This is a genomic window from Amphritea sp., assembly GCF_050300915.1.
GTDB lineage: Bacteria > Pseudomonadota > Gammaproteobacteria > Pseudomonadales > Balneatricaceae > Amphritea.
Window position 1 is genome coordinate 1 of the sequence record NZ_JBNKYN010000011.1, and the last position, 57,671, is coordinate 57,671.

At 50.6% G+C, this 57,671-nt stretch carries 56 protein-coding genes (1 of these 56 running past the window's edge); 29 read left to right on the plus strand and 27 right to left on the minus strand.

The window, feature by feature from the left end; all coding sequences use genetic code 11:
- The 4 genes from ACQY8X_RS04590 to ACQY8X_RS04605 form a co-directional block, all read left to right on the plus strand.
- On the plus strand, positions 1 to 515 hold a 515-nt coding region (locus ACQY8X_RS04590; RefSeq protein WP_428033967.1), incomplete at its 5' end, for a cyclase family protein.
- Positions 515 to 1,756: a kynureninase gene (gene kynU / locus ACQY8X_RS04595; protein WP_428033968.1), complete on the plus strand. Its 1,242-nt coding sequence runs from the start codon at positions 515 to 517 to the stop codon at positions 1,754 to 1,756. The genes ACQY8X_RS04590 and kynU, both read left to right, overlap by 1 nt.
- Positions 1,757 to 1,877: 121 nt before the next feature.
- Entirely contained in the window at positions 1,878 to 3,272 is a 1,395-nt protein-coding gene (locus ACQY8X_RS04600; RefSeq protein WP_428033969.1) for a sodium-dependent transporter, read from the plus strand.
- A gap of 203 nt (positions 3,273 to 3,475) precedes the next feature.
- On the plus strand, positions 3,476 to 4,681 hold the full coding sequence (locus ACQY8X_RS04605) for an OprD family outer membrane porin (RefSeq protein ID WP_428033970.1): 1,206 nt from the start codon (positions 3,476 to 3,478) through the stop codon (positions 4,679 to 4,681).
- 381 nt (positions 4,682 to 5,062) lie between these two features.
- Here ACQY8X_RS04605 and phaR read toward each other — a convergent pair whose 3' ends face one another.
- The 6 genes from phaR to prmB form a co-directional block, all read right to left on the minus strand.
- Positions 5,063 to 5,548, minus strand: coding sequence for a polyhydroxyalkanoate synthesis repressor PhaR (gene phaR, locus ACQY8X_RS04610; RefSeq protein ID WP_428033971.1), 486 nt, complete (start codon positions 5,546 to 5,548; stop codon positions 5,063 to 5,065).
- Between the two features lie 65 nt (positions 5,549 to 5,613).
- The gene (locus ACQY8X_RS04615) at positions 5,614 to 5,877 is read right to left on the minus strand and encodes a DUF6489 family protein (RefSeq protein ID WP_428033972.1); all 264 of its coding nucleotides are present in this window, start codon (positions 5,875 to 5,877) and stop codon (positions 5,614 to 5,616) included.
- A gap of 185 nt (positions 5,878 to 6,062) precedes the next feature.
- The gene (locus tag ACQY8X_RS04620; protein WP_428033973.1) at positions 6,063 to 7,220 is read right to left on the minus strand and encodes an MFS transporter; all 1,158 of its coding nucleotides are present in this window, start codon (positions 7,218 to 7,220) and stop codon (positions 6,063 to 6,065) included.
- Between the two features lie 137 nt (positions 7,221 to 7,357).
- On the minus strand, positions 7,358 to 8,209 hold the full coding sequence (speE, locus tag ACQY8X_RS04625; RefSeq protein WP_428033974.1) for a polyamine aminopropyltransferase: 852 nt from the start codon (positions 8,207 to 8,209) through the stop codon (positions 7,358 to 7,360).
- 132 nt (positions 8,210 to 8,341) lie between these two features.
- A complete protein-coding gene (gene aroC, locus ACQY8X_RS04630) occupies positions 8,342 to 9,430 on the minus strand; it encodes a chorismate synthase (RefSeq protein ID WP_428033975.1) in 1,089 nt (362 codons plus the stop codon).
- 53 nt (positions 9,431 to 9,483) lie between these two features.
- A complete protein-coding gene (prmB, locus tag ACQY8X_RS04635) occupies positions 9,484 to 10,401 on the minus strand; it encodes a 50S ribosomal protein L3 N(5)-glutamine methyltransferase (protein ID WP_428033976.1) in 918 nt (305 codons plus the stop codon).
- Between the two features lie 79 nt (positions 10,402 to 10,480).
- Between prmB and ACQY8X_RS04640 the strand changes: the two genes are divergently transcribed.
- The gene (locus ACQY8X_RS04640; protein ID WP_428033977.1) at positions 10,481 to 11,053 is read left to right on the plus strand and encodes a Smr/MutS family protein; all 573 of its coding nucleotides are present in this window, start codon (positions 10,481 to 10,483) and stop codon (positions 11,051 to 11,053) included.
- A gap of 166 nt (positions 11,054 to 11,219) precedes the next feature.
- Complete coding sequence (folE, locus tag ACQY8X_RS04645) at positions 11,220 to 11,759, plus strand: GTP cyclohydrolase I FolE (RefSeq protein ID WP_428033978.1); 540 nt, start codon at positions 11,220 to 11,222, stop codon at positions 11,757 to 11,759.
- 83 nt (positions 11,760 to 11,842) lie between these two features.
- On the opposite strand, the gene ACQY8X_RS04650 is transcribed toward folE, so the two are convergent.
- From ACQY8X_RS04650 to ACQY8X_RS04665, 4 genes are all read right to left on the minus strand, one after another.
- On the minus strand, positions 11,843 to 12,760 hold the full coding sequence (locus tag ACQY8X_RS04650) for a DMT family transporter (protein WP_428033979.1): 918 nt from the start codon (positions 12,758 to 12,760) through the stop codon (positions 11,843 to 11,845).
- Positions 12,761 to 12,928: 168 nt separating this feature from the next.
- Entirely contained in the window at positions 12,929 to 13,831 is a 903-nt protein-coding gene (locus ACQY8X_RS04655) for a patatin-like phospholipase family protein (RefSeq protein WP_428033980.1), read from the minus strand.
- Between the two features lie 76 nt (positions 13,832 to 13,907).
- Positions 13,908 to 14,756, minus strand: coding sequence for a DUF4892 domain-containing protein (locus ACQY8X_RS04660; protein WP_428033981.1), 849 nt, complete (start codon positions 14,754 to 14,756; stop codon positions 13,908 to 13,910).
- A gap of 28 nt (positions 14,757 to 14,784) precedes the next feature.
- Positions 14,785 to 15,639 carry an alpha/beta fold hydrolase gene (locus tag ACQY8X_RS04665; RefSeq protein ID WP_428033982.1) on the minus strand — a complete coding sequence of 285 codons (855 nt, stop codon included), beginning with the start codon at positions 15,637 to 15,639 and terminating at the stop codon, positions 14,785 to 14,787.
- A 170-nt stretch (positions 15,640 to 15,809) separates the two neighbouring features.
- On the opposite strand from ACQY8X_RS04665, the gene ACQY8X_RS04670 reads away from it, so the two are divergent.
- Entirely contained in the window at positions 15,810 to 17,672 is a 1,863-nt protein-coding gene (locus ACQY8X_RS04670) for a Wzy polymerase domain-containing protein (protein ID WP_428033983.1), read from the plus strand.
- Here the strand turns inward: ACQY8X_RS04670 and sixA are convergent.
- The 6 genes from sixA to dinG all read right to left on the minus strand — a co-directional run bounded on the left by sixA (position 17,614) and on the right by dinG (position 24,560).
- On the minus strand, positions 17,614 to 18,066 hold the full coding sequence (sixA, locus tag ACQY8X_RS04675) for a phosphohistidine phosphatase SixA (protein ID WP_428033984.1): 453 nt from the start codon (positions 18,064 to 18,066) through the stop codon (positions 17,614 to 17,616). The genes ACQY8X_RS04670 and sixA overlap by 59 nt on opposite strands.
- Complete coding sequence (locus ACQY8X_RS04680; RefSeq protein ID WP_428033985.1) at positions 18,066 to 19,094, minus strand: NAD(P)H-dependent glycerol-3-phosphate dehydrogenase; 1,029 nt, start codon at positions 19,092 to 19,094, stop codon at positions 18,066 to 18,068. The genes sixA and ACQY8X_RS04680 overlap by 1 nt, the downstream gene beginning before the upstream one ends.
- 104 nt (positions 19,095 to 19,198) lie before the next feature.
- Complete coding sequence (locus ACQY8X_RS04685; RefSeq protein WP_428033986.1) at positions 19,199 to 19,426, minus strand: hypothetical protein; 228 nt, start codon at positions 19,424 to 19,426, stop codon at positions 19,199 to 19,201.
- Positions 19,427 to 19,524: 98 nt separating this feature from the next.
- The gene (locus tag ACQY8X_RS04690; RefSeq protein WP_428033987.1) at positions 19,525 to 20,964 is read right to left on the minus strand and encodes a protein adenylyltransferase SelO; all 1,440 of its coding nucleotides are present in this window, start codon (positions 20,962 to 20,964) and stop codon (positions 19,525 to 19,527) included.
- A gap of 21 nt (positions 20,965 to 20,985) precedes the next feature.
- A complete protein-coding gene (rhlB, locus tag ACQY8X_RS04695; RefSeq protein WP_428033988.1) occupies positions 20,986 to 22,410 on the minus strand; it encodes an ATP-dependent RNA helicase RhlB in 1,425 nt (474 codons plus the stop codon).
- Between the two features lie 29 nt (positions 22,411 to 22,439).
- Positions 22,440 to 24,560 carry an ATP-dependent DNA helicase DinG gene (gene dinG, locus ACQY8X_RS04700; protein ID WP_428033989.1) on the minus strand — a complete coding sequence of 707 codons (2,121 nt, stop codon included), beginning with the start codon at positions 24,558 to 24,560 and terminating at the stop codon, positions 22,440 to 22,442.
- Between the two features lie 129 nt (positions 24,561 to 24,689).
- On the opposite strand from dinG, the gene lexA reads away from it, so the two are divergent.
- Together lexA and ACQY8X_RS04710 are read left to right on the plus strand one after the other, a co-directional pair.
- Positions 24,690 to 25,292 (plus strand): transcriptional repressor LexA, encoded by a 603-nt coding sequence (gene lexA, locus ACQY8X_RS04705; protein ID WP_428033990.1) that lies wholly within the window; start codon positions 24,690 to 24,692, stop codon positions 25,290 to 25,292.
- Between the two features lie 107 nt (positions 25,293 to 25,399).
- Positions 25,400 to 25,753 (plus strand): cell division inhibitor SulA, encoded by a 354-nt coding sequence (locus tag ACQY8X_RS04710; protein ID WP_428033991.1) that lies wholly within the window; start codon positions 25,400 to 25,402, stop codon positions 25,751 to 25,753.
- A 181-nt stretch (positions 25,754 to 25,934) separates the two neighbouring features.
- Here the strand turns inward: ACQY8X_RS04710 and ACQY8X_RS04715 are convergent, their stop codons facing one another.
- The 3 genes from ACQY8X_RS04715 to topA all read right to left on the minus strand — a co-directional run bounded on the left by ACQY8X_RS04715 (position 25,935) and on the right by topA (position 29,537).
- On the minus strand, positions 25,935 to 26,207 hold the full coding sequence (locus ACQY8X_RS04715; RefSeq protein ID WP_428033992.1) for a hypothetical protein: 273 nt from the start codon (positions 26,205 to 26,207) through the stop codon (positions 25,935 to 25,937).
- 137 nt (positions 26,208 to 26,344) lie between these two features.
- Positions 26,345 to 26,869, minus strand: a complete 525-nt coding sequence (locus ACQY8X_RS04720; protein WP_428033993.1) for a DUF6586 family protein — start codon at positions 26,867 to 26,869, stop codon at positions 26,345 to 26,347.
- Between the two features lie 13 nt (positions 26,870 to 26,882).
- A complete protein-coding gene (gene topA / locus ACQY8X_RS04725) occupies positions 26,883 to 29,537 on the minus strand; it encodes a type I DNA topoisomerase (protein WP_428033994.1) in 2,655 nt (884 codons plus the stop codon).
- A 204-nt stretch (positions 29,538 to 29,741) separates the two neighbouring features.
- Between topA and ACQY8X_RS04730 the strand changes: the two genes are divergently transcribed.
- Positions 29,742 to 30,473 carry a DNA topoisomerase I gene (locus ACQY8X_RS04730; RefSeq protein WP_428033995.1) on the plus strand — a complete coding sequence of 244 codons (732 nt, stop codon included), beginning with the start codon at positions 29,742 to 29,744 and terminating at the stop codon, positions 30,471 to 30,473.
- On the opposite strand, the gene ACQY8X_RS04735 is transcribed toward ACQY8X_RS04730, so the two are convergent.
- Both ACQY8X_RS04735 and ACQY8X_RS04740 read right to left on the minus strand, forming a co-directional pair.
- Positions 30,470 to 30,697, minus strand: a complete 228-nt coding sequence (locus ACQY8X_RS04735; RefSeq protein WP_428033996.1) for a DUF1653 domain-containing protein — start codon at positions 30,695 to 30,697, stop codon at positions 30,470 to 30,472. The genes ACQY8X_RS04730 and ACQY8X_RS04735 overlap by 4 nt on opposite strands.
- A gap of 9 nt (positions 30,698 to 30,706) precedes the next feature.
- Positions 30,707 to 31,213, minus strand: coding sequence for a hypothetical protein (locus ACQY8X_RS04740; protein WP_428033997.1), 507 nt, complete (start codon positions 31,211 to 31,213; stop codon positions 30,707 to 30,709).
- 95 nt (positions 31,214 to 31,308) lie between these two features.
- On the opposite strand from ACQY8X_RS04740, the gene ACQY8X_RS04745 reads away from it, so the two are divergent.
- On the plus strand, positions 31,309 to 31,749 hold the full coding sequence (locus tag ACQY8X_RS04745) for a universal stress protein (RefSeq protein ID WP_428033998.1): 441 nt from the start codon (positions 31,309 to 31,311) through the stop codon (positions 31,747 to 31,749).
- A gap of 57 nt (positions 31,750 to 31,806) precedes the next feature.
- Here the strand turns inward: ACQY8X_RS04745 and ACQY8X_RS04750 are convergent, their stop codons facing one another.
- Positions 31,807 to 33,693, minus strand: coding sequence for an ATP-binding cassette domain-containing protein (locus ACQY8X_RS04750; RefSeq protein WP_428033999.1), 1,887 nt, complete (start codon positions 33,691 to 33,693; stop codon positions 31,807 to 31,809).
- A 211-nt stretch (positions 33,694 to 33,904) separates the two neighbouring features.
- Between ACQY8X_RS04750 and ACQY8X_RS04755 the strand changes: the two genes are divergently transcribed.
- Positions 33,905 to 35,968 (plus strand): transglycosylase SLT domain-containing protein, encoded by a 2,064-nt coding sequence (locus tag ACQY8X_RS04755; protein ID WP_428034000.1) that lies wholly within the window; start codon positions 33,905 to 33,907, stop codon positions 35,966 to 35,968.
- On the plus strand, positions 35,968 to 36,798 hold the full coding sequence (locus tag ACQY8X_RS04760; RefSeq protein ID WP_428034001.1) for a TatD family hydrolase: 831 nt from the start codon (positions 35,968 to 35,970) through the stop codon (positions 36,796 to 36,798). Before ACQY8X_RS04755 ends, ACQY8X_RS04760 begins: the two co-directional genes overlap by 1 nt.
- Here ACQY8X_RS04760 and ACQY8X_RS04765 read toward each other — a convergent pair.
- Complete coding sequence (locus ACQY8X_RS04765) at positions 36,795 to 37,037, minus strand: glutaredoxin family protein (RefSeq protein WP_428034002.1); 243 nt, start codon at positions 37,035 to 37,037, stop codon at positions 36,795 to 36,797. The genes ACQY8X_RS04760 and ACQY8X_RS04765 overlap by 4 nt on opposite strands.
- A gap of 483 nt (positions 37,038 to 37,520) precedes the next feature.
- Here ACQY8X_RS04765 and ACQY8X_RS04770 point away from each other — a divergent pair, with 483 nt between their 5' ends.
- The 5 genes from ACQY8X_RS04770 to ACQY8X_RS04790 all read left to right on the plus strand — a co-directional run bounded on the left by ACQY8X_RS04770 (position 37,521) and on the right by ACQY8X_RS04790 (position 44,596).
- Positions 37,521 to 39,263 carry a PHA/PHB synthase family protein gene (locus ACQY8X_RS04770; RefSeq protein ID WP_428034003.1) on the plus strand — a complete coding sequence of 581 codons (1,743 nt, stop codon included), beginning with the start codon at positions 37,521 to 37,523 and terminating at the stop codon, positions 39,261 to 39,263.
- 129 nt (positions 39,264 to 39,392) lie between these two features.
- The gene (locus ACQY8X_RS04775) at positions 39,393 to 40,775 is read left to right on the plus strand and encodes an MATE family efflux transporter (protein ID WP_428034004.1); all 1,383 of its coding nucleotides are present in this window, start codon (positions 39,393 to 39,395) and stop codon (positions 40,773 to 40,775) included.
- A complete protein-coding gene (locus ACQY8X_RS04780) occupies positions 40,751 to 41,827 on the plus strand; it encodes a DUF3080 family protein (RefSeq protein WP_428034005.1) in 1,077 nt (358 codons plus the stop codon). The genes ACQY8X_RS04775 and ACQY8X_RS04780 overlap by 25 nt, the downstream gene beginning before the upstream one ends.
- Before the next feature lie 230 nt (positions 41,828 to 42,057).
- The gene (locus ACQY8X_RS04785) at positions 42,058 to 42,630 is read left to right on the plus strand and encodes a transglutaminase-like cysteine peptidase (protein ID WP_428034040.1); all 573 of its coding nucleotides are present in this window, start codon (positions 42,058 to 42,060) and stop codon (positions 42,628 to 42,630) included.
- A 31-nt stretch (positions 42,631 to 42,661) separates the two neighbouring features.
- A complete protein-coding gene (locus ACQY8X_RS04790) occupies positions 42,662 to 44,596 on the plus strand; it encodes a bifunctional diguanylate cyclase/phosphodiesterase (protein ID WP_428034006.1) in 1,935 nt (644 codons plus the stop codon).
- Positions 44,597 to 44,665: 69 nt separating this feature from the next.
- On the opposite strand, the gene ACQY8X_RS04795 is transcribed toward ACQY8X_RS04790, so the two are convergent.
- Together ACQY8X_RS04795 and tusA are read right to left on the minus strand one after the other, a co-directional pair.
- A complete protein-coding gene (locus tag ACQY8X_RS04795; protein WP_428034007.1) occupies positions 44,666 to 45,115 on the minus strand; it encodes a ProQ/FINO family protein in 450 nt (149 codons plus the stop codon).
- 80 nt (positions 45,116 to 45,195) lie between these two features.
- The gene (gene tusA / locus ACQY8X_RS04800; RefSeq protein WP_428034008.1) at positions 45,196 to 45,435 is read right to left on the minus strand and encodes a sulfurtransferase TusA; all 240 of its coding nucleotides are present in this window, start codon (positions 45,433 to 45,435) and stop codon (positions 45,196 to 45,198) included.
- 154 nt (positions 45,436 to 45,589) lie between these two features.
- Here tusA and ACQY8X_RS04805 point away from each other — a divergent pair, with 154 nt between their 5' ends.
- Positions 45,590 to 45,871 (plus strand): antibiotic biosynthesis monooxygenase family protein, encoded by a 282-nt coding sequence (locus tag ACQY8X_RS04805; RefSeq protein WP_428034009.1) that lies wholly within the window; start codon positions 45,590 to 45,592, stop codon positions 45,869 to 45,871.
- 83 nt (positions 45,872 to 45,954) lie between these two features.
- Here the strand turns inward: ACQY8X_RS04805 and rlmM are convergent, their stop codons facing one another.
- Positions 45,955 to 47,019, minus strand: coding sequence for a 23S rRNA (cytidine(2498)-2'-O)-methyltransferase RlmM (gene rlmM, locus ACQY8X_RS04810; protein ID WP_428034010.1), 1,065 nt, complete (start codon positions 47,017 to 47,019; stop codon positions 45,955 to 45,957).
- An 11-nt stretch (positions 47,020 to 47,030) separates the two neighbouring features.
- Entirely contained in the window at positions 47,031 to 47,642 is a 612-nt protein-coding gene (locus ACQY8X_RS04815; protein WP_428034011.1) for an alpha/beta family hydrolase, read from the minus strand.
- Between the two features lie 375 nt (positions 47,643 to 48,017).
- Between ACQY8X_RS04815 and ccoN the strand changes: the two genes are divergently transcribed.
- The 10 genes from ccoN to hemN form a co-directional block, all read left to right on the plus strand.
- On the plus strand, positions 48,018 to 49,448 hold the full coding sequence (gene ccoN / locus ACQY8X_RS04820; RefSeq protein ID WP_428034012.1) for a cytochrome-c oxidase, cbb3-type subunit I: 1,431 nt from the start codon (positions 48,018 to 48,020) through the stop codon (positions 49,446 to 49,448).
- A 17-nt stretch (positions 49,449 to 49,465) separates the two neighbouring features.
- Positions 49,466 to 50,086 carry a cytochrome-c oxidase, cbb3-type subunit II gene (ccoO, locus tag ACQY8X_RS04825; protein WP_428034013.1) on the plus strand — a complete coding sequence of 207 codons (621 nt, stop codon included), beginning with the start codon at positions 49,466 to 49,468 and terminating at the stop codon, positions 50,084 to 50,086.
- Between the two features lie 5 nt (positions 50,087 to 50,091).
- Positions 50,092 to 50,295 carry a cbb3-type cytochrome oxidase subunit 3 gene (locus tag ACQY8X_RS04830; protein WP_428034014.1) on the plus strand — a complete coding sequence of 68 codons (204 nt, stop codon included), beginning with the start codon at positions 50,092 to 50,094 and terminating at the stop codon, positions 50,293 to 50,295.
- On the plus strand, positions 50,292 to 51,176 hold the full coding sequence (gene ccoP / locus ACQY8X_RS04835) for a cytochrome-c oxidase, cbb3-type subunit III (protein WP_428034015.1): 885 nt from the start codon (positions 50,292 to 50,294) through the stop codon (positions 51,174 to 51,176). The genes ACQY8X_RS04830 and ccoP overlap by 4 nt, the downstream gene beginning before the upstream one ends.
- A gap of 166 nt (positions 51,177 to 51,342) precedes the next feature.
- Positions 51,343 to 52,758: a cytochrome c oxidase accessory protein CcoG gene (ccoG, locus tag ACQY8X_RS04840; RefSeq protein WP_428034016.1), complete on the plus strand. Its 1,416-nt coding sequence runs from the start codon at positions 51,343 to 51,345 to the stop codon at positions 52,756 to 52,758.
- A gap of 79 nt (positions 52,759 to 52,837) precedes the next feature.
- Entirely contained in the window at positions 52,838 to 53,344 is a 507-nt protein-coding gene (locus ACQY8X_RS04845) for a FixH family protein (RefSeq protein ID WP_428034017.1), read from the plus strand.
- Positions 53,345 to 53,350: 6 nt separating this feature from the next.
- A complete protein-coding gene (locus ACQY8X_RS04850) occupies positions 53,351 to 55,819 on the plus strand; it encodes a heavy metal translocating P-type ATPase (RefSeq protein WP_428034018.1) in 2,469 nt (822 codons plus the stop codon).
- Positions 55,820 to 55,846: 27 nt separating this feature from the next.
- Positions 55,847 to 56,050: a cbb3-type cytochrome oxidase assembly protein CcoS gene (ccoS, locus tag ACQY8X_RS04855; protein WP_428034019.1), complete on the plus strand. Its 204-nt coding sequence runs from the start codon at positions 55,847 to 55,849 to the stop codon at positions 56,048 to 56,050.
- Entirely contained in the window at positions 56,047 to 56,721 is a 675-nt protein-coding gene (locus tag ACQY8X_RS04860; protein ID WP_428034020.1) for a sulfite exporter TauE/SafE family protein, read from the plus strand. Before ccoS ends, ACQY8X_RS04860 begins: the two co-directional genes overlap by 4 nt.
- Positions 56,722 to 56,788: 67 nt before the next feature.
- Positions 56,789 to 57,671, plus strand: partial view of an oxygen-independent coproporphyrinogen III oxidase gene (hemN, locus tag ACQY8X_RS04865; RefSeq protein WP_428034021.1) — the 5' portion only. The gene runs 509 nt beyond the window's last position; the window shows 883 of its 1,392 coding nt (coding positions 1-883); it begins with the start codon at positions 56,789 to 56,791; the stop codon falls past the right edge of the window.

Genomic DNA, 57,671 nt, shown 5'->3' on the forward strand with positions numbered 1-57,671 from the left:
ATATTTCTAAACTTGAACTCTCGACACACACCGGCTCTCATGCCGATGCACCTCTACATTATGACAACAAGGGTTTAGCTATCGATCAGGTCGATGTAAGCCACTATATAGGCCCCTGTATTGTCATCAATGCCACTTCAGCAACAAGCCTTATTGAACCTGAACACATTATTGATCAGCTGCCGGCAACGTTAGAGAGAGTGCTACTCAAAACCTATCAAACCTTTCCAGGAGCCAGTTGGGACAATGACTTCACGGCCATCAGTGTCGATACAGTAGAGCTTCTGGCAAGCCGGGGGGCTTTTCTGATTGGTATCGATAGTCCCTCTTTAGATCCGCAGAATTCAAAGCAATTAGACGCACACCACTGCGTGCGTAAACATCAGATGGCAATTCTGGAAGGACTGGTCCTGGACGATATAGAACCAGGTGAGTACGAGCTGATCGCCCCGCCACTCAAATTAGCGGGAATGGATGCCTCTCCGGTTCGCGCATTACTTCGGAGTATTAATTAATGAGCAAGATTACACGTCAACAATGCATTGAGATGGATCTGAAAGATCCTTTGAGCTCTTATCGAAAGCATTTTTCATTACCTGAAAATACCTGTTACTTAAACGGTAATTCATTAGGTGTCCGTCCTATTGCAGCTAAACAACGGGTGCAGGATGTGGTTGAACGGGAATGGGGTGAAGACCTTATTCGTAGCTGGAATACCAATGACTGGATACATCTGCCACGTCGGCTGGGCGATAAGATATCGACAATCATCGGTGCGCAGGCGGGTGAGGTAATTGTTGCTGATTCAACATCCGTCAACTTATTCAAGTTAGCAGCGGCTGCGATTAAGCTGAATCCGGGGCGTCGTAAAATCATTACTGAGCCGGGTAACTTCCCAACTGATCTATATATCCTGCAGGGGCTGAAAAATTTCCTTGGTGACCAGGTTGAACTGGTGGTTTGCCCAGTAGATGAAATTCCCGATGCTATTGATGAAGATACCGCCCTGGTCGTGTTGACACACGTACATTATAAAACCGGCCGCATGCTGGACATGTCAGATATGACCTCCCGCGCACACAACAAGGGCGCATTGATATTATGGGATTTAAGTCACAGCGCCGGTGCGGTACCCGTAAAATTAAATGACGTTAATGCAGATTTAGCTATCGGTTGTGGTTACAAATATCTTAACGGTGGCCCTGGAGCACCCGCTTTTTTGTATGTAGCTAAGCGCCATCAGTCAACACTGGAACAACCATTAAGTGGCTGGTTTGGTCACTCTAACGCCTTTGCGATGCTGGATGATTATCAACCCGCACCCGGTATTGAAAGAACCCTTTGCGGCACAACCTCCGTCATCGGCGCCTCTGTTCTTGAGGTTGGTGTCGATATTATGGCCAATGCAGATATGGCTCAAATTCGTAAAAAGTCGATTGCGATGGCGGATCTGTTTATCGAGTTGGTTGAAAGCTACTGTGACGGCTTTGGATTTACGCTTGCATCACCTAAAGATGCAGCTATCCGGGGTAGTCAGGTATCACTTATTCACCCTCAGGGCTTTGCAATCATGCAGGCACTGATTGCCCGCAACATAATTGGGGACTATCGAGCACCAGACATCCTGCGTTTTGGTTTTACCCCTCTGTATCTTCGTTATGTCGATATCTGGGACTGCGTTGACGCTCTGGCAAACATTATGTCTGAAGAGAGCTGGAATTCAGAGGAGTTTAAAAAGCTAACCCGCGTTACTTAATAGATATATTCACACAGCGCTCCTCTGGCAGAGGGTGAGTTCAACAGAGGAGCAAGAACCTAAGCGCACATAACACTAATACTCATTAGTTTTCATTAAAATAAAATGCGAGATAAAAACAATGAATACAAATATAGGATCGGTATCTGCCGGACCAGCTAACTCGGCAGCGGTACCGTCAACCAAAGCCTCTTGGTCAACAAGAATGGCGTTTATTCTGGCCGCTTCAGGGTCGGCAGTAGGACTCGGTAATATATGGAAATTCCCATATATTACTGGTGAGAATGGTGGTGGTGCATTCGTATTAGTTTATTTAATCTGTGTGCTTGCTATCGGTGTTCCCCTGCTAATGGCAGAAGTAATGCTCGGCCGTCGAGGCAAAAACTCGCCACCTGTTGCAATGAAAAATGTTGCGAAAGAGATGGGCGCCAGTCAGCGCTGGTCTGTTATCGGCTGGATGGGCGTTATTACCGGCATCCTGTTGTTAAGCTTTTATATTGTTGTCTCTGGCTGGGCCCTGTCATATATCTTCACCACCGGCAGTGGTGCATTTAATGGAGCATCTCCTGATCAGATCGGTGGAATGTTTGGCGGCATGCTCGCTGACCCTGCCAGGTTAATTGCCTGGAGCACTGTTGTATTGGCAATTACGATGTATATTATTTCCCGGGGTGTTAATAATGGCCTGGAATGGGCTGTAAACAAACTAATGCCAGGTCTGTTACTACTGATATTAGTTTTAGTCGGTTATGCGATGACAACGGGCCACTTTTCCGAAGGATTAAACTATTTATTTAACCCTGATTTCAGCAAGATAACATCCAATAGCGTATTAGTTGCTTTAGGACACGCATTCTTCACTCTGAGTCTTGCCGGAGGCGGCATGATGACTTACGGGGCTTATTTGCCGAAAAAGGTATCACTGACAAAAGCATGTCTGTCAATTGCAGCGATTGACACTATTGTTGCTTTATTGGCAGGTATGGCCATTTTTCCAATCGTTTTTGCCTATGGTTTAGACCCTAGTTCCGGTCCTGGGCTGATATTTGTTACTTTACCGATCGCTTTCGGCCAGATGCCTTTAGGAATTTTGGTCGGCGTCCTATTCTTTGTCATGCTTTCAATTGCAGCCCTGACTTCTGCTATTTCATTGTTAGAGCCTGCCGTTTCCTGGCTTACTGGTCGATTTAACATGACTCGTGCCAAAGCTTGTCTGGGTTCTGGGGCTGTACTCTGGATACTGAGCTTAGGAACTGTATTCTCCTTTAATATTTGGGAAGAAAAGAAGTTTTTCGGGAAAACGTTTTTTGAAATGCTAGATTTCCTGACGGCTAGCTGGATTATGCCACTCACCGGGCTACTAATTGCCCTGTTTGCTGGCTGGGTAATGACTGCCAAAGCAAGTAAAGAGGAGTTTGGTACAGGAATTAGCCACCGCCTTTGGTATATAGCTATTCGTTTCGTATCGCCGGTGGCTATTATCGCTATCTTCTTACATGCACTGAAACTTATCTGATTTTTACGCGAGAACGCCAATATTAACTGTTGAAAGATTAAATATTTACCAATCTCTTAATTTGGTTTTTTATTGATCGTTTAAAATCGTATAAATACCTACATATTCTTCAAAGTTCTATGGCGTGTCTGTAGTTATTATTCTGATGATAACTACAATTTTTTAAAATAAATAATCACAATAATCCTTAACGGAACTGTTCTATGTTTAATAAAAAAATAAATATTATTTTTACTATGCTTTGTTGTTTTAGTGTCGGCACTGTTATTGCCGATGATACGGATAATAAAACTAAAATTGACCTGGGTTTGCGTACCTTTTACATGAACCGTGATTTTAATGCGGGTATTCCTGATACTATCGCTGCGGGCCAGGCATTTCGTTTAAATATCACCTCACCTTACTGGGGAGAGATGATTGGATTTGACGCTTCGGCTGTACATGTAGTGGAGCTGGTAGACGATAAAGTCATCAACTCTTCCGACGTACTGACGCCTGATGGTAGCGGTTATACTACGCTGGAGCAGGTGTTTGTTAAGCTCAAGCCTACCGCGAACAGCGATATCCGCCTGGGCCGCATGATTGTAATAACACCGCTGTTGAACGATCTGACCTCCCGGCTATCAGCACCGAGTACGCAAGCTATTTACGGCACCCTGAATCTGGGTAACGGCGAACTATATGCTCTGTACTCGGACAAAGCGTCAAACAATAATAGTGAAAAATTCACCTCTTACTCCGCAAACGGCAAAGACTATGCAGTGGCATCCATCGGTGGCACCTATCAGTTCGATAGCGGTATAGGAACGCATCTGCAATACGCCGTCGCTGATGATTACCTGAAACAAACCTATATTAACCTGAGCTACCCAACTGAGCTTGGCAGTTATAAGCTGCTATTAGATCTGACCCACATGCGTGGTGAAGATGATGGAGAGCTGTATGGCAGTGATTACAACAGTAATTTGACCGGACTAACCGGTCGTCTGTCTAAAGGCAATCTCGCTTATACCCTGGCGTATCAGAAAATTGGCGGAGATAACGACTACAACCAGAAATGGGGTGGGCAGGATAATACTCAGTTTTTTACCTGGGCTGCAGTACAACTGCTGGATTTCAATGCGAAAGACGAGCAATCTCTACAGGCCCGTATCGATTATGACGTACCGGGCATCCCAGGTTTGCATCTGATGGCGCGACATACTGAATCCTGGGATATCGATTACAGTGGCGGCAACAATGGTAAACGCTATGAAACAAACCTGGATGCACAATACACCCTGCAGGATGGTGCTGCTAAAGGGCTGGATTTACACCTTCGCCTCGCCCACGCAGACGGTGATGATGCAGTGGTACCACGTATCAGCGATATCCGCTTTATCGTCAACTACAGTACTAACCTGCTGTAAACAAGCACTACAGAAGATGTTGTTGCTAATCCCCTTCAGCACCTGACATCTGCCTGGGAAGTATCTTATTACACGCCTAGTTTGGTGGAGGTTACTCCTCCACCTTTTTTAACTGACTGCTTTTGGTAGCTTTGGGCTTGCGTTTAAACCGGGTTTAAATGATACAGACCAATTCCCCCCCCTGAAGAGAAATATCCATACTAAGATTGAGTATCTGTTTTGTAAGATTTTAGCTTATGGGATATACAAAGGCTGAAACAGCTGAGAAAGGCCGTCTATACGATGTAATCAGACCTTGCCTGAAACCGCATCCTGCTGCGGATACAAAAAAGCCCGCTCAGGTTATTAAGAACCGGAAGCGGGCTGATTAAATCAAACGGTCTACTTATCTTCTTTCGATGGCCCGGCATCATTGCTGGCGGGATTGTCTGACGACTTCCCGCCGCCCGGCGGAGTAAAGATATTCCACATCGCCATGTTCTGATCGGCGATCTTGTTCATCATATTCAGCGGGTTGGCAGCACCGATCATATTCTGCATCTGTTCACGAATGCGTTCCTGCTGATCGATAAAGGTGGCGATACTCTGCTCCAGATACTGACTCATCATCCCCTGCATACTGTCACCGTAGAATCGGATCAGTTGCTGCAGCACCTGATTGGTCAATAGCGTGCCATGTCCCAGCGCTTCCTGTTCACTGATGATCTGTAGCAGTATATTACGGGTGAGATCTGCTCCGGTTTTAGAATCCTGAACCTGAAAATTTTCCTGACTCAGCACCAGTTGTTTTACATCTTCCAGCGTGATGTAACAGCTGCGGGATGTATCGTACAGACGGCGGTTTGTATATTTTCTGAGAATTCTCAAAATTGTCTCTCTCTACCTGTTTTTCTCATGCTTCCAACACGCTGTAGCAGTGTGGCGGGAGGCTATTATTTGTTTTTATCCGAGCCTTTGCTGCTGTTGCTATAGGCGGTCATCATATTCAGCAACATCTTCTGGATTGCATCCATCGATCCAAGTCCACTCGCCATATAGGGCTGAAACAGCGTCAGCGGATCATAACCATCGACACCAGCATCCATACGTTCCTGAATTTTACCCATCATCTCTTTCTGAAATGATTCAACATCCGGTAACCCCAGCACCTTGCGGAGCTCTTCGGGTGTCATCTCCACGTCTACTTTAAAATTCATCAGCACCGCTCCTCAGCCGGATCAGTTTACCCGTCAGAAATTATCACCTGTCAGAGCAACCATTACAGAACGCTCTCCACGGTACTATTTCTGAATAACCTTCCCTGTGTAAAACTACACAATGGTGGATCAATCACTTAACTCTGTTTAATCTAATACTATACCAACTGCGGTGCAAAACAAATTTACCGATTCGTAACTGCACAATTTTCTGGTTTTATCCAAATAGTTGCGCACAATGCGGCAATTAATACGGCGATAGCAGCGACACAGAATGTTGCGTCTGCACCCAGAGTTTCCCACATCATACCACTGCACAATGCCCCCAGCGCACCGCCAACACCGAAGCCAAAACTACTGAACATCGCCTGCCCCTGCCCATGATTAGAGGGTGAAAAGTAGTGGTGTACCAGAGCAATGCCCACCACGTGCAGCACGCCGAAACTGACTGCATGCAGCATTTGGGCAAACAGCATCAGCCAGAGATTTTCCGGGATCAGCCCGATCAGCAACCAGCGCAGCACGCTGAGCAGAAGGCTGATAATCATCAGCTTACGCAGCCCCAGCCCGCCGATCAGTCTGGGCATCAGAATGAAGATCAACACTTCCGCAACTACGCCAACCGACCACAGCAGACCAATCTCGGTACGACTGTACCCAAGGCTGTCCATCAACACCGAGTAGAAGGTGTAATAGGGACCGTGACTAAACTGTACCAGCAGGCAGATGAGAAAAAAGACCACAACCTGAGGCCGCAGCAATTGCTGCATGAAACCACTTTCATTGCTGTTGCGGGCCGGTGCTTTACCCTCAACAAACAGGGAAGAGATCCAGATCATCACCATCAGCCCCAGCATTATCCCAGGCAGCCAGCGAATACTGACCAGATCGAGTAACCAGCCAATACCCATCACCGCAGCAATAAAGCCAACAGACCCCCAGAGGCGGATACGACTGTACAGCTCTTCCCGGCCCTTCAGGTGGGTCAGGGTCAGTACCTCAAACTGCGGCAGTACCGCATTCCAGAAAAAGCTGAACCCTGCCATCACCATCGCGATTCCCCAGGCCCCCTCTTGCCAGAAGATCAACACAAAGATCAGGCAGGTAAAAAACGCACCATAACGCACAATGCGCAACCGTTCTCCGGTGCGATCCGCCAGCCAGCCCCAGATATTCGGCGCCACAATCCGCGACGCCATCAGAATCGCCATCAACCCACCGATGGTCTCGGCATTAAAGCCAAAGGACTTCAGGTAGAGACTCCAGTAAGGCACCATCGCGCCCAACAGCGAAAAATAGAAAAAATAGAAGCCCGACAGACGGCTATAGGTATTAAGTTGCATCAGTTATTCAGTTTCATTGTGATCTGGATGAGACACCTGCCACCTGTTCAGTCCATAAAAACAAAAATCCATCGATTTGTACAACCGATGGATCTCTGTAAACAGTGCACTAAGGCGTTAAACCACAACCTTTGAAATCAGGCGTCGCCGAGTTCCTCAAGTATATATTGTGGCAGTGCGAAACTACCGCAATGGATCTGCGGGTTATAGTAACGGGTTTTGATACCGCTGGCCTTAAAGCGCTCGGCAATCAGCTCGACACTCTGCTCTCGCTTAGCGGCATCATCGCAGCCCCAGGCAAAGGTCATAGACCCGCCAATATAGGTGGGTACGGCAGCGGTGTAGAAAGTCTGATCGTTGAAGTAAGGGCTGAGACGCTGGCGGGTGGTAACCACTTCCTGCGGCTGCATATAGACCACACCGTTTTGCGCCACGAAGATACCACCCTCATTGAGACAACGCTTACAACCTTCATAAAAACGGCTGCTGAAGAGTACTTCACCGGGGCCGACAGGGTCAGTACAGTCGGAGATAATAACATCGTACTTCTCATCGGTCTGGCAGACGTAATCGATACCATCACCAATAACAATATGAGCCCGTGGGTTGTCGTAGGCACCCTGAGAGTGGTTCGGCAGATACTCAACGCACATATCGATGACCGCCTGATCGATCTCCACCTGAGTCACACTCTCGACCGACTGATGTTTCAGCACTTCACGCAGCATACCGCCATCACCACCGCCGATAATCAGTACCTTTTTCGCACTACCGTGGGCCATCAGCGGCACATGGGTGAGCATCTCGTGATAGATAAACTCATCTTTTTCAGTGGTCTGAATAATGCCATCCAGCGCCATAACAGTTCCGAATTTAGGGTTACGGAAAATAATCAGATGCCAGGAATCGGTCTGCTGTTCAAACAGCACCTCTTCAACATCAAATGCCTGACCGTAGCCATCGTAAAGTGTCTCTTTGTAGACTGTCATCGTAAATCCACCAAACTGAAGACGAACGTTTCGCCGTCGTTAAAAAATAGTTACAGGTAACTAAAAACAAAAACCCCTTGGTTGCAAAAACAGATCTGCAAAAAGGGGTTTCACGAATGCAATGGAGTAATTTTAACCTTTTAACACCGGAGTTTCACACACTACCTCAGCATTTTGTGCCCGATGGCGCAACAGATGATCCATCAGCACAATCGCCATCATCGCTTCAGCGATAGGCGTGGCGCGAATACCCACACAGGGATCATGCCGTCCGTGTGTGACCACTTCAATCGCTTCACCCCGGCTGTTGATGCTCCGGCCCGGCAGGCGCAGACTGGAGGTTGGCTTTAAAGCGATATGCGCAGTGATCTCCTGACCGGTAGAGATACCGCCGAGAATGCCGCCCGAATGGTTAGAGAGAAAGCCTTCCGGCGTCATCTCATCACGGTGTTCGGTGCCCTTCTGTGCGACACAGGCAAAGCCATCACCGATCTCAACCCCTTTAACAGCATTAATACTCATCAGTGCATGGGCCAGTTCTGCATCCAGGCGATCGAAAATGGGCTCGCCCAGGCCGACAGGCACACCGGTCGCCGAAACAGAGATTTTAGCGCCGACAGAGTTGCCCTCTTTACGCAGGGCATCCATATAGGCTTCCATCTCAGCTACTTTATTCACGTCGGGACAGAAAAACGGATTTTGCTCAACCTGATCCCAGTCGAAGCCGTCGATCTTAATCGGGCCAAGCTGAGAGAGATAACCGCGCACCTCAACCCCTTTCGCAGCCAGAAACTTTTTTGCGACAGCGCCCGCAGCAACGCGCATCGCCGTTTCCCGTGCAGATGAACGGCCACCACCACGGTAATCACGAAAACCATATTTATGGGTGTAGACATAATCAGCATGGGCCGGACGGAAGGTTTCCTCAATGTTAGAGTAATCCTTGGAGCGCTGATCGGTGTTTTCGATCAACAGGCCGATCGGTGTGCCGGTGGTCTTACCTTCGAATACACCGGACAGTATCTTCACCTCATCCGCCTCACGCCGCTGCGTAGTGTGCCGTGAAGTACCGGGTTTACGACGGTCAAGATCCCGTTGCAGATCGGCTTCAGTCAGTTCAATTCCCGGAGGGCAGCCATCGATAATACAGCCCAGTGCAGGACCATGGCTCTCGCCGAAAGTAGTGACAGTAAATAGCTTACCGTAGGTGTTTCCTGACATCGTCTGTTCCCGATTTTAAAGCAAAAAAATTTAGTCGATTATACCCTAGTCATTCAGACAGCGCTGCAATACTGTCGCACCTCTGCGGCGGTCAGCAGAAAAACGCCATTGCCGCCCTGCTCCAGTTCCAGCCAGGTAAAGGGGATCTGCGGATACTGTTGTTGCAGATGTACTTCACTGTTACCCACTTCAACCACCAGCAGACCATCCTCGGTGAGAAACTGCTCTGCCTGACGCAGAATCTGTTTGGTGACATCCAGACCATCAGGCCCGGAGCCCAGCGCCAGATCGGGCTCGTGGTGATATTCCTGCGGCATCCCGGAAAGATCTGCACAATCTACATACGGAGGATTACTGACAATCAGATCATAGCGGCGCCCCTGCAGATTGCTGAACAGATCGCTTTCGATAGCCGTCACCCGCTCATCCAGCTCATGGCGGGTGATATTACGCCGGGCAACCTCCAGCGCCTCAGCAGAGATATCTGCCAGATCAACTTCCGCTTCTTCAAAGGCATAAGCGCAAACAATGCCAATACAGCCACTGCCGGTACAGAGATCCAGAATTCGCTCCACCGGCCCTTCCCGCAACCAGGGGCTGAAATGCTGCTCAATCAGTTCCTGTATCGGTGAGCGGGGAATCAACACCCGCTCATCCACATAGAACGGCATCCCGGCATACCAGGCTTCCCCGATAATATAGGGCAGAGGCCGGCGCTGAATGACCCGCTGCTGAAGAAAATCCAGCACTCGCTCTTTCTCATCCTGGGTGATCCGCGCATCCAGCAGTTGTGGGTTACTGTTCCACGGCAGATGCAGTGCCCCCAGCACCAGCTGAACCGCTTCATCCCAGGGATTGTCGGTGCCATGACCAAAATAAAGGTCATGTTCATAGAAACGGCTCATGCTATAACGGACAAAATCACGTATCGTATGCAGCTCTTTCAGGGTCTGTGCTTGATTGATGGTCATGTCTGGATGGATAATTCGTCGGATTAATGCCTGCTTTATTGCAGGCCGTGTATGTTAATGAATAATGTTTGCGAACGCTATGTCTGAAAACGATCTGCCTGATAACGAAAACACCGAAGTTGATTTTGCCTCTGCCATGCAGGGGGTCACCCGCATAAAGAATGACCGGGCAGACTTGCGTGGACGCCCCAAAAAGCTGAGACTGGCTGACGACGAGACTACCCGTTATAAACGGCAGATGGCAGTCACCGATGAGGAGATGATTGTCGATGGCCTCAACTCAGAGGTGATCAATCTGGTTGAAACCGAGGATGAACTGATCTTTGCCGCGCCCGGCGTGCAGCTAAAACTGATGAAGCGCCTCAAACAGGGACATATCCCCTGGGATGCAGGTCTCGACCTGCACGGTTATATCATTGATGATGCCCGTACCGAGCTAAGCAGCTTTATTCGCGAATGCAGTATGCAACAGCTACGCTGTGTGATGGTGATCCACGGTAAATCGAACAGCGTAGAAAGCCAGCACGCATTGATGAAGTCTTATGTGAATGACTGGCTGAGACAGATGCCTCAGGTAATCGCTTTCAGCTCTGCGCAACCGAAAGATGGTGGAACAGGCGCACTGTACGTACTTCTGAAACGGGCTAAATAAAGTCCGGAGAAATACTTAAATCTGTGTCTGCACACTTTACCTCTGTGTACTAATCACGTAAGTTAGCACACTTTTTTAACGGCCCTGTCACACAACTGTGTTCCGAAGATGGTTCTCAGATCGGGTGACGGAGGATAGACAGGCCAAGACAGGATTACACACTGTAATGGAAAAAGAATTTGCCAGCATAATCGAACAGCTGGGTGAGGACCTCACCCGCGAAGGCCTGGTCGATACGCCTAAACGCGCTGCCAAAGCGATGAAGTTTCTCACTCGCGGTTATGAGCAGAACCTGGAAGAGGTCATCAATGGTGCGCTCTTCCCTACCGAGAACAGCGAAATGGTCATCGTCAAAGATATCGAGCTGTACTCTATGTGCGAGCATCATATGTTGCCCTTTATCGGCAAATGCCATGTGGGTTACATTCCCAGAGGCCAGGTGATCGGACTCTCGAAGATCGCACGGATCGTGGATATGTTTGCCCGTCGCTTGCAGATTCAGGAAAATATGACCAAGCAGATTGCTGATGCCATTATGCAGGCGACCGGCGCTGATGGTGTTGGCGTGGTTATCGAAGCACAGCATATGTGTATGATGATGCGCGGCGTGGAAAAACAGAACAGCAGCATGAAAACATCGATGATGCTGGGCTCGTTCCGCAAAAGCCAGTCAACCCGCAGTGAGTTTCTGTCGCTGATCAACTAAGCTTTTTCTGCACTGTTCATTATAAAGGAACCCTCATTGCAGGGTTCCTTTATTGTTATCGCTTACTGCCTTTTACCTTTGGGTTATTTAGCCCCGACTCTGAATGTCCGCCACAGCGGTTTCAGCCAGCGCCAGCGACTCACCAGCATCGCCATAAAAATAAGGCTGCAGCCACCCAGCTGCAAAGCACTCATCTGCTCCCCATAGATTATCGCAGCCAGCAGCGCAGCCCAGACCGGTTCCAGGGTCATAATCAGGGCGACATGGCTTGCGGGTGCCAGGCTCTGAGCATAGGTTTGCAGGGCAAAACGTAAACTGGTGGCGATAAAGGCACTGGCAAATAACCAGCCAAGGGCGGCATCACTCACCGAATCGGGCCAGATCTCAAAACAGGCAGAAACAACAATGCCGCCTACGCCGACCATCAGCAACTGCACTGCCGTCAGAATCAGCGCCGGAACCGCTAACGCCATACGGGAGACCAGAACAAAATGCAGCGAAAACAGTAGTGCAGCAAAAAGAAACCACAACTGACCCGCCGCCAGAGAGATCCCGCCTTCAACAGATAACAGCAACAATCCAAAAATGGCGACGGGCAGAGAAAACCAGGTGCTCAGCGACGCCCGTTCGCGATACACCAGCCATGCCATCAGCGGTACCAGCACGACCCCCAGACTGGTAATAAACGCACCTTCGCCCAGATGCGTGCCCTGTTGCAAGCCCATAATCCAGCACAGTAGTGCGCAGGTCATCAACAGCCCCAAACGCATCACTGGAACGAGGGTGTGCTGCTGCAACAAAGGCCGCAGCTCTTTATAGGCCGGTAACATAAGTAGTAAACCGGCGAACAGAAAACGTATACCGATAAACAGCAGTGGCGGAAACGCCTGCAGCGCTTGTTTAGAAAAAATCCATCCTGCCGCAGCAATCAGGGTTACCAGTAACAGCAGCAGATCAGCCCGTGCTGCAGGAGACAGCGGCATAGAAACCTCAGTATTCAAATGGTGAACACCTGTATAAATGCAGGTGCTTAAATTCAGATTCGCAGGGTATTAACGCTTTATGGCGATGAAAGAAACGCTGACCGTTAACGTTGGATCGTTTAGTTGCAGCGTACTTATCTGCATTAAGATAACAATCATGGGTGAGATGTTACCGACAGCATTGTTTTAACGCATTGAACGCTCCATCTGCCGCAGACTTTCCTGAGCCAGATGACGCCCCAATTCTATCATCTCCCGCGCCCGGTGGAACTCATAGAAACGGCAGGCATCCTTCGGTATGCCAATCAGCAGATCGGGGGGATAACCTGCGACTTTATACTTACCCAGAGACTCCTGCATCACTTCGACTGAGTTAAACAGAACATCGATCCGCCCGGTTGCCTTATGGGGGGACAGGTTTCTCCCTCCCGCTTTTGACGCCTCCGACCGGGATTCATATTTTTGATCCAGTTGCCATTCATCGCTGAAACCCGACTGTTCAAGATATCGGGTGTCCGGTAGTGACACCCGATGCCGCTGAGCGTCGGCATTCAGATCAACGGCGATAATCAGATCTGCATGGGCCGCTACGGTGGGGATAATCGGAATCGGATTCAACACCCCCCCGTCAACCAGCACCCGATCCTCTTCGATAACCGGCGTAAAGAAGCCCGGCACCGCGATGGATGCCCTGATCGCATCAAACATCAAACCTTTCTGAAACCACACCTCTTTCTGATGGGTAAGATCAGTGGCAACCGCCGTATAGGCGATTGGCAACTCCTGAATCAGTGGATTACCGGCGATATCATGCAGCTTAGTCAATAGCCGATCACCCCGTATTGTGCCCTCCCCCCTGAGAGTAAGATCCATCAGCTTAAACACATCCATCCGCCGCAGGCTGGTTACCCAGTCACTATACTGCTCGAGTCGCCCTGCCGCATATATGCCGCCAACCAACGCCCCCATCGAACTGCCAGCAATGCAAACAATCTCATAACCACGCCGGTTTAGCTCTTCAATAATACCGATGTGACTATAGCCTCTGGCCCCGCCACTACCCAATACCAGCGACACTGTGGTTTTCATAGCTCTGATCCTTGGCTAAAACCTGATACTTAAAACGTAAAATAAACGGGTATAAAACCTGTTATTCAAACGCTGATCAGCGTAACTGAATCCAGATACCCGCTGGCAACTCTCTTTCGCTAATCGGCAAAGCAGGCCCAACGCCAACACTCGCGATCCGGGTGGGTTCTATGCCCGCTTCGATCAGCCGGTTCTGAACCTCAATAGCGGCATTGTTGCTTTGGCTCAACAGCTCATCCAGCGCAACCCCGCCAGTCTTGTTATAACTACCAATAACAATCGCCTGTTGCGGATGATTGTTCATAAAATCGATCAACGGCTCCAGCTGCTCACGGTCACTCAACCAGCTATACCCCTGTTGTTGCAGATCAGCGGCCAGGGTTTCTGCCGTCTGTTTCAGCGGTTCAACCAGGTCGATATGAACATAAACCCGACGATTACCCCGTTTCACTGTATACAGGGCCAGCTGCAGATTGCCAGCACTCGCAGAGAGAAAATACTGCGTCCGGTCCAGACCATAGAGTTCGGCGACCTCAAAGTAGTTATTCGCCCATTGGTTACTGCTGCCGCACTGACGACTGCTGCACTGGTAAAGAATTTTCGCCTGCATGCTTTGTAACAGTTGCAGGTAATAGTTAAACACCTGATCCGTGGTATGGATATCCGGAAGCCTGTAAGTGATACGGGTCAGTTCGCCTTTGATGCGCTTATCAAGCTCTGGCGCAATCAGCCCGTCAACCTTTCGCATCGGGCCGGTCGCAAGGGTATATTCAGGCACGGTCTGGGTGCTGTAGCTGACGATCCAGCTTAACGGAAATCGCGGTAGCTGACGGGGGTCGCTGCTGCCACCAACATCACTTTCGGCCTGCGCCCCAACACTTAACAACAGCATCAACACTAGCGGTAAAAAAGCATGAATCCTCATTAACAATCCTTATGTTTGCCAACTTTCGTTAAACCAGACCAAACTCATTAATCAGTGTAGCAATCAGCCCGGCCGCGTGCTCTTCCAGATGCAGATGATGCCCTCCGGCAAGCCGCTCTGTTCTTATATTACGCAGCAGAGCAATGCGCCGATCACTCTGAGGTATACCATCTTTACCAAGAATAAGCAGTGTTGCAGCGCTGATACGCCGGAGAAAACTTTCTACCTGGGCCTCCGACATACGCATAATAGAGGGCAACATAAGGCGCGGGTCGCTACGCCAGATATAGCCATCCCGATGCGGCTCAAGCCCGCGTTCGACCAACCATCGGGCCGCCTGTGAATCAACCGGCCAGCGTCCATTCATCCGGGCACTCACTGCAGATTCAAAATCGCTATAGGCTTTCTGCACCCGCCCCCGCATCCGCTCACGCTTTCTGATCGCCAGTGCCAACTGCTCAGCCGTATCATCCGGATCAGTTACCAGCGGGCCTAGCCCTTCAATCAATACCAGTTTGTTCAGCCGTTCAGGAAAGGCACCGGCAAGCAGCGAAGCGATGCTGGCCCCCATCGAATGACCGATCACAGAGAAACGCTCTACCCCCAGTTGATCGGCGACACCCAGCACATCCTGCACATTATCCCAAATATAGTAGGGCATCGACGCTGGCCGATGGTCGGAATAGCCATGTCCCATCAGATCCAGCGCAATCAGTCGCACCCCCTGTAAGCGGGGTGCAAGGCGATTAAAGGTTGCCGCATTATCCAACCAGCCATGCAGGGCAAGTACCGGAGGTGCAGCAGGGTCTCCCCAGCTCTGCGCCGCAATCCGGTGGCCATTGACTTCAAAGCGTAATGCATCTGCAAACGGAGTATCATTCATCGGACTATAAACCTTACTTCTTGTGGAGTTTGTCCTCGCACGGCATATATCAGGATACAAAAATGGGGTAGTATCTGCACTGTTTTCTCGTTTAAAAACAGACAGTTTTCTAAAATACTTTAAACCAGAAGATTAATAATAGTGCTAACCGACCCATCCCGAGGCCCTTGATGATGAATACCCTATCACGCATTAAACCACAACAGACGGGGCTGTGGCTGCTGGGTATTCTGTTTCTACCGGCAACCCTGTTTTTCCAGCCTAACCTTGGTGGTGAAGGGATGTCGATTTCACACAACATCAGCGTCTGGATCGCTGCAGTTATGGTTATATCCTCTGCCACCCTGTTGATGCTCAGAGAGAAACACTTCAGCTATCCAGCACTATGGCTAGCAATGGCTGCGCTACCCATCGGGATGATAATCCTCGGCTTTATCGTGGATAATTTTCTACCGACAAAGTGGCTGTTTCGACAGCTCTATATTTTCGGCGGTTTTCTGTTTCTGATCGCACTGTTTCAGTTTCGCTTTTCGCCCAGGGATATCGAGCGGGTGCTGTTGATCATACTGGCCTCCGGTATCGTGCACGCGCTTTACGGTATCTCTCAGATTATCTGGCCCGGCATTCTGCCACTGCTGGTAACACCCAGTAAGGGAGTCCCCTACAGTATTTTCCAGCAGATCAATATTCATGCGTCATTTCAGGCCACCGTGCTGATGACTGCGTTGTATCTGCTGAGCCGCCCGCTGGCCTTAAAACCCCGGCCAATGGTTGTTTTTCTCCTGCTGGCAAGCATCTTTCTAAGCTGTTTTATTGTGGCCTTTTCCGGCTCCCGAACCGGCCTGCTGTCTGCGGTTGGCGGCACAGTGGTATTGGTCATCTGTAACTGGCGCAGTTTTCTGAGACGCAAACCACTGATGATAGCAGTCGCCATCAGCATCGCTGCAGCTCTGTTTATGGGTAATCAGGGGATTCAGCGCAGCTCCGACAAACTGGGCGACCTGACTGCACGAAGCGGTAACGGGATAGCGGAATCAGGCTCCAACAGCCGCATCAATATCTATAAGATATCCTTTGAAGTGTTTAAACAGCATCCGTTCAGCGGCCACGGTATCGGCAGTTTCCAGAAGGTCTGGCATGACCAGAAAGTAGATTATCTGCAGCGTTTTCCAAATGCCAATCTCCCTCCTGACCGCCTGAGTCACCCCCATAATGAGTTGATGCTCTGGCTGGTCGAGGGTGGTCTGATTGCAATAGTTGGCATTCTGATATCCGTTATTGCAGTAATTTATGCCGCCCTCAGCTGCGGCTGGCGGCGTGGATTAAGCTATATTGCGCTGTTGCTTCCGATCGCTTTGCATACTCAGGTAGAGCTGCCCTTCTATATCAGCAATATTCCCTGGTTTCTGATGCTGGTGCTTATCTTTGTAGTGCTGCGGCATAACACCAAAACCACGGGATTGGTTCTCAGTCGCTCCGCTGAGCTAACGACGGGCACTGCTGCAGTAGCTCTGTTTCTCGGAGTGACCGCTGTGATGCTGCAGACCGTGCAGGCTAACAACAGCATTATTCGCTTTTTACAGGGGCGGATGACAGAGCCAGTACTGCTGCAACCGGCACTCAGTAATCCATTCTTCAGGGATGACGCCGAACTTTACCTTATGCGCACTCTGTTACTACGTGAACTGAATGCCCGGCAGGGGCGGTTCGCACCACAGTTTATTCAATGGGCGGTGCCCTATATTGAATACACCCCGATACCACAACTCTATCTCGATCTGTCCCGGGCGTATCTGGCGACCGGCGAGAAACAGAAAGCGATTAAAACCATCGAGGATGGGCAGGCCCGTTACCCTAAGATAGCCGTGTTGAACGAGAGTATCGGGTTGATAAAACAGGCCGCTGCAGGAGTATCTCCGCAACCGGCTGACCGTCCTGCGGTTAGCGGAGCCCTGAGCGGAAGGAACGCTGAAACTAGCGCAGCAGCCGCTGCAACCGCCCCAACCCCGCCGCCGGAAACTCCAGCTCAATAACCGCCATGACGCCCGGCAACATCGGTTCCGGGCGGGTCAGGTTACCCTCACATAACAGTGAGACTAACAAACCGACCAATGGCTGATGCGTCACCAGTATCAACACCTCATCGGCCTGCTCAGCCAACCAGTCCAGTAACTGTTGTGGCGATGATTCCGGCGTCAGTAGCTCCAGAGAGAATAATGCTGCGGGCTGCACCTGCTGAACCAGTTCAGCGGTCTGACAGGTGCGAACATAGGGGCTGTGAACGATACGTTGAGCCCCTGCCAGCACATCGGTGTTAAGCCTGAGCATCTGCTGCAACTGTAACCGGCCATTCTCGGTCAGCGGGCGTTGCCGGTCACTGGGCGCGTTGAAGCCCGCCTCACCATGACGTAATAATAGTAAGCGCATCAGCAGTCCGTTCTTGGCAGAACAAACTCAACATCACTGCTCTGAGTATTCAGCATCATCATCTTCGCCACCTGAGACACCGGTGCATGGTTAAACACCACCTCATATAGCCCGCTGACTAATGGCATGTAGATCTCCAGTTCATCCGCTTTCTCTTTGACGTAGCGCAGGGTGTTTACCCCCTCGGCAACCTCACCCAGAGCGTCGACAGCATCTTCCAGAGTCTTCCCCTCACCCAGCGCATAGCCGACCCGGTAGTTACGACTCAGAGGCGATGAGCAGGTCACAATCAGATCACCCACTCCAGCTAAACCAAGAAAAGTCATCGGATTAGCACCCAACTGCACCGCAAAGCGGCTCATCTCAGCCAGGCTCCGCGTCATCAGCATACTTTTGGTATTTTCACCCATCCCCAATGCGGCACTCAGTCCGGAGGCGATTGCGTAGATATTTTTCAGGGTGCCGCCAAGCTCAACGCCATACATATCGGTACTGGCATAGATGCGGAAAAAAGCACAGTGAAGCATCGCCTGCACGGCGGTTCGCACCCGTTCATCAGCGCTGGCTATCACCGTCGCAGTCAGTTGCTGCTGCGCAATCTCTTTTGCCAGATTGGGTCCGCTGATAACACCAATGGGGTTGGTGGGCAACTCTTCTGCAAGAATCTGGCTCATCAGACTGAAGGTCTTTGCCTCGATCCCTTTGGTGGTGCTGACGACAATCTGATCAGCACGCAAAAATGGCTTTGCCTGACGAATGACATCACGAAATGACTGGCTGGGAATAGACACAAAGATAATCTCAGCATCCGCCACTGCATGCTGCAGGTCAGCTGTCGCCATAAGATTTTCAGATAACTGCCGACCCGGCAGGTAACGATGATTTTCGCGGGTGTGGTTGATCTCATCAGCCCGCTCAGCATTACGCATCCACAGATTAACCTTTTCCCCCTTAGTGCCAACCAGGTTCGCTATTACAGTACCAAAACTGCCCCCCCCCAGTACTGCAACTTTTACCCTGTCTGTCATCGGAGATTCCTTACGTATAATAGATTTACTTGAGCAGCGCTTTTATAGCCGCGGTAACGCACCAAAGCGAGTGCCTGTAAAAGTTTAGTGTAGTCCCGATCTGATTACTCAGATCGCTGATTATGTTTGTCGTCCAGCGAATCCAGCAGTTTATTGACCCCCAGAAACAGCAGTTTGACAATGAAATATCCCAGCACCGCTAATAATCCGAACAACATCGCCACAGCAACATCACCGGTTCGCTGATAACCATTGACCGCGATAAAAATAAAAAACAGGCTGACAACAATGGCCAGAACCTGGCTGATTCGACCAGTTTTATGCTTATCCATATGTTCCTCTTTGATCGTCACCACCCGTTGATCACAAAAAACGGCAGGTTGCTATCTGTTTTCTTCAGCCCAGCTTGAGCAGCAATATATCAATCCCCTTAGGATGAACAGCTGAGCGACAGGTTCTTACCCCATTCCGGAGACGCTTGTGAGTATATCTCTAAATGCTCTTTGTAGGGTTCACGCAGTGCCGCATGTAACTGAGCCAGATCAGTAAAGTCGCCCTGCTCTGCCCGCCCGATCACCTGCTGAGCAAGATAGTTACGCAATATAATTCGCGGATTATGCCGACTCATCAACTCAGTCGCATTGACTCCGATACGGGCCCGGTAACGCTGTAGCCAGTCGGCAACCGCTTCGTTATCTCCCAGCAAGAGAGTAAAGGGTTCGGGATCACCATCTGCGACCTGCTCAAGTGCCAGAAAGGCTGCATTATAATCGGCCTTCGCCTGCTGCAGAAGCTGCAGAAACGCCTCAATCAACTCAGCGTCCTGCGGGGCTTTATCGCTCATTCCCAAACGTAGCTTCATCTGTTCGGTATAGGCAACCGCATAAAGCGGTTCAAAACGGTTAAGCGCCTGTTCCAGATCGGTCTGTTTGACCAATCCGGTGAGGCTTTGGGCCAGGCAGACACAGTTCCACATCGCCACTGCGGGCTGTTGCCGATAGGCATAGCGGCCATGTTCATCAGAGCGATTACAGATATAGTCTGGCTGGTACTCATCAAGAAAGGCAAAAGGCCCATAGTCCAGTGTCAGGCCGAGAATTGACATATTATCGGTGTTCATTACCCCATGACAGAAGCCCAGCACCTGCCAGCTGGCCATCAGTTTCGCGGTTCGCTCAACTACCTCAGAATACATCGCCAGATAAGGCTTCTCACTCTCGTTGCAATGAGGGTAATGATGCTCGATAACAAAGTCAGCCAGCTGCTTTAACTGTTCAGGTTGTCGGGTGTAATAGAAATACTCAAAGTGGCCAAAACGGATATGACTGGGACTCAGACGCACCACTGTAGCTGCAGATTCTATCGATTCACGGTAGATCGGGGTTTCACTGCCAATAATACATAACGCCCGGGTTGTCGGCACACCAAGTGCCGCAAGGGCCTCACTGGCAAGATATTCACGGATAACCGAACGCAACGCAGCACGACCATCAGCATGTCTTGAATAAGGGGTTTTACCACTGCCTTTAAGCTGCAGCTCCCAGCGCTGACCATCAGAACCGGGAAGGTCACCCAATAGTGCGGCGCGACCATCCCCCAACTGAGCGCTATAACCACCAAACTGATGCCCCGAATAAACCGAGGCGAGTGGCTCACTGCCAGGCAACAACCTGTGACCACCGAAATACTCACTTAGCTGCTGCGCTGAAGCCTGACAGGGATCAAGCCCTATCAGCGCCGCAGCATCTGTACTAAAAGCCACCAAAAACGGATTTTTAAGTGGCTGAGGGGTGACCGGGTGGTAGAACGATGCAGACAACTCGGCGAAACGGTTGCCCAGTTGCAGTAGTTCTAATCCAACCCCGTTCATCAGGAATTACCACCGCAGCGGTTATACCGGTTCCAGCAGATTAGGATCAGGGTAAACACACTTCATTTTTACCCCGGCAACCTGTTCAATTTCAGGCAGCAGGAAAGAATCGTCTTCAGTTGCAAAACTGATAGATGTACCGGTAGATCCCGCACGTCCGGTACGACCAATGCGGTGAACGTAGTCATCGGCATCTTCAGGCAGCGCATAGTTAATCACATGGCTGACACCATCGACATGGATACCCCGCCCGGCAACATCGGTGGCCACCAGAATATTGATTTTGCCGCTGCGGAAATCTTCCAGGGTTTTAACCCGCTTCTGTTGGGTAATCTCTCCGGACATCAGTGAGGCTTTCAAACCATCTTTTTGCAGTCGCTCTGCCAGCCGTCGGGTTTCATCACGGCGGTTGCCAAACACTATCACCCGCTCAAGCTGATTGAGCTGCATGAAATTACGCAGCAGCGTGTACTTGTCTTTGCGGGATACCAGATAGACCAACTGTTCAACCGAGTCGGTACTTTTCTGTTCCGGCGCGATCTCTATCACTTTTGCATCGACGGTCCACTGGCTGGCAAGCGCCATAACGTCATCGGTAAACGTCGCACTGTAAAGCAGAGTCTGACGATCCCCTTTACGTGGCGTATGCCGGATAATCGTGCGCACATCGGGAATAAATCCCATACTCAGCATCCGGTCTGCTTCATCCAGCACCAGCACCTCAACATCGCCCAGATCGACATCGGAGGAGCGCACAAAATCGATCAAACGCCCGGGGGTAGCCACCAGAATGTCAACCGGACGAGCCGCCAGCTGCTTACGCTGCTTATCGTAGTCCATCCCCCCCACCAGCGCGACAACGCCAATATTGGCATATTTACCCAGCTCTTCTGCATCCGATGCGATCTGCAATGCCAGTTCCCGGGTTGGCGCAATGATCAACGCACGGGGCACCCCTCTGGCGGGTTTATACTCCAGGGGGAAATCAAGCAGATCGGTGATGATGCTGATCAGAAAAGCGGCGGTTTTTCCGGTGCCGGTCTGCGCCTTACCGATCATATCCCGCCCTTCGAGTGACTCAGTCAGAGTCGCCGCCTGAATATCAGAGCAATATTTGAAGTTAAGATCGGCAATAGCGTGCATCACATCATCGGGCAGATCAAAATCATGAAAGCGTTTTTTACCTTCAACAGGCTCTACGGCAAAATCCTCCCGACGCCACGGTTTAACCGGCTTAGGCTTGGGTTTCGCTTGAGATGTAGCCTTTTCAGACCTTACATCACTATCCGCAGGGTTGGGAGAGCGTCGTTTAGCCCCTTTGGTGCCACGGCGAGTATCTGACTTGGGGCTAGCTTCCGCTGGGTTGTTGGTGGTCGGCGCCGCAACAGCTACCTGACTGGCCTGAGCCGCTGAATCGTCTGAACGTTTGAATAGTTTCTTTAACAAAGTTATACCTTATCCGCTGATGCGAACAGTTAGCTAATATTTCTTCTGAATGGTGGCAGAGAGTCCAGCAGTTGCCGGCCATATCGCCGGGTTACAACACGCCGGTCCAGCAGCACGATTCTTCCCCTGTCCTGCTCGGTTCGCAGCAGCCGTCCAGCGGCCTGGGTTAATCGCACCGATGCCATCGGCACCGACCATTCCATAAAAGAGTTGCCACCCTGCTGTTCAATCCACTCAGCCATGGTGGCATCCACCGGATCATCCGGCACACTGAAGGGAATTTTGGTAATTATCACTTCGGTGAGATAGTCACCGGGAAGGTCTACCCCTTCAGTAAACGAAGCAAGGCCAAAGATAATACTTCCCCGCCCCTCGTCAATTTCGCTCTTATGACGTTTCAGAATCTCGTTTTTACTGAAATCGCCCTGCGACAGCACCCTATTGTTGAGCTTTTCGTCGAGACTGGCAAGCACTGATCGCATCTGCCGCCATGAACTGAACAACACCAGGGTACCGGTATCGGTTTTTAACTCTGCATTGAGGTAATCAGCTACCGCCTGTGTGTGCAGTTCCGGATCATTCGCCTCAACTTTCATCGGCGGAACATAGAGCTCGGCCGAATGATAGTGGTCGAATGGGCTGGGAAGACTGAAACAGGGGGTATCAGCAGGCAATCCCAGATCGGCGAGTAAGCGGTCAAAACGCCCCAGCGCAGTCAGTGTTGCCGAGGTAACTACGGCAGCATAACAGTGTTGCCAAAGGTTCATGCGCAACATCTCAGCCGCAGAAACCGGGGCACTGCTGCACTCAAAGTCATACCCCTGAGCCGTTTCAGCAAGGCTGATCCAGCGGGCTGTCGGGGTGGTATTCTCAGCATCTGGATGCCCCATCGCACGGCCCAGACCGGTGATGTTCTGCAGCCGGGCTACCATCATACCCACACGGGGATACCAGATTTCTGCCGCCTGACGATCAATCCCTCCCTCACCATCAAGTGACTCCTTCAGAAGATCCAGAATCATCTCCATCTTCGCAGCCATCCGTGCACCGAGATGCTCTACCTGCAGACCAAACTGCTTAACCTCATCCGGAACTACCCCGCCGGTGTAACGGAACCGTTCTTTCGGGCGCTTAAAAGAATCATCCAGCAAAATCGGCCGAATCAGCTCAGCCCAGTTATTCAATACCACCTGTAGATCTTCGCCGGGTTTTCGCTGCTGCTGCACATAATCACTCATCAGCTGCGGCGTGCCCGTCTGCTCCAGCATCTTATCCAGCTGTTTGATGGTCCCGGAAAGCCAGCGTTCGGTCGATTTCAACCGAAGATTAAACGAGAAATGCCCACTGGCTTTATCAGACAGGTGGTGGCCTTCATCGAAAATATAAATGGTCTCAGCAGGGTCTGGCAGGATCGCCCCGCCCCCCAGGGCAAGATCAGCGAGAACAATATCATGGTTCGCAATAACACATTCAACCTGATCAAGGTCTTTACGCGCTTTGAAAAAGCTGCAGGCAGAAAAATTACTACAGCGCCGGTTAGTACACTGCAGATGATCACTGGTCAGCGGACTCCAGTCCTGATCACTGATATCCTGAGTCAGATTATCCCGGTCACCATCCCAGCGCCCGGAGGCAAACTCATTCAGCAGGCTCTTATAGAACTCAACGGTATCACTGTCCAGCCGTAGCGACAGCTCATCTTCATAAAGTGCTTGCTGACCTGTTGCACCATGGGCATCCAGATGCTGTTCAGCTTTGCTAATACAGAAATAACGGCCACGTCCTTTGGCAAGGCCAAAAGTGATGGGCAAGCCAGCATGTTCAGCCACCTCGGGAAGGTCTTTATTCAACAGCTGTTCCTGCAACGCCACGGTCGCCGTTGAAAGCACCACTTTTTTGCCTTTCGCCTTAGCAATCGGCAGCACGGCAAGCAGATAGCCGATGGTTTTACCGGTACCGGTGCCCGCTTCAATCACGCTGACATGATTTTCACCGAGTCGGTGCGACTTTTCGTCCTGGAGAATTGCGCCGAGTACCTTAGCAACCTCTGCAATCATCTGTTTCTGACCCATGCGAGGCTTCAGCTGTCGGCTTTCTAAAAAACGCCGGTATGCTCCCTGTATCTCTTTTTTTATCTCTTCTGAAAGCACCTGACCGCCCTAATACACTGTAACCACGCACATTCTAGCAATAATACTGGATAAATAGACAGAAAAATGTTTACAAACAAATAATACTGTATATAGTTACAGCTACTGGATAAAAAAACAGAGTTCATCATGAAACTGACACAACGCCAAACAGATGTACTTGAGTGCATAAAAAAATGCATCACCACCACCGGTTATCCGCCAACCCGAGCGGACATCGCTAAGGAGCTGGGTTTTAAATCAGCCAATGCTGCGGAAGAACACCTCAAAGCACTGGCCCGTAAAGGTGCCATTGAGATGATTCCCGGTACATCACGTGGCATCCGTATCCCCGGATTCGACGATGAGCAAGGCCTGCCAATAGTGGGACAGGTGGCAGCTGGTGAGCCGATTCTGGCTCAGGAAAATGTAGAAGACCGCATTACCATCGCGTCTGATTTTTTCCACCCACCGGCCGACTATCTGCTGCGGGTGCGCGGTACCAGTATGAAAAACATCGGCATTATGGATGGCGATTTACTGGCTGTTCACCAGTGCCAGAGTGCCAAGAACGGAGAGATCGTCGTCGCAAGACTCGACAACGATGTCACCGTAAAACGCTTTAAACGTGAAGGTAACCTTGTATACCTGATCGCAGAAAATGAAGAGTTCGAGCCTATTGTGGTCGACCTGCAAACGCAGGAACTCTCAATTGAAGGCCTCGGTGTCGGGGTTATCAGAAGAGGACAGTAATCATGTTGCACGCAGTCAGCAATTTCAACAGCTCAGAACCCGTTCTGCCAGGACTTATTCGTCCGACAGTAACAGCACAACCACATCAATCAGGACTTGCCGGCAAAGTGACCGAAATAGTTTTGCAGGGCAGTGATTTTGGGGAAATGACCATGCTACTGCCGCTACTTGCACAACTGAGTAAAGATGATCGCTGGTTTGCCTGGATCGCGCCGCCAACCTCGCTGCCAAAAAGCTTACTCGTGGCAGCAGGGATCGATCTGAAAAAAGTTATGCTACTGCAGCCCGATCAGACTCACTCAACCTATCAACTGGCTTGCCAGGCACTCAAAGCAGGCACCTGCCATGCGGTTATTAGCTGGCCTGGCGTGTTAAGCAATGAAGAGCTCGCCGGGTTAGAGGATGCCGCCGCTAACGGCAAAAGCCACGGTATTGTTATCCGTGACCGCCGACTCTGCTAAGAGCTAAGAGAGCCCTTCAGAACAACACAGTTGAAGAAAATATCCGCACAGTGCCGTTTTCTTTCATCTGAGCAAATTAAACAAAAAAACAGCGCTTCGGCGCTGTTTTTTGTTTCGTTCCAGCTGATGTTAAAACCGTCGCTGAGCAACGAATGCCACACATCCGTTTGCCAGATAAGCGTTAGTGAATCACTCGCGACTGGTAGTCTGAATCATCACCAAACTCATTGTCCAGGTTATCCGTAGCAGCAGCGGCTTTGACATTCAGATCTGAGATCATATGTATCCCTGCGGTAAGCATCACCTTAGCCACATCAATACACTCCTCTTCAAGCTGTTCCCTGACACTCTCAGAGAAGCTGATCCGCATGATAGGCTCATCTTCAGAATCAGCTCTTCTCAGTGCGATCTGTCCGTCGTCCAGCTCAATAATTTCTAAAAACATATCTGACATATTCTTCTCAATCCAGGTAATACCGGGGTCTGAAAAACACTGTGAAACAACTCGATAAAAAGTTCTGTCAAACCCTTATACCAAGTCTACCCAGACACACACCCGCATGTGCAGGCTGAAAACGTTACTTGCAGAGTTTACCATTCCTGCATCCCCGCACGAAGACGCTCTATCAGCAGTTTAAACTGATTAAACCAACTTTGATATTCTTTGAGAATATCGGCATCTTCAGCATGATCGGGATTAATCTGCATAACATGTATCTCTGATACACTCTGGGTCTGCGCCGCAGACGCCCTATGATCTTCAGCTCGCCAACAGGCCTTGTAGGCAGCCAGCAGCTGATGCAACCAGCTGCCAGAATCATGATGCAACTGCTGCAACTCAATGACTTCAGGTGCTTCCAGGCCCTGCGCTTCCATCTGCTCAACAAGCTGGCTCAGTTTGCTGATCCGGTTAGCATCAAACCGGTACTGCTCAGCAATCTCTCTCAACAAAGAACTGTATGCAGAGACCATATGGAATAATACAGACTCGTTATAGGACTCGATCAGAGCGTGCTTACTCCAGCCAGTCGACTCCTGAGCCACTTTAAGCGCATCCAGATGGATGCGGGTAAAGTTCAGTTTCTGGTTGGTACGGGTCAGGTATACTCCGCTCATACTAGGCCTCCACTCACTTTGTAGTCGCTGCTTTCTTCGCTTTGGCAGCTTCCACTACCCATTTACTACCAGTATAAAACGCCCGCCATCCGGTTGCTTTACCATCAACTTCGGTCATCACGTATTGCTCTTTTGTTTTACGACTGTAACGAACAATAGCGGGATTACCCTCATCATCCTCCACTGGAGCACTGAAGAGGAAGCTGTACTTAGGATCGATCTCATCCTGATGTGCTAACAGTTCGATAACCTTAGGCGCCCTGGTTTCACGCTTACGCGGGAACTGACTTGCGGCCAGGAACAAACCGGAAGCCCCATCCCGCAGAATGAAGGTGTCATCAACATTATCGCACTGCAGCTCAGGCATCGGCACCGGATCCATTTTCGGTGGCGCAGCCTCGCCACTTCGCAATAATTTACGCGTGTTTTTGCAGCTTTCATTGGTACAACCAAAAAACTTACCAAAACGGCCGGTCTTCAGCTGCATCTCAGAACCACACTTGTCACACTCAAGCACGGGACCATCATATCCCTTGATCTTAAAGGAGCCTTTTTCAACTTCGAAGCCGGAACAATCAGGGTTGTTACCACAGATATGCAGCTTGCGTTGCTCATCAATCAGATAACTGTCCATAGCGGTATCACAGATTTTACAGCGATGCTTGCTGCGCAGAATCCGGGACTCTTCCTCTTCATCGCCATCGACACTCACCACTTCATCGCCGTGCACCAGATTCATGGTGGTTTTACAGCGCTCTTTAGGCGGTAATGCATAGCCGGAGCACCCCAGGAAAACCCCGGTGGTACCGGTCCGAATCATCATCATCCGGCCACAACTTGGACAGGCAATATCTGTTTCAGTCGGCGCATTCAGCCGCATACCGGTGTCCGGGTCCTGCGCTTCCAGTAGCCGGCTGCTAAACCCTTTGTAAAACTGATTTAGCAGAGCTTTCCACTCTGTCGTTCCGGTGGCGATGTCATCCAGAGACTCCTCCATCCGCGCGGTAAAACTAAAATCCATCAGGTCGGAAAAATTCTCCACCAGCCTTTCTGTGACGATATCGCCCATTTTCTGGGCATAGAAGCGACGGTTCTGAACCTCAACATAGCCCCGATCCTGAATAGTAGAGATGATCGATGCATAGGTTGATGGCCGGCCGATACCGCGCTTTTCAAGCTCTTTTACCAGGCTCGCTTCGGTATAACGGGGAGCAGGCTTGGTAAAGTGCTGTTTTGGATCCAGGTGCTGCAGCTGCAACAGATCGCCCTGCTGTACATCAGGCAGAATAATATCTTCATTTTTACCCTGATGATTCATCACCCGGGTATAGCCATCAAAACGGAGAATCCGGCCTTTGGTACGCAGCTCAAACTCACCGGCAGTGACGGTAATCCGGGTGCTGGTGTACAGCGCCGGAGTCATCTGACAGGCAAGAAACTGACGCCGGATCAGCTCGTACAACCTCTCAGCGTCGCGCTCCATTGCATTCAGTGCAGTCGCCTCTATGGTGACGTCGGATGGACGAATCGCCTCGTGAGCCTCCTGTGCCCCCTCTTTGCTGCTGTAGGAGTTTGGCTGTTCCGGCAGATACTTACTGCCAAAATTAGCACTGATGAACTCCCGGCACGCAGTCACCGCCTCCCCACTCAGGTTGGTTGAGTCGGTACGCATGTAAGTGATGTAACCCGCTTCATAGAGTCGCTGCGCCATCATCATGGTTTTCTTTACCCCGAACCCCAGACGTGTACTGGCAGCCTGCTGCAAGGTTGAGGTGATAAAGGGGGCAGACGGTCGGCTACTGGTTGGCCGGTCCTGACGATTTGTGACTCTGAACGCCTGTTGCTTCAGCTGCTCAAGGTGGGCCTCAGTCTCTTTTCCGGTAACCGGACGAAAGGTCTGATCCCGGTATTTATCAACCTGAAGACGTAACGACTCCTTTTTATCAGACTCAACATCCGCATGCAGCTCCCAGAACTCTTCAGGAATAAAACTGCGAATCTCTTTCTCCCGCTCTACCAATAAGCGCACAGCAACCGACTGCACCCGCCCGGCAGATAATCCGCGGGCCACTTTAGCCCACAGCAGAGGTGAGACCATATACCCGACAACACGGTCGAGAAACCGCCGCGCCTGCTGGGCATTAACCCGGTTCAGATCCAGCTCTCCAGGCTGTTTAAATGCCTCCTGAATCGCTTTCTTGGTAATCTCATTAAATACCACCCGCTTATAACGGGAGTCTTCCCCGCCGATCGCTTCCCGCAGGTGCCAGGCAATCGCCTCCCCTTCGCGGTCCAAATCGGTAGCGAGATAGATAGTGTCAGCATCTTTTGCCAAGCGTCTTAATTCATCGACGACTTTCTCTTTGCCTGGCAAAATTTCATAGCGGGCATCCCAGTCATGCTCAGGATCAACACCCATCCGGGCAATCAGCTGTTTTTTACTCTTTTCAGCCTGGTGGCGGGCCTTCTCTTCCGGTGACATTTTTCGCGTCAGAGCCGCCTGCCGTGCACGCTCTTTAGGGTCGGAGCCGGTCCCATTACCTGAACCACTGGTGGGCAGATCACGAATGTGGCCCACACTCGACTTAACCACAAACTGGTTACCCAGATACTTGTTTATGGTCTTCGCTTTTGCAGGTGACTCAACAATAACTAGGGACTTTCCCATATAAATACAATCCTTAAAGGACAAGGTGACAATACAAAACAGCGTGCATATATAAGGGCTGTAACCAGCAGGGTCAAGCTTCTGCCAAAAAAAACACGCTAATTGATCAAGAGTATTGGCTAATAAAGGGATGTTTCTGGTAGCTTAAATACAGTATGCTGCCGCCAATATCAGCCTGTTACTTAATTACAACTACCTGAGAATATGTTGCAAGACAACCTGATTTTTCTTTTTTCTTTAATTGCCATCGGTCTCATTGCACTACTGGTCAACAATTTTTTTTCTACCAGAGAGCAGCAGCAGGAGTACCGTTCCAAGCGATTAAGAGAGCTGAACCAGAAGTCTGGAGAAGCACTGGAAACCCTTGCCGTCCTGAAGGAGGCAAACTGTCGTTCTGAAATTTCCGACGCGCTAAGTGGCTATATCGTCAGCATGATCGAAGAGATTTCGACACTTGCACCGGACTCCGACCTGCTGCAGGATATCAGCGCACAGAAAGAGAGCGCCGACAGGGTCATCGCGGTACCTGGTGGATTTAATAATGACCGGGCTCTGAAAAAAGCTCAAATTCACATCCAGTACGCAGAAAAACTCTGTATTGAAATGGCTCAGCTTGGCAAACTCAGTGTATCCCGGGCCAAGCAGTTTCAACATGATCTTTACTGGCTGCACGTGTGCGTCTTTGTCGATGCGCACATAAATCAGGGCAATTACTATCTCGACCGGGATGACAAGCTGATTGCGATGTCCCACTACAAACATGCTAAAGCGATGATTGCCAGGGCCAACGTGCCACAAAAGCAGAAACAGGACTATATCGACAAAATCAGAGAGCTACTCAACAAGGCACGCCCCAGCAGCGCCATGGCGACGGGAAACCTGGCAGCATCACTGGATCAGCTGACTCAGAAAGAAGGCAAAGAGGAGCACAACTAGAGGTTGTCGCTGGCGCGAAGAAATTCAAATCGCGGCACCATCGCCCCATCAGCAGTCGCCACCTGTTCTGTGAACATCAGCAGAGGACGAACCCAGATCGCCCGATCACCATAACAAGGGCGATAAACCACCAGCCACTCTTCCGTTTCTGAGTGCCGGGCCAGGTGAAGCACCTCATATTCAGCGCCTTTATAGTGCCGGTAGAAACCGCTTTTGAGTGTCATAACCTGCCTCTAGAACTGTTCATCAATAAAGGGCTTAAGCAGTGTTTTGAACTGCTCCAGTATCATCTCATCACCCTTTTCATTCCAATACAGAGAGATATGGACGGGCGTCGACTCAACAGATGAAACACCCTCTGGCAGCTGCGCAATCAAATCATTCAGCATGCCCAGTTGCGCCGCATTAAGACTACGCTCGCCGATACCCCAGCACCACCCCTCTGGCAATCCCTCATCAGCAACCGCTGTCTGGCGAAAAACCTGCCACTCATTAAAATTTTCCCGATGCTTTTTTTCCAGGTTATAACGCGGTAACCGATACGCAGTCGCCGTCAACACCTCAGGCTTAACCTGTCCGGCGGCTCGGGGCGGTGTTAGCCGGACTATCTGCACCTGAAATCCCTGGCGGGAAGCCTGCTGCCTTAGCTTTGCTAAAAACCGTTGTCGGGGACTGGGCATCACCCACATCATCGAGCCCAACAAAGACATCATAATAAGAACAATAATAGCCCACTTCATATACTATCCTCGACTACCCAAATTGACTCCGGTCAGATTCAAAACCGGCGGGTGTATGCTACTCTCATAACTAGGAATCAAAAGGAGATATTCCCATGTCCCTATACAAACACATTTTAGTGGCCACCGATCTATCAGAGGAATCTGATCAACTAATCGGCAAAGTAAAACAACTGGCTGAATGCACCAACGCAGAGTTGTCACTGATTCACGTTATAGAGCCCCTGAGTTTTGCTTATGGTGGTGATGTTCCCATGGATCTGACAACCATTCAGGCACAATTGGATGAACACGCGCAGAACAAAATGACCCGTTACTGCAAACAACTGGATTATCAGGTAAAACAGTGCCATGTCGTCTCCGGCCATACTGAGACAGAGATCCATCGGGTCGCAGAGGAACAGGGCTGCGACCTGATCATGGTTGGCAGCCATGGCCGTCACGGCCTGGCACTGCTACTGGGATCAACAGCAAACGGCATTCTCCACGGCGCTAAATGCGACGTTCTGGCGATCAGAGTCAAAGCCGAGGCATAAAGGCTCACCTCTGCCTCAGATACAGCACACGGGCATTCTTCTGAATGCCCGTTAGCCTTAGATCATCGCCTCTAATTCCACCCAGCGCTCCATCAGCGCTTCAAGCTCGGTCTCCTTAGTCTGCAGCGCAGCCAGCCTGGCAGAAACATGATCGCGATCCCCGGCATAAAAATCAGCCGCACCGGTTTCAGCATGTAACTGCTCAATCTCAGCTTCCAGTTGCTCTAACTGCCCCGGCAAGAGATCCAGCTCCCGTTGCAGCTTATAACTGAGCTTTTTCTTCGGGGGTTCCGCCTTTGCTGTTTCAAGCGGAGCCGCCGCAGGTTTAGCAGCTGTTTTGGGGGTGCTCATCGCTGCAATCTGGGGCCGCTGGCGCAGCCAGTCCTGGTAGCCACCAACATACTCCTGAATCCGGCCCTCCCCTTCAAAAACCAGAGTAGAGGTCACCACATTATCCAGAAACGCCCGGTCATGACTGACCAGTAACAGGGTTCCCTTATACTCCAACAGGATCTCTTCCAGCAGCTCCAACGTCTCGATATCAAGGTCGTTGGTTGGCTCATCCAGCACCAGCAGATTTGACGGCTGACTAAACAGCTTAGCCAGCATAACACGGTTACATTCGCCACCAGATAACGCTTTAACCGGTGTACGAGCCCGCTCAGGAGAGAACAGGAAGTCACTCAGATAGCTGATAATATGACGTGATTTACCATTGATAACGATGCTTTCCCGACCTTCAGAGATATTATCAATAATCGTTTTCTCTGGGTTCAGGCTACCCCGCAACTGATCAAAATACGCGATATTAAGACTAGTACCGAGTTTAACCTCACCCTGATCAGGTTTCAGCTGCCCTAACAGCACTTTTAACAGCGTACTTTTACCGACGCCATTAGGACCAATCAAACCGATACGATCGCCCCGTTGTACCGACAGTGTCAGCTCACTGATCACCGCCTTTGCGTTATAGCCATGACTCACATTTTCCAGTTCGATCACGATCTTGCCAGAGCGATCAGCCTGTTCAACCTGAAACTTTGCCTTACCCTGCAGCTCCCGACGTTGCGAACGTTCAACCCGCAAATCTTTCAGTGCCCTCACCCGACCCTCATTACGGGTTCTGCGGGCCTTAATCCCCTGACGAATCCACTTCTCTTCTTCAGCCAGACGCTTGTCAAACAGGGCATTATGGCGCTCCTCCTCTTCCAACAACTTCTCTTTCTGCGTCAGATACGCAGAGTAGTTACCCGGAAAAGAGGTCAGATGACCACGATCAAGCTCGACGATGCGGGTGGCCAGCCGCTCAACCAGCGAGCGGTCGTGAGAGATAAACAGTACGCCACCGCGAAACTCCATAATCTGCTTTTCTAACCACTCAATGGTTTCGATGTCCAGATGGTTGGTCGGCTCGTCCAGCAACAGGATATCCGGGGACTGAACCAGCGCTGCCCCCAAAGCCGCCCGTCGCCTCCAGCCACCAGACAGAGCAGACATCAGCTGCTCACCATCCAGCTCCAGACGCTCAAGTACCTGCTGGATTTTCTGTTCTAAATGCCAGCCATCAACCAGCTCTATCCGGTGCTGCAACCGTTCCAGCTCAGCCATATCGGTATCACTATGACTCATGGCAAGCGCTTCATAGCGGTTCAGCAGATCAACAGTTTCAGCACAACCGGAGGCTACCACATCCCTGACTTTGCGATCGTCAGCAGCAGGTAACATCTGCGAAAGCTCAGCGACCCGCGCGCCACCATCTTGCCAAATATCACCATCATCAGTTGCCTGATGGCGTGCCAGTACTTTCAACAGGGTAGACTTACCCGCGCCATTAATCCCCACCAAAGCGACCCTTTCACCTTTATCCAGCTGAAAGTCGACGTGATCGAGCAGTTGTTTATCGCCAAATGCGACGGAGACCTTATCAAGTCTGATCAGAGCCATGCTTAAATCCACTAAAAACGTTGGCCGCATATTCTACAGAAAAACCATCGGGCGGTGTTACGCAAAGAAAATATATTTACAGTTCCCTTTAAAGATCATAAAGATATATCGATAACCCGGCATATTTACCCAAATCGGTAGAAATTTCGCTCGAATTTTCGGCACCATTGCCGCTATGATTGGATAACAGTGACTACTGAAATAGGGATATATGCTTTATAAACTGAGTTCGACCCAACTCCCCCGGATTCTTTGCAGTTTTTTTCTCTGTACAGGTTTCATGGGCACACTCAACACTGCGATGGCAGACTCAGCGATAGTGACAACCGCTGTTGCAGATCGCACGGCTGCGCCACGTCTGCACTATGAGCAGGCCCTTAAAGCGCTGAAGGATGATGACCTCGAACAGTTTTATCAGTTTAAATCCGGGTTAACCTCCTACCCTTTATATCCCTATCTGGAACAACAAGAGTTAGAACACAACTTCGACAGCGTTACTCAGCATCACATAGATCTGTACGCCGAACAGTACCAAACCCTGCCTACAGTGTATCCACTACAGCAAAAATGGCTCGATTATCTGGCATCCAACCAGCGCTGGAAGCACTACATTACAGCCTATGAGGCTGCTGGCGTTAACAGTGAACAATATGAGTGTCACTATCGAAACGCCCTGTTGCAAACCGGACAGTCCCGCCTTGCCGTCAAGGGGATAGACCGCTTATGGAGTGTGGGTCACTCTATTTCGAATGCCTGTGATCCTGTTTTTGACCACTGGATAGGCAAATATCATGCTCCCTCCAGTAAGCTTGCTTACCAGCGCTTCTGGAAAGCAGTGGATAACAACAATCTCAAGCTGGCACACTATCTGACACGTTACATAAAAGATAAGCAGCAGAAGCGTGCGACTGAACGCTTCTTCGAGGTGAGCAAAAATCCCTCTCTGGCTCAGAATTCTAAGTATCTGCCAGGTGATAACATCGCCAGTCAATCGACCTACCTTTATGGCATCGACCGTCTTTCGCGAAAAAGCCCCCAGGCGGCGGCTCAGACATGGCTTAAGATCCGTTCGAAGCTAACATTTAACCCGGACGATGCGCAAAAGCTTAACCGAACACTTGCCCGCCGTGTCGCCAACTTGCCGGATAAGCAAACCGACACACTGCTAAAACAGCTGAACACCCCTGTTGATGAAGAGATTCAGGAGCGCCGCATCATGCTTGCGCTGACCAGTCTCAACTGGAAAAAGGTTCACCAGCTCATCAATCAACTGCCCGCTGAAACTCAGCAGGATGAACGCTGGATCTATTGGAAAGCTTTATCGGCAAGCCATATAGAGGGACTGAAACCCGCCTATTCCGATGCTTTTGTCAATCTCAGCACACAGCGAAGCTATTATGGTCTGCTGGCCGCACGCACCCTGCAAACGGGCTTTCGCCTGAATCCAGAACAAAATAAGGTAGCTGAACAGGACGTGATACTGCTTGCCAATAGTCCGGCTATGATCCGGATGCATGAACTTTATCAGCTGGATGAGCGCTATCTGGCGCGGCGCGAATGGAACCAGTTAACCCGGGATTTTGATGCTGAGCAGCTTCGTATTGCCGCCACCGTGCTGCATCGCTGGGGCTGGCACAATATGGCTATTATCGGCGTTGCCAAGGCAAAATACTGGGATGATATAGCGTTACGCTTCCCCATGCCCTACTCAGAAATCTTCTCTGAACTGGCAGGCAAATACAACATAGACACCAACTGGGCCCGGGCGATTGCACGCCAGGAAAGCGCCTATCAACCCCGGGCACGCTCTCATGTCGGTGCCCGGGGACTGATGCAACTGATGCCAAAGACTGCTCAGTTAACGGCAAAACATAACGCTATCCCTTACAAGGACACCAGTGACCTCTACCTCCCGAAAACCAATATCAATCTGGGTGTAGCGTATCTGGCTGAGATGCAGGAGCAGTTCAACAACAACCAGATCTACGCAACAGCCGCCTACAACGCTGGCCCACACCGGGTGAAGCAGTGGCTGAAGCAACGGGGAGAACTGCCAGTCGATATCTGGATAGAAACCATTCCCTTTAACGAAACCCGTCGCTATGTCATGAACGTAATGGCCTACCATGCAGTTTATCGCACGCTGGCAGGACAGCCTTCACATATTCTGGAAGGAGAAACAGCGTTTCGCCTGGCCCTGCAAAACTCTACCGGGGCAACTCAGGCAGAACAGTTGCGGGATTATATCCGCCTTAATCACAAAACAACCCAGTAATGACAGAAGCGGTTATCAATAGCCAGCGTTACTCGCTGACAGATATCGGTATTAACCTGACTGACAGCGCGTTTGATTCAGATCGCCAGGCGGTTATACAGAACGCTGCCGCTGCAGGGGTTACGCGGATGCTGGTCACCGGAACCAACGCCGCAGAAAGCCAACAGGCGATCAGCCTTTGCCAGCAATACCCCCATCAGCTGTTTTGCACCGTCGGAGTTCACCCCCACTACAGCAAAGAGTTTACCCCTGCCATGCGCAATACACTGGCCGCTTTACTTAAATGCCCAGAGGTTTGTGCTGTCGGGGAAACAGGGCTGGATTTTAACCGCAACTTTTCTACCCCCGAACAACAGATATGGGCATTTGAGCAACAGCTTGAGCTGGCATCTGACTCGCAGCTACCACTGTTTCTGCATGAACGGGATGCGCATACACAGCAGATTGAGATGCTGCGCTCTGTCAAAGGGGAGTTTAACGGTGGCGTCGCGCATTGTTTTACCGGCACCCGCGAAGAGCTGTACAACTATCTTGATCTCGACCTCTATATCGGTATCACCGGCTGGATCTGTGATGAACGCAGAGGCACAGAGCTTTTTAAGCTGCTAAAAGAGATTCCGGCTAACCGTCTGTTGCTGGAAACAGATGCCCCCTACCTGCTACCCCGCACCCTGAGGCCTAAGCCGAAAAGTCGTCGCAACCTTCCGCGCTATCTTCCACACATACTTGAACAGGCGGCACTGGCGCGCAACGATGATCCACAGGTGCTAGCCCGGCAGACCGAAGAAAACTGCCAACGGCTGTTCCGTTTTAACCAGCGACAGGGTTAAAGCTCTGCGACAAAACGGCCGACGGTCTCAGGGTCGAATGGCCAGCGTAATTCTGCCCCACTGACCTCATCCACCAGCACCGGAATCAGCAGTGCATACCGCTCCATTAATTGATCATCATAAGCGATATCAACCTCATCTAACTGATGCTGATGTGGATCGAGACTACCAATAAGCACCTCAACAGCCATGTCACACAGATGACAGCCGACACTGCTCATAAGCAGAAGCTGACGCATTAAGCCTCCTTATCGCAATAGCGAATTACACATTCTCAATCTGAAAAAACGATTATACCCTATTTACCCCCGTACTTAGCGAAACTCCGGATTACGCCGGTGCCCGCCCTCACCGCAACCGAGAAACCCGGGAGGTGCGTCTGAATTCGCAACAAGATAACCGGCCTCTGAGTTCAGGCGATTTTGAGCAGTGACAAAATACTGCAACATAACGATGTTACCGTTGCGGCCAACACTAACCTGAAACCCGCTAAACCTGACTAAAGTAGTGCAAAACTAGTGCAATTGAGACTTGCTGCGCCGCATCAAGTTGTCTATGCTCAGGGTCTCTGCTGGAGCATTAGTCATTTTATTCCGGGTTCAGAACCAGTCCCATGGCGATCCAAGCAGTTATAAAAACTATAGCCGTTTATCCATTTGCGGTAGCCCACCACAGAACTTGGCACCGCTTACCCAGGTAGGCTTCAGAAAGAAGGCAGTTTTATGGAAAACAACAGCAACATGCTCTCTAACCCGCAAGAATTTATCAATTATCTGAATCAGGAAAGCAAAAAAGTTCTGGAGATGTATTCTCAGGGTAACAGTGACGATCTGTTCAAAAAATTCACCCAGTCCTGGACCGAACTTGCTGCACGCTCTTTTGAAGACCCATCCGTTTGGGTACGTGCTATTACTGACTATCAACAGGCACAAATTAACCTGTGGCAGAACATCCTGACAGGCAAGGCGGTCGAAAAACCGATCGCTGAACCACAAAAAGGCGACCGCCGCTTTGCGGCTGAAGAGTGGAGCCAGAACCCGGTTTTTTCCTATATTAAACAGTCCTACCTGCTGACTTCTAACCTGCTGAACGACATGGCTGCAAACGCAAAACTTAGCGACAGCGAGCAGAAAAAACTGGAATTTTATACTCAGCAGTATACTGACGCGATGTCACCAACCAACTTTGCGCTGACAAACCCGGAAGTTTTACAACAGGCACTGGAAACCAAGGGACAAAGTCTGGTTGATGGGCTGCAGAATCTACTGGGGGATGTGGAGAAAGGCCGCATCACCATGACAGATGAGAGTGCTTTCACCCTCGGTGAAAACATAGCGACATCGAAAGGGTCAGTGGTTTTCGAAAATGAAATGCTGCAACTTATTCAGTATGAGCCTTCGACCGAGCAGGTATACAGCCGGCCAATGCTGATCGTGCCTCCCTGCATCAACAAGTTTTACATCATGGATCTGCAGGAACATAACTCATACGTTAAGTACTGTGTAGATCAGGGCCAAACCGTATTTCTGGTTTCCTGGGTTAACCCTACCGTTGAGCAGCGCGAACTGGCCTGGGATGACTATGTTGAAAACGGCACTCTGAAAGCAATTGACGCGGTAAAGAAAATCACCAGTCAGGACAAGATCAACTGCGTTTCATGGTGTATCGGCGGCACGATTCTGGCCTCTACTCTGGCGGTTATGGCTAAACGCAAGGATGAATCTGTTGCCTCAGCAACCTTCCTCACCACACTGACAGACTTCACTGACCCAGGTGATCTGAGCGTCTTCATCGATGAGCAGCAAGTCAAACAGCTGACCCAGAAAGTCGATGACGAAGGCCTGCTGAATGGTCGTAATCTGGCAACAGCATTCAACATGCTGCGCTCAAACGACCTGGTATGGTCATATGTCGTCAACAACTACCTTAAAGGTCAGAACCCGGCCCCATTTGATATCCTTTACTGGAACTCAGACTCAACCAACCTGCCAGCGAAGATGTATAACTTCTACATTAATGAGATGTACATCAACAATAAACTGGCACAACCGGGTGGTCTGACGATCTGCGGCGAATCAATCGATCTGCGCGATATCACGATTCCGGTTTACTTCCTCTCGACAATCGAAGACCACATTGCGCCATGGAAAGGTACTTTCAAAGGTACTGAGATGATGCAGGGCAAGATCGAATTCGTACTGGGAGCCAGCGGTCACGTTGCCGGAGTTATTAACCCCGCGTCTAAGAACCGTCGTAACTACTGGACCGGTGGTGAACTGGGCCAGGGTCCGGATCACTGGCTGGAAACCGCTGAACGCCAGGAGGGCAGCTGGTGGCCAAACTGGTCTAAATGGCTGAAACCGAAGGCCGGTAAAAAAGTCGATGCTCCCAAAGAGCTGGGCAATGCTGAATTCAAGGTTATTGAACCGGCTCCCGGGCGTTATGTTGCAAGTCGCGTTGACTAATTTCCATAACCACCGATAATAAGCCGGGGCCTGTGTCCCGGCTTTTTTATTTCCTGCTGCCTGGCCACCACCGGATACCGGATAGCCCTGAAGCCATCATTTTAAATTGACCTCTTTAGAAGCACTCCTTTGAGCCATACCACTGTGATAAACCGAACGTTACCCTCCGTTCGTGAAAGCCGCCATATTCTTGCCCTGGCGATTCCAATCCTGATTGCTGAGCTGTCACAAGCCGCGATGGGGTTTGTTGATACGCTGATGGCGGCCCGTTATAGCGCAGAGGACCTTGCCGCAGTTGCTTTAGGCTCAGGCATCTGGCTGCCCGTGGTAATCTCCCTGGGCGGTCTTCTGATGGCACTCACACCGATGGTAGCCAACCATGCTGGCAGTAATCAGTTACGCAGAACCCGGCTGATCTTTCATCAGGGCGTCCTGATCGCCCTCATTGCCGGTGTGGCCGCCTGGTTGATACTGCGAAGCATGGCTCCAATTCTCGACCTGATGCAGGTCAGCGGCAGCCTGAAACAGAAAACCCTCAGCTATCTCGACGCCCTCTCCTGGGGGGTGCCAGGCATGATACTTTACCAGACAGCCCGTAGCTATTCAGAGGGGCTGGGGAAAACCCAGCCATTGATGAAGATTGGTCTGTTTGCCCTGTTCTGCAATATCCCCCTTAACTACCTACTGATTTATGGCAAACTTGGGTTTCCTGAACTGGGTGGTGTCGGCTGCGGCTGGGCGACCACCATAGTGATGTGGATTATGGCATTAACTGCTGGCGGCTATCTGCATTACTCGCGCCACTTTCGCAGATTGAAACTCATCACTCCACCGCGGCCCAGAGCAAAATACTTTTTCAGCATTCTGAGAATCGGTGTGCCTATTGGCATCACTCTGCTGATCGAAGTCAGTATGTTTACCGTGATCGCCCTGCTGATTGCCCGCCTGGGTGAAAATGTCATTGCTGCCCACCAGATAACCCTGAGTTTTACCGGCATGGTGTTTATGATCCCCCTGAGCATCGCCATGGCGCTCACCATTCGCATCGGTCAGTGCGTTGGCCGCAAAGACCCTGCTGCCGCAAGAACTACTGCAATTAGCGGATATGCTATCGTCTGCTGCAGTTCGGTTATCTCCTGCTCACTGATCGCCCTGCTGTCCATGCAGATCGCCTCACTCTACAGTAGCGATGGCGAAATAATAAAACTGGCAAGTAGCCTGCTGCTGATTGCCGCTATTTTTCAGATACCGGATGCCCTTCAGGTGGCCAGTGCAGGCATCTTAAGGGGGCACAAAGACACCACATTGCCGCTGCTGATTGTATTCACCGCCTACTGGCTGATCGGCTTACCCCTGGGATATATTCTCGGCCTCACTGACCTTATCGTTCCCGCCTGCGGCGCAAAAGGCTTCTGGCTGGGGATGATAGCGGGTCTGAGTGTCGGTGCTACACTGTTGTTACTGCGTTACCGACAGATTAAACGACAATGCGATATCCCCACCAACTCCTGAGTTTTCTGCTGGCGCTGATGCTGCTGCAAGGCTGCGATCAGCGCCCGGCAGAGTCGATGCTGGAGCGCTACAGTAACCGCGTTGCTAACAGTCTGGATAGTGATGCAGAGCTGGAACTTGATATACCGCTAGCATTGCCCCCCTATCCTCTGCGGAGAGAACGGATTCAGCCAGTCACCGATCTGCGACAGGGGTTGATTGAGGTGCTTAACCTGCGTCACTGCCAGCTCCTTAATCTGATCGCCGAGCGCAACAGCTCCTTGGGAAAGGTGATGCAGCCCTCCCGGCAGATGGTGTATGAGATCAGATTGCTCTTCCGGCTGGGCCAGTGTCAGCAAACACTGGCTCAAACAAACGCGGATCCTGAACTACTCCAGCAGGTCGATGAAATTTTTCGTATAAAAAAGGCTAACTTTGAAGCAGCATTGTGGAACGGTATCTTTACCAGCGAGGCGATAGAGCGAAATTTCTCTCGCTCTGAACCGCCACTACCGCTGACCGATGATGACGGTTTCAGCCAGAGCCGCCAGGCGATGCTGATTTTCAACCGTATTGCCGCCCTGAACAACAAGATCAATCCCCATCAGACAACCTGGACAGAACCGGACTATCTTGACCAGCTGGAACCCCATTACCAGGCACTTTCCACCCTGCGATTCGGTAGTCGCTGGCTGCGATCTCTGTATCTGATCACCTACACCCTCAATCACACCGCCGGGGTGATTGAACAGAGACTCGGGCAACGCCCACTCTGTTTCAATAAACAAGCAACACCCAAAGCATTGATAGTGAAAAATGTGTTCAACAAATACTATGCAGGCGAACTGCAGCCCTATATGGCCAGAGTCGACCGGGAAGGCCGGGAGTGGCTGGCACTCAACCGTCGACTGCTGCTTAACTTTAGCGATATTCCCGATGCTATGCTCGGTTATCAGGCGCAGATTATCGCCACCGACGCCCCTCTCTGGCAAAACTACACCCAAGCAAGAGACCGCCATACAAAGGCCTGGCAGCGCCTGCTCAGTCAGTGCAACCTGATGCCCGGCAGTTAGCTTCCTGGCAAACACCATTTTGAGTAAATAACACAGGTGTTGTCATCGCAGCTGTGAAACAATAAAGTTACTCTTTATTTTTTAAACGGTTAACCGTGTCCAGAGATATCCAGTACAGACCCAGAAACGCTTCTGCAGGCCGGTTGTCATCCAGCCTGGGATTGCTTATAGGTCTGATTTTGTTATCACTCACCTATACACTCATCGCCGCTCCTGAGTTCAGCGTGCTGATGTCTGACGCCCAGATTAAAAAACTGGGGCAGAAGTATGGTGAGATGGCCGAACGGCGGCTGCAAAGCTGGCAGAACCTGATCAAAGAGATCAGCGACCTCGACGAAGATGAAAAACTTCACCGGGTGAACCGTTTTTTCAATCAGATGGAGTTTGTCGATGATATCATCCACTGGCACCAAAAAGATTATTGGGCCAGCCCGGTTGAATTTCTGATCACCAACGGAGGCGATTGTGAAGACTTCTCTATCGCCAAATACTATACCCTGCGGCAGGTCGGTATCCCGATAGAAAAACTCAGTATCGCCTATGTTAAGGCACTGCGGCTCAATCAGGCACATATGGTGTTAACCTACTATGCCACCCCCCAGTCAACACCGCTGATACTGGATAATCTGATAGCCGAAATAAAACCCGCAAACCGGCGCCCGGACCTGCAACACGTCTACAGTTTTAACGGCGATAACCTCTGGCTATCGAAAAAAGGTCGCCGCAGTACACTCGTAGGTACGTCGGATCAGCTGAAGCCCTGGGTACAACTTCAATCACGAATGGAGAAGCAGGATTTCTAATCCTGATAAATAAGCAGATGAGGAAGCAAACATGTCTATCGTTAATCAGTTAATGGCCGCCGTTTTAGCCGTGCTGATCGGATTGGCGTCTGGCACGGTATATCTGATGTCAGATAGCTCCAAAGAGATGCTCATCCATCAACTTGAGTCCCACGGACAGGATACCGCGACCCACCTCGGACTCTATCTGGCCCCCTATATGGCCGAACGGGATACCGCTGCGATTGAAACCACGGTAAATGCAATTTTTGACAGCGGTTTCTATCAACAGATCCGCGTAGTTGATGCAGAAAACCAACCGCTGTTTATCAAAAATACCGATGCTCAGATCAGCGACAATGTCCCTAAATGGTTTATCCACCTGGTGGAAATCACCCCACCGGAGATGACCCGGGAGATCACCAGCCAGTGGCAGAAAGTCGGTTCTATTTTCGTTCAGAGCCGCGCAGGCTACGCATACGAACAGTTATGGCGGGGAACCGAGAACACCTTTGTCTGGTTTGTTGTCCTTGCCCTTTTCAGCATGTTTTTTATCAGCTTGCTGATGCGTTACATACTTAACCCGCTGAAGGGGGTCGAAGAACAGGCGATGGCCCTGTCGCAACAAAAGTATATCGAACAGAGCCGCATACCCGGCACCCGCGAGTTAAAGCAGGTGGTGTTGGCAATGAATATGATGGTTCGCCGGGTACGCACCATGTTCGACGAACAGGCGAAGAACATCGAAGAGATACGCCGCACTGCCTATCAGGATGATCTCACCGGGGTGGCCAACCAGCGCGCAACCTTTACTCAACTGAACGAACGCATCGATTATCGCAAGGATTTTGGTCAGGGCAACCTGATTCACCTGCAAATAGTCGATCTGCAGCAGCTTAATACTCAGCTTGGTATGGAGAAGACCAATAACTTTATTCGTGCCTGCGCCGATCAGCTCAAAACACTGTCGCGAATGACGGATGAACCGGTGATCGGGCGTATCAGTATTTCAGAGTTTGTTCTGCTCAGTGACATTACCGACCCGGATCAGCTCCAGAGAGAGCTGAGCAAGCTGGCTGACAACCTTAAGGACACCTATAGCCGGTTGAGCGACACACCTGAAAACAAGGTTTTCTTCCTTGGCGCATCTGCCTATTCAGAGCAAAGCAACTCCAAAGAACTACTGGCCAACGCTCGCAAAGCAACTGATAAAGCACGCCAAGAAAACGCAACCATCTACTGCCAGAGCAACGACACGAGTGAAGCTCAAAATAACTGGCACCAGCATGTGAGCGCAACCATCAGCCGGGGCGATATTTTCTTACAGTCTCAGCCGGTAAAACAGCTATCAGATAACCAGGAGATCATCCATCAGGAGCTCTACGCGCGTATTCTCAATCAGGACAACCAACCCTGCATGGCCGGTGAATTTATCAGCGTGGTGAAACAGTTAAATCTGATGTCAGCCCTGGACAGGTCGGTGCTACAATCGGCCATAAAGCTACTGCAAAATAATCCGGATATGCGCCTCGGGGTAAATCTGAGTAATGACTCTGTCCGGGATATCACCTTCTGTGAATGGCTTATCAGCGCGGCAGAAAAGGTTTCTGGCGTCGATCGGCTCTGTATAGAGATCAATGAGACCTCAGTGCTGAATAACCTTAGCCAGGTTGCACTTTTCCGTGACCAACTAAAACAGGCGGGGGTTCAGTTCGGCGTCGATAACTTCGGCATCAACCCGGCAGGCTTCAGCTATCTGTACACCGTACATCCTGATTACATCAAGATAGATGGCTCATTAATCCGGGAGCTGGACAGCAGTGCCGAAGACCGCTTCTTTGTCAGAAGTCTGGTGACTGTCGCTCACAGCCTGGATATCAAAGCCTATGCGGAGCATGTGGAGCATGATACCCAGCTAGAGGCTCTGCGGCAGCTCGAAGTTGACGGCTCCCAGGGATGGATTCACGGCAAGCCTGAACAGCTCTGAGCCTGGCGACAGCAAAATGCTGAGTGATAAAAAAACCGCCTGCTGGCGGTTTTTTTATACTAAACGTGATTAACCACGCTTAGTCAGCAACATCTCCAGCTTGCTGTTAAGGCGCTCTTCCTTCTCCTTAACTTTTTGCTGTACCTTTGCTTCCTGCTGTTTCTGCTGTCGCAGCTTATTGATCTCTTTCAACTGCTGCTTGGCATGCTCAGCTTCAGACTCAGTAACAGTACCCGCCGGCTGACCATCCAGACCGATCCGCTCAGCCCCCTCTTTCAGACTGCGAAAATAGTAGGGTGAGCGCACATAGGAAGCCAGCGCCCGTTTGATCTTATTCTTCGCCAATTTTTCATCAGCAACCAGATCCTCCTGTATCCCGATTTTCAACGGCCGCATATTTTCGCGATTGAAAACCTCCGGATAAGCATCGCACAGCAACTGTAACGCTGCCTGGTTAGCTGCCCGATTTTTTGAGCGGGTACGGGATTTTGATTTATCCGTAGTATCTGTTGCTGTCACAGTAAGTTTCTCTCAACCATTTATCTATCGGCCCACCGGGCCTGTTTAAAAACACTCATACCTGACGCGGAATAGGCAGACTACTCACCTTTACGAATCAGGTAAAAAAAACGATCATCTTCTACTTTCTGGTCAATCAGTTCATGGCCCAGAAAGGTACAGAATTTTGGTACATCACGCTGAGTGGATGGGTCTGTTGCGGTTAAATGCAACACCTCACCAATCGCCATTTCCCGTACTTTGTTGTGCAACAGCATAACCGGTTCCGGACAGAACAGACCTGTCGCATCCATTTCCTGATCCGCTTTAACTTCAACCATCTACTCCACCTCGACTACATCAGGAGACATATTGTCGCAAATTCAGAGGTATAGAAAAACCCATCTTTTTATCTGATAACATTTTACCCGCTTCAACAGTGCTATTATATTGAAATAAATAAGAATAAATTTATTCAGTTAGCGGAGAGCAAAGATGATTCGAGTACTGATTGAACGCCATATTGCCGACGGTCTGGCAGAACACTACGAGAAAGCTGCACGCAATACCTTACAGCTAGCGATGCAAGCCCATGGTTTTATCTCAGGAGAATCCCTCAAAAATGTGAATAGTCCTAACCACCGGGTGGTCATGGCAACCTTTCGTACGATACAAGACTGGCAGCGCTGGCATCTCTCTGAAGAGCGTAAGCAGATCATGGAAGCGATCATGCCGATGCTCGAAGCAGAAGAGAAAATAACCATTCTGGAACACTAAACCGCATCAGAAGGAAGCTACGCCAACGGGCCCTCCGCTAAAAAAGCCGAGGGTCTGGCCACACGGATGAAACGATCCGCCCGCTAGCCCTGATAATCCAGCAGCCGGACATGTACAGTAATCTCTTCGCGGTCGTGATAGAGATGCTTAGCGGCGATCTGATAGCGAATTCCGGCATCGCTTAAGGCGTTTTGCAGATATTCCAGACAACTTTTCACCTCAGGGTAACGCTGTTTCATTGGCAGCTTAAGGTTAAAAATGGTTTCACGACACCAGCCCTCCACCAGCCACTGCGTCATCAGCTTTATCACCCGGGTTGGTTTATCAACAATATCGCACACCATCCAGTCAAACGCTTTATGCGGTTGATAGGTGAAGGCATCCTCCATCAGATGTTTCACCTGTCCGGTCTCCATCAGTGATTCAGCCATCGGACCGTTATCAATCGCCGTGACAAACATATTCTGATTGACCAACTGCCAGGTCCAGCCACCGGGCGCGGCCCCCAGGTCGACCGCACGTTTGCCACTACTGATATACTGATGCCACTGATTGTCAGGTATAAACCAGTGCCACGCCTCTTCAAGCTTCAGAGTGGAACGGCTGGGGGCCTGATTGGGAAATTTCAGCCGCATAATGCCCATCGGCCAGGGTGCTGAGTTAGCCAGCGGTGCGTAACCGATATAGAAGCTGCTCCCTGTAAGAGCAAAAATATGCATCCGGTGGGCCGCCTTGCGCTGCAGAATCTCTTTTTTGCGCAACACCTGACTGAACGCTGAGCCAAAACTGTTACAGAAGCGCTGCATTTCACGCCCCTCGGTAGTGTCGGCAGGCTCAACCCACAGCTCACCGCACTCTGGCAAGCCACTCACCGGCCCAATTAAGGAACCAATCCGATCTTCAGTATCAATACCCTCGACGATTGGCAGACAAGCAATCCATTGACGGGTGAAGATAAGGTCATGAAACCGCAGGGTTTCCAGGGCGAGGGAAGCCCCATCCGGCTGATGGCTGACAAACAGAGCGTAACCGCTGTTTTCTTCAAGCTTACAGTAACCATAGATACCCTGTTGCTCACACAACTCACGTACTTCGGCCGCACACTCTTTTTCGAAGCCCGGACGACAATAGAGTAAAAGGTGATTCACAGGGCGCTACCTCACAACTGACTGTTAATAATTCGAAGCGAGGATTCTACTGCATCAGCGATATGTTCGTCCTGAGTAATTCCGGATATTTTTCTGGGTTTAAGGTCGTGGTCACCATCATCGAGCCAGTGCAGCTGTACTGCAGGCGCGAGTCTGTATGCCTCAACCACCTCTTTTCGGCCCATTGCATCACGACTTCCCTGGAATATATGTACCGGTTTAGTAACAGAGAGCAGATGTTCAATTCTCGGGGAATCCTGCTTACCCGGGGCATAAAAGGGATAGCCGTAGACTAAACAGCCTGCCACGGCGGGATGTTCTGTCAGCATTGTCGCCATCCGCCCACCCATTGACTTACCTGCCAGCCAGAGTGGCTGACCATCCTGACAAAACTGCTCTATCTGTTGAGTAAAATAGTCCAGTAGTTTCGGCTGACGGTCTGGAGGACGCTTTTTACCATCCACTCGCCGCTGTTGCATATAGGGAAACTCAAACCTGACAACTTCAAATCCGCCAGCCGCAATTCCACGGGCAATCTGATTCATAAACAGACTATCCATCGGCGCACCGGCACCATGGGCCAGTAAAATACGCCCCTTTTCTGCCCTGCCTTCAACAATCATTACTTCACTCCTGATCAAAAATGCGGCAGATTATGCGCCAAATACTGCTTGATCCACATCAACAAAAGACAAATTAGTAACTTTTGATACTGGCTTGATCTGCGTCAACCTTTACCAAAAACGCTACTAAAGGCCATTACACATAAGCATATTCAAAAACAACATAACCAATATAATTATTTAGATTCAATAAGTTATAAGATTAATACAAACAAATATTTTTTTAAAATCACGCTATTTTCCCCATTTTAAACTGCGGCACTATGTCGCAACTAATACCGTTGACGCATTGAAATGTGGCCGCTGTTTCCACATAATAGCCAGCGGAAATTTACTTTCTAAACCTTTCTAATAGCTTGTTGATGAGAGCCTGATATGAGCACAGCAGCTGAACACCCAACCTACAATTACAAGGTGGTGCGTCAATTCGCCATCATGACAGTGGTATGGGGCATCGTCGGAATGGCCGTGGGCGTGTTAATCGCATCCCAGTTAGTATGGCCTGCACTAAACTTTGATACTGCCTGGTTGACTTACGGTCGCTTGCGTCCGTTGCACACCAACGCAGTTATCTTTGCATTCGGAGGCAGCGCACTGTTCGCAACCTCTTACTACGTCGTACAGCGTACGAGCCAAACCCGTCTGATCTCTGACAAACTGGCTGCCTTTACTTTCTGGGGCTGGCAACTGGTTATTCTGAGCGCAGCGATTACCCTGCCACTGGGCTTTACTCAGTCTAAAGAGTATGCCGAGCTGGAATGGCCAATCGACCTGCTGATCACTGTTGTCTGGGTTGCCTACGCTATCGTGTTCCTGGGTACTGTGAAGATGCGTAAAACATCTCACATCTACGTGGGTAACTGGTTCTATATGGCATTTATCCTGACAGTTGCAGTACTGCACATTGTTAACAGCGCAGCGATGCCTGTTACTCTGTTCAAGTCCTACTCTGTATATCCAGGTGCTGTTGATGCAATGGTTCAGTGGTGGTATGGCCACAACGCGGTAGGTTTCTTCCTGACTGCGGGCTTCCTGGGCATGATGTACTACTTCGTACCGAAGCAGGCTGAACGTCCAATCTACTCGTACCGTCTGTCTGTCGTTCACTTCTGGGCTCTGATCGCAACCTACATGTGGGCTGGTGGTCACCACCTGCACTACACCTCTCTGCCTGACTTCGCTCAGACGCTGGGTATGGTGATGTCTCTGATCCTGCTGGCACCATCCTGGGGTGGTATGATCAACGGTATGATGACTCTGTCTGGTGCATGGCACAAGCTGCGTACTGACCCTATCCTGCGCTTCCTGGTGGTTTCTCTGTCCTTCTACGGTATGTCTACCTTTGAAGGTCCGATGATGTCTATCAAGACCGTAAACGCTCTGTCTCATTACACTGACTGGACTATCGGTCACGTACATGCGGGCGCTCTGGGCTGGGTTGCTATGATCTCTATCGGTGCTGTTTACCACATGATCCCTAAACTCTGGGGTAAAACACAGATGGCCAGTGTTGGTCTGATCAACACCCACTTCTGGCTGGCAACTATCGGCACAGTTCTGTACATCTGCTCTATGTGGGTAAACGGTATCCTGCAGGGTCTGATGTGGCGTGCAGTTAACGAGGACGGCACCCTGACTTACAGCTTCGTTGAAGCACTTGAAGCAGGCCACTGGGGCTTCTTCGTTCGTGCTCTGGGTGGTGCATTCTTCCTGACCGGCATGCTCCTGATGGCATACAACGTATGGCAGACTGTTCGTAAAGACAGCACAGCTCCTGCAGCTGATGCGTCTGCACAGACAGCTTAAGGATAGGAGCATAGAAAATGATCAAACATGAAACGATTGAAAAGAACATTGGCCTGATGATCCTGCTGATTATCCTGGTAATCAGTGGCGGTGGTCTTGCTGAAATCGTACCTCTGTTCTTCGCTAATGCGACTACCAAGCCGATTGAAGGTCTGCGCACCTATACTCCGCTGGAACTGGAAGGCCGGGACATCTACATCCGTGAGGGCTGCTATGTATGTCACTCACAGCAGATCCGTCCTTTCCGTGCAGAAACCGAGCGTTACGGTCACTACTCAACTGCCAATGAATTCGTCTGGGAACACCCGTTCCTGTGGGGTTCAAAACGTACCGGTCCTGACCTGGCCCGTGTAGGTGGACGTTACAGTAATGACTGGCACCGCGCGCACCTGTACAACCCGCGTGATGTAGTACCGGAGTCCAAGATGCCCGCTTATCCATGGCTGTTTGAAAACAAACTGTCTGGTGCGGATACGGCTGCCAAGATGCAAGTTCTGGCTAAACTGGGTGTTCCATACACCGAGGAAGATGCTAGTAAGGCTCGTGAGCAGGTAGAAGGCAAGGCAGAAATTGACGCCCTGGTTTCATACCTACAGGCACTTGGTAAAACCCACTCTCAATATACCAACAAGCGGTAATTCGAGTGAGCTACGAAGTTTATGGTCCCTATCTGCCAGCAGTGATGATAATCACCTTTATCGGGCTGTTTATCTGGGTGTTATTACCGGGTAACCGAAAAAGATTTGAGGATGCATCACAACTACCCTTCGCTGACGAGGATGAAAGCCCTGCCAGTGAAGACTCTGCAAGTGCTGATATGACCAATAACGGGAGAAATGAAAGATGAGTGCTTTTTGGAACGCATGGGTATGGGCAATTACCCTGGCAGTTATTCTGGGTTGTTCCTGGTTACTGCTTGCCACGCGTAAGAGCGAACCACACAAGGAAGCGACAGAGGAAACTCTGGGACATTCTTTTGATGGTATCGAAGAGTATGACAACCCACTTCCGGGTTGGTGGTTTCAGATGTTTGTGGCTACCGTTATCTTTGGTATCGCCTATCTCGGCCTCTACGGTCTGGCTAACGTAAAAGGCTTTTACGGCTGGACCTCTGTAGGTCAGTACGAAGAAGAGATGGCACATGCTGAAGAGGTGTACAAACCTGTATTTGCAAAATACGCAGCGATGTCTGTTGAAGATCTGCAGAACCAGCCTGATGGTCTGAAAATCGGTCAGCGGATGTTTGCTAACAACTGCTCTCTGTGTCACGGCGCTACCGGTGCCGGTGCACACGGCTTCCCTAACCTGACTGACGGTGACTGGCTGTACGGTGGCGCACCTGCCACTATTAAGCAGACAATCACCAATGGTCGCCAGGGTGCAATGCCAGCCTGGGGTTCAGTACTGGGTGAAGAAGGTGTTCGTGATGTGGCAAGCTATGTATTGTCACTGAGCGGTGCAGAGCACGATGCAGAGATGGCCGCTCGCGGTAAGCAACAGTTCCAGGCTCTGTGTACTGCATGTCACGGCGCTGATGGTAAGGGAACCCAGGCTCTGGGCGCACCAAACCTGACCGACAACACCTGGTTGTATGGCGGCTCTTTCGAGCAGATCAGCCACACCATCCGTACCGGTCGTAACGGCGTTATGCCAGCACACAAAGATCTGCTAAGCGATGACAAGATCACTCTGATCGCCGCTTACGTGTACAGCCTTTCTAACAAGTAAGGTTCAGATCAATGAAAAAGGCGATATGGTGAAAATCATATCGCCTTTTTTTTCACCGCAGCTTAACTACTGCCTCAAACTGCGTATAATATTCAAATTCACTAATAAACCTTATATCTGATGGTTTTGGTGTTGGTATTTCGACTACTTGATGGTGAGGAATGGTATGAATCAAATACCAGTAAAGGACGTGACCCCAAAAAGCAATAAAGGCGATGAGAACTTCGATCTTTATGCCAAACGGGAACACATCTATGTAAAGTACTACAAAGGGTTCTTTAAGAACTTTCGCACAATATCCGGCTTTATGATGCTGGTAATGTTTTACGGTTTTTCCTGGATTCAATGGGATGGTCATCAGGCTGTTTTATTTGATCTGCCAAGCCGACAATTCCATGTATTTGGTTTCACCTTCTGGCCCCAGGATTTTATGCTGCTCTCCTGGTTGCTGATTATTCTTGCGTTCACCCTCTTCTTCGTCACCGTATTCGCTGGCCGTCTGTGGTGTGGCTATGCTTGTCCTCAATTCGTCTGGACCTGGTTCTTTATCTGGGCTGAACGGATCACAGAGGGCGACCGCAATCAAAGAATGCGGATGGATAAAGCCGGCTGGAGCGGTGAAAAAATCGCCCGTAAGGCAGCCAAACATGCGATCTGGCTGTTTATCGCAGCCGCCTCGGCTATCGCATTTGTCGGTTACTTCACCCCAATTCGCGAACTGGCACCCGCAGTGTTTTCCTGGAATCTGGGCCCATGGGAAACCTGGTGGATCGGCTTTCTCACAGTAGCTACCTATGCCAATGCTGGCTGGATGCGCGAACAAGTCTGTATCTATATGTGTCCATACGCCCGCTTCCAGAGCGTTATGTTTGATCAGGACACTCTGATTATCTCCTACGACAATATCCGCGGCGAAAATCGTGGCAAGCGTAAGAAAGGGGTCGACTATAAAGCCGAAGGTCTGGGCGACTGTATCGACTGCGATAACTGTGTCCATGTTTGCCCGGTTGGCATCGATATCCGTGATGGACTGCAATATGAGTGCGTTGCCTGCGGCGCCTGTGTCGACGTCTGTGACGATATTATGGACCGCATGGGTTATGAGCGCGGCCTGGTTCGCTATACCACTGAGCACGCTCTGAACGGGGGGCAAACCCATATCCTGCGGCCACGCTTGATCGGTTACTTTATTGCCATCTGCGCTATGTTTATCGCTTTCAGCGTTACCCTTTATAACCGCGTGCCTCTTGAAGTGGATATTATCCGTGACCGGGGTCAACTTTATGTTGAAGCATCAAACGGCATGATCGAAAACGTTTATACTCTCAAACTAGCCAATAAGTCACAGACTGACCATCGCTTTAGCATCGAAGTAAGTGGTGTAGAAGGGATTACAATGGCAGGAGACAGTGAGGTGCTGATCCGTTCTGGCGAACTGCTGGATCACCCCATCAGTCTGCAAGCTGACCCTCGCTTCCTTGAGCGTCCGAACTACGATATTACCTTCCGCGTTCAGGCACTGGATGATAAGGGCATTCTGGTGGAAGAGGATAACCGCTTTATCGGTCCGGCAAAGCGTTAAACCTACCCTCCCCCATTTGACTGAGTTAGAATAGCTGCCGGATTGACTTCCGAGCAGCTATTTCTTTTTAAGGAAACATATGACTGAGCAACCTATCGGCCCCTGGTATAAACAACCCTGGCTGTGGTTTATTATCGCCCCGTTAATTGCCACGGTACTTTACTCCAGTGTGTACATCACCGCTTCGATCGTCACTAATGATGGCGTGGTGCTGGAAGAATACACGAAGAAGGCTAAATCGTTTCATGAAGATAACCGTCTGAAAGAAGCAGCGGCCAGGCTCGGCCTGAGTGCGACGCTACGCTTTGACACTATCACCGGTGATATTAATCTTGAGCTTAGCAGTTCAAAAAATGAACCGTTGCCAGGACAGCTGCAGCTCACCATTGGTCACCCAACCAAAGCCAGTCTGGATATAACAACCACGCTGCGCCAGTTAAAACCCGGTCACTATGTCGGTGAGTTACAAACAACTCTCAACGGCAACCGGAAACTGATCATCAGCCCGGCCGATAAACAGTGGCAGTTGATCAAGGAAGTTGAACCCCCTTACGACCAGCAAAGTTTTTTATTTGGTAATCAGTAAGCTGTGATGAATGCCTCTGAAGGTAACCTGAACGAACGTCAGGGCTGCTATCACTGCGGCCTCGACATCCCCACCGGCAGCCAGTTTTTCACCATTATCGCGGGACAACCACGCCAGATGTGCTGTCCCGGTTGTCAGGCGGTGGCCCAGGTGATTGCTGATGGCGGCCTGGAAAACTACTATAAACATCGTACTGCAGAGGCAACCTCCCCCGAATCGATCAGTGCAAACGAACAGCTACGGGCAGAGTTCGAGCTTTATGATCACAGTAGTGTGCAAAAACATTTTGTTGCTGAGCTGCCTGACGGCACCCGCCAAGCGACGCTGGTGATAGAAGGAATTACCTGCGCCGCCTGCGTCTGGTTGCTGGAACATCACATCCGTGCTCTCGATGGCGTTGTCTTAGCCAGTGTCAACCTGACCAATCACCGCGCCCGCGTGCAGTGGGACAACGACCGCATCAAGCTGAGCGAAATCTTTATCGCGATGCATAGCATCGGCTATCAGGGCCACCCCTATCATCCCGACAAAGAGGAGCAATTACTGGAGCAGGAGACCAAACGTGCGATGCGCAGACTCGGCATCGCCGGGGTCTTTACAATGCAGATAATGATGCTTGCCGTAGCACTCTATACCGGTGCAGGGGCTAGCCTCGAAGCCAATTATGAGAACTTCATTCGCTGGGCCAGCCTGGTATTAGCAACGCCAGTGGTGTTTTACGCCTCCAGACCTTTCTTTCAGGCAGCCCTGCGAGACCTGCGCACCCGCCATCTGACCATGGACCTGCCAGTCTCAATCGCCATCGGTGGCGCTTACATCGCCAGCATATGGGCAACCGTAACCGCCAGCGGTGAGGTCTACTACGATTCGGTCAGTATGTTTACCTTCTTCCTGCTGATCGGCCGTTTCCTCGAAATGAAGGCGCGCCACCGAACTGGAAAAGCGGGCAACGCGCTACTCAACCTTCTGCCTGCCAGCGCGACCCTTTATACTGATGAGGGGGAGAGAATTGTCGCCGCCAATGAACTGCAACAGGGCGATCATATTCTGGTTAAACCGGGCCACACGATTCCAGCAGACGGTGTGATTCTTAAAGGCAGTAGCAGCATTGATGAATCCGCACTGACCGGCGAATACCTGCCGTTAACCAAACACGCAGGAGACCGGGTGGTCGGCGGAACCATCAATGTTGAGAACCCGATAGATCTCGAAGTGACGCAGGTTGGTGCCAGTTCACAGCTGTCATCCATCGTCCGCTTACTGGAACGGGCGCACGAAGAGAAACCTAAGGTTGCCCGGCTGGCTGATACCGTCTCCGGTTATTTTGTCACTGCAGTGCTGATTATCGCCGCCACCGTTGCCGTGGTTTGGTGGCAGATAGATCCAGGCCATGCTTTCTGGGTTACCCTTTCCGTCTTGGTGATCACCTGCCCATGCGCCCTGTCACTGGCAACGCCAACAGCACTGACCGCAGCCACCGGCACATTACGCCAGCATGGTCTGCTGATCACCCGTGGGCATGTATTAGAGAGTCTGGCAAAGGCAACCCATATCGTCTTCGATAAAACCGGCACCCTCACCGAGGGTAACCTGTCACTGCAAAGCACCCTCCCACTTGCTGATCTGAGTATTCAGGCCTGTTTGGATATTGCGGCTTCATTGGAGGCCCATTCAGAACACCCGATTGCAAGAGCGTTCCACCGGGCCAGTCACCTGGATAAGGTAACAGCCGCTGAGCAACTGCAGAATCATGTTGGCCTGGGACTCGAGGGGTATGTTGCAGGCAAGCGCTTTTTCATTGGCAAGCCCCGCTTCGCCAGTCAGTTCTGCGGGACATTACTGGATTTCGAAGACGCACCGGACAGCCAGGGACAATGGCTGCTGCTCGCCAGCGAAGCCGAGCCCCTGGCCTGGTTCGGCCTTAATGACCCGGCCCGGAAGCAGGCTTCAACGATGGTGCAGCAACTGCAAAAAATGGGGCTTGAGGTGCAGATGCTCACCGGTGACAGCTCCGCTGCCGTGGATCATATCGCCCGGCAGTTAAAGATCGACACAGTTATCTCTGGCGTCAGCCCGGAACAAAAGCTACAGCATATTCAACAGTTACAGGATAGCGGTGCTCAGCTGGTCATGGTTGGAGACGGTATTAATGATATACCGGTACTGGCAGGGGCTCAGACATCTATCGCCATGGGGTCTGCGACCGATCTGGCCAAAACCAACGCCGATGCGGTGCTCATATCTGGCGAACTGATGCGCCTGCCGCAAGCGCTACGTCTGGCTAAACGCACCCGGGCTAACATCCGCCAGAACCTCGGCTGGGCCATTTTGTACAACCTGATTGCACTGCCTCTGGCCGCTGCAGGTATGATCGCCCCCTGGATGGCCGCCATCGGCATGTCTGCCAGCTCCCTTGTGGTGGTAGGTAATGCGCTGCGTTTAACTAAACTTGATCGCTCCGATCGGTTAGAATAGCTACAACAACCTGAGTGAAGCACTGCTATGTCGATTATCTACCTGCTTATTCCTATTGCTATTATTCTCGCCGGGATTGCGATCTGGGGTTTTTTCTGGTCGGTCAACAATGGTCAGCTCGATGATCTGGAATCGCCAGCCCACAGCATCCTCTATGACGATGATGAACACCTCATCCCCGACGAAGCCAAACAGCCTAAACCTATTACCCAGCCACCTGAAAAGCAATGACAGAACCACTTTCAGTCTTTACTGCACTACTTTTAGGATTACTGGGCAGCGCTCATTGCCTCGGCATGTGCGGTGGAATATCCAGTGCTGTGGCCATGGGGATAGACCGTAAAAACCAGCACCCGACAGTGCTTTTACTGGGGTTTAATGTTGGCCGTATCGCCAGTTATACTCTGGCAGGCGCTCTGTTAGGCAGCATCGGCTGGCTGATCCGATCACCGGATGTCGCCCTGTTTTTGCGCAGTCTGGCCGGTGTAATCCTTATCCTGATGGGACTCTATGTGGCGCAGATCTGGAAGGCACTGGCCTATCTGGAAAAGCAGGGAAACCGACTGTGGCGCTATGTTCAGCCCCTAAGCCGTAAACTCCTGCCAGTACAAAACCCGTTACAAGCGATGGCACTTGGTGCCCTGTGGGGCTGGCTGCCCTGCGGCCTGGTCTACAGCACTCTGATTTGGAGCGCCACCGCCAGCAACTGGAGAACATCCGCCCTGCTGATGGCCTGCTTTGGCCTGGGAACCGTACCGGCGATGCTGGCAACCGGATTGCTGGCAAACCAGGTACAGGCACTGCTAAAAAACCGCAAAGCGCAGACGATTGCCGGGCTACTGATTGTACTCTTCGGCCTGTATACCATTCCCTGGCAGGGGTTGGGTTTAAGTCTGGCTTGATAAACATCAATACTGGGACGAACAAAATCACTATAATCGTCCCTTTGCAGTATAAGTGAGAAATGTTGTGAAGCAGAATAATCTGATTAAATGGGATCTAGATCTGATCCGCCGCTATGATCTGTCCGGTCCCCGATACACCTCTTACCCTACTGCGATACAGTTCGACCCTGAACTGTCTGCTGCCGACCTGGTAAGCACCGGGCAGCAAACCGCTGACCATAACGCACCACTATCGCTCTATGTTCATATCCCTTTCTGTGCGCATGTTTGTTATTACTGTGCTTGTAATAAGGTGATCACCCGCAACCGTAGAAAAGCGCAGCCCTACCTCGACACCCTGTATAAAGAGATGGCGCAGCTGTCTGACTGGTATGCAGATAACCGTACTGTTGAACAGCTCCACTTTGGTGGTGGCACACCAACCTTCATCAGCAATGAGCAGATGATTGAACTGATGCAGAAATTGCGGGAAAACTTCAAACTATTAGATGACGATTCCGGTGACTACTCTATCGAAATCGACCCACGTGAAGTGGATCATGAAAAGCTCAAAGTGCTGCGTGATATTGGTTTCAACCGGGTAAGTTTTGGCGTACAGGATATCGAGCTGAAAGTACAGCAGGCGGTCAACCGGGTTCAGCCCGTTGAAGAGATCGCCGATGTGCTCCATGAGGCCCGTCGTCTGGGTTTCCGCTCCATCAACATCGACCTGATCTACGGCCTGCCTCACCAAACCCTCGACAGTTTCGTTAAAACACTGGACAGCATTATTGAGCTAAGTCCGGACCGGCTTTCCGTCTTCAACTATGCCCATATGCCAGATCGCTTCCGCTCCCAGAGCCATATCAAAGCGGAAGATCTTCCCAGCCCGGAAACCAAGCTGGCGATTCTGGAAACCACCATCAACAAGCTGTGTGATGCAGGCTATGTTTATATCGGTATGGATC

Coding starts and splice junctions, on each gene's coding strand:
- kynU (WP_428033968.1), top strand. CDS start 515: ATGAGCAAGATTACACGTCAACAATGCATTGAGATGGATCTGAAAGAT.
- ACQY8X_RS04600 (WP_428033969.1), top strand. CDS start 1,878: ATGAATACAAATATAGGATCGGTATCTGCCGGACCAGCTAACTCGGCA.
- ACQY8X_RS04605 (WP_428033970.1), top strand. CDS start 3,476: ATGTTTAATAAAAAAATAAATATTATTTTTACTATGCTTTGTTGTTTT.
- ACQY8X_RS04615 (WP_428033972.1), bottom strand. CDS start 5,877: ATGAATTTTAAAGTAGACGTGGAGATGACACCCGAAGAGCTCCGCAAG.
- ACQY8X_RS04620 (WP_428033973.1), bottom strand. CDS start 7,220: ATGCAACTTAATACCTATAGCCGTCTGTCGGGCTTCTATTTTTTCTAT.
- speE (WP_428033974.1), bottom strand. CDS start 8,209: ATGACAGTCTACAAAGAGACACTTTACGATGGCTACGGTCAGGCATTT.
- aroC (WP_428033975.1), bottom strand. CDS start 9,430: ATGTCAGGAAACACCTACGGTAAGCTATTTACTGTCACTACTTTCGGC.
- prmB (WP_428033976.1), bottom strand. CDS start 10,401: ATGACCATCAATCAAGCACAGACCCTGAAAGAGCTGCATACGATACGT.
- ACQY8X_RS04640 (WP_428033977.1), top strand. CDS start 10,481: ATGTCTGAAAACGATCTGCCTGATAACGAAAACACCGAAGTTGATTTT.
- folE (WP_428033978.1), top strand. CDS start 11,220: ATGGAAAAAGAATTTGCCAGCATAATCGAACAGCTGGGTGAGGACCTC.
- ACQY8X_RS04655 (WP_428033980.1), bottom strand. CDS start 13,831: ATGAAAACCACAGTGTCGCTGGTATTGGGTAGTGGCGGGGCCAGAGGC.
- ACQY8X_RS04660 (WP_428033981.1), bottom strand. CDS start 14,756: ATGAGGATTCATGCTTTTTTACCGCTAGTGTTGATGCTGTTGTTAAGT.
- ACQY8X_RS04665 (WP_428033982.1), bottom strand. CDS start 15,639: ATGAATGATACTCCGTTTGCAGATGCATTACGCTTTGAAGTCAATGGC.
- ACQY8X_RS04670 (WP_428033983.1), top strand. CDS start 15,810: ATGATGAATACCCTATCACGCATTAAACCACAACAGACGGGGCTGTGG.
- sixA (WP_428033984.1), bottom strand. CDS start 18,066: ATGCGCTTACTATTATTACGTCATGGTGAGGCGGGCTTCAACGCGCCC.
- ACQY8X_RS04680 (WP_428033985.1), bottom strand. CDS start 19,094: ATGACAGACAGGGTAAAAGTTGCAGTACTGGGGGGGGGCAGTTTTGGT.
- ACQY8X_RS04685 (WP_428033986.1), bottom strand. CDS start 19,426: ATGGATAAGCATAAAACTGGTCGAATCAGCCAGGTTCTGGCCATTGTT.
- ACQY8X_RS04690 (WP_428033987.1), bottom strand. CDS start 20,964: ATGAACGGGGTTGGATTAGAACTACTGCAACTGGGCAACCGTTTCGCC.
- lexA (WP_428033990.1), top strand. CDS start 24,690: ATGAAACTGACACAACGCCAAACAGATGTACTTGAGTGCATAAAAAAA.
- ACQY8X_RS04715 (WP_428033992.1), bottom strand. CDS start 26,207: ATGTCAGATATGTTTTTAGAAATTATTGAGCTGGACGACGGACAGATC.
- ACQY8X_RS04720 (WP_428033993.1), bottom strand. CDS start 26,869: ATGAGCGGAGTATACCTGACCCGTACCAACCAGAAACTGAACTTTACC.
- topA (WP_428033994.1), bottom strand. CDS start 29,537: ATGGGAAAGTCCCTAGTTATTGTTGAGTCACCTGCAAAAGCGAAGACC.
- ACQY8X_RS04730 (WP_428033995.1), top strand. CDS start 29,742: ATGTTGCAAGACAACCTGATTTTTCTTTTTTCTTTAATTGCCATCGGT.
- ACQY8X_RS04735 (WP_428033996.1), bottom strand. CDS start 30,697: ATGACACTCAAAAGCGGTTTCTACCGGCACTATAAAGGCGCTGAATAT.
- ACQY8X_RS04740 (WP_428033997.1), bottom strand. CDS start 31,213: ATGAAGTGGGCTATTATTGTTCTTATTATGATGTCTTTGTTGGGCTCG.
- ACQY8X_RS04745 (WP_428033998.1), top strand. CDS start 31,309: ATGTCCCTATACAAACACATTTTAGTGGCCACCGATCTATCAGAGGAA.
- ACQY8X_RS04750 (WP_428033999.1), bottom strand. CDS start 33,693: ATGGCTCTGATCAGACTTGATAAGGTCTCCGTCGCATTTGGCGATAAA.
- ACQY8X_RS04755 (WP_428034000.1), top strand. CDS start 33,905: ATGCTTTATAAACTGAGTTCGACCCAACTCCCCCGGATTCTTTGCAGT.
- ACQY8X_RS04760 (WP_428034001.1), top strand. CDS start 35,968: ATGACAGAAGCGGTTATCAATAGCCAGCGTTACTCGCTGACAGATATC.
- ACQY8X_RS04765 (WP_428034002.1), bottom strand. CDS start 37,037: ATGCGTCAGCTTCTGCTTATGAGCAGTGTCGGCTGTCATCTGTGTGAC.
- ACQY8X_RS04770 (WP_428034003.1), top strand. CDS start 37,521: ATGGAAAACAACAGCAACATGCTCTCTAACCCGCAAGAATTTATCAAT.
- ACQY8X_RS04780 (WP_428034005.1), top strand. CDS start 40,751: ATGCGATATCCCCACCAACTCCTGAGTTTTCTGCTGGCGCTGATGCTG.
- ACQY8X_RS04785 (WP_428034040.1), top strand. CDS start 42,058: ATGTCTGACGCCCAGATTAAAAAACTGGGGCAGAAGTATGGTGAGATG.
- ACQY8X_RS04790 (WP_428034006.1), top strand. CDS start 42,662: ATGTCTATCGTTAATCAGTTAATGGCCGCCGTTTTAGCCGTGCTGATC.
- tusA (WP_428034008.1), bottom strand. CDS start 45,435: ATGGTTGAAGTTAAAGCGGATCAGGAAATGGATGCGACAGGTCTGTTC.
- ACQY8X_RS04805 (WP_428034009.1), top strand. CDS start 45,590: ATGATTCGAGTACTGATTGAACGCCATATTGCCGACGGTCTGGCAGAA.
- ACQY8X_RS04815 (WP_428034011.1), bottom strand. CDS start 47,642: ATGATTGTTGAAGGCAGGGCAGAAAAGGGGCGTATTTTACTGGCCCAT.
- ccoN (WP_428034012.1), top strand. CDS start 48,018: ATGAGCACAGCAGCTGAACACCCAACCTACAATTACAAGGTGGTGCGT.
- ccoO (WP_428034013.1), top strand. CDS start 49,466: ATGATCAAACATGAAACGATTGAAAAGAACATTGGCCTGATGATCCTG.
- ccoP (WP_428034015.1), top strand. CDS start 50,292: ATGAGTGCTTTTTGGAACGCATGGGTATGGGCAATTACCCTGGCAGTT.
- ccoG (WP_428034016.1), top strand. CDS start 51,343: ATGAATCAAATACCAGTAAAGGACGTGACCCCAAAAAGCAATAAAGGC.
- ACQY8X_RS04845 (WP_428034017.1), top strand. CDS start 52,838: ATGACTGAGCAACCTATCGGCCCCTGGTATAAACAACCCTGGCTGTGG.
- ACQY8X_RS04850 (WP_428034018.1), top strand. CDS start 53,351: ATGAATGCCTCTGAAGGTAACCTGAACGAACGTCAGGGCTGCTATCAC.
- ccoS (WP_428034019.1), top strand. CDS start 55,847: ATGTCGATTATCTACCTGCTTATTCCTATTGCTATTATTCTCGCCGGG.
- ACQY8X_RS04860 (WP_428034020.1), top strand. CDS start 56,047: ATGACAGAACCACTTTCAGTCTTTACTGCACTACTTTTAGGATTACTG.